Source organism: Nocardia flavorosea NBRC 108225 (assembly GCF_001613385.1).
Lineage (GTDB): Bacteria > Actinomycetota > Actinomycetes > Mycobacteriales > Mycobacteriaceae > Nocardia > Nocardia flavorosea.
In genome coordinates this window covers 115,344-173,014 of sequence record NZ_BDCG01000019.1, presented here as the reverse complement: position 1 = coordinate 173,014, position 57,671 = coordinate 115,344, and the positions used below count along the sequence as shown (strand labels likewise).

Annotated in this window: 46 protein-coding genes and 2 pseudogenes (2 of these 48 cut by a window edge); 10 read left to right on the top strand and 38 right to left on the bottom strand. The window is 66.2% G+C overall.

Annotation, left to right across the window (positions count from 1 at the left end):
* The 3 genes in view from NFL01S_RS26075 to NFL01S_RS26065 are tightly spaced (at most 12 nt apart) and all read right to left on the bottom strand, a layout consistent with a single transcriptional unit that may run on beyond the window.
* Positions 1 to 1,889 carry the 5' portion of a phosphoribosyltransferase gene (locus NFL01S_RS26075; RefSeq protein ID WP_063916043.1) on the bottom strand. 778 nt of this gene lie to the left of the window's left edge, so 1,889 of the gene's 2,667 nt are visible here — the first part of the coding sequence; the start codon lies at positions 1,887 to 1,889; its stop codon lies off the left edge, out of view.
* Entirely contained in the window at positions 1,886 to 3,100 is a 1,215-nt protein-coding gene (locus NFL01S_RS26070; protein ID WP_157116949.1) for an HpcH/HpaI aldolase/citrate lyase family protein, read from the bottom strand. The genes NFL01S_RS26075 and NFL01S_RS26070 overlap by 4 nt, the downstream gene beginning before the upstream one ends.
* Positions 3,101 to 3,112: 12 nt before the next feature.
* Positions 3,113 to 4,321 (bottom strand): coiled-coil domain-containing protein, encoded by a 1,209-nt coding sequence (locus NFL01S_RS26065; RefSeq protein ID WP_084493261.1) that lies wholly within the window; start codon positions 4,319 to 4,321, stop codon positions 3,113 to 3,115.
* A gap of 187 nt (positions 4,322 to 4,508) precedes the next feature.
* Here NFL01S_RS26065 and NFL01S_RS26060 point away from each other — a divergent pair, with 187 nt between their 5' ends.
* Together NFL01S_RS26060 and NFL01S_RS26055 are read left to right on the top strand one after the other, a co-directional pair.
* Positions 4,509 to 5,084 (top strand): TerD family protein, encoded by a 576-nt coding sequence (locus NFL01S_RS26060; protein ID WP_062978996.1) that lies wholly within the window; start codon positions 4,509 to 4,511, stop codon positions 5,082 to 5,084.
* A gap of 228 nt (positions 5,085 to 5,312) precedes the next feature.
* Entirely contained in the window at positions 5,313 to 6,422 is a 1,110-nt protein-coding gene (locus NFL01S_RS26055) for a DUF475 domain-containing protein (RefSeq protein ID WP_062978933.1), read from the top strand.
* An 88-nt stretch (positions 6,423 to 6,510) separates the two neighbouring features.
* Here NFL01S_RS26055 and NFL01S_RS26050 read toward each other — a convergent pair whose 3' ends face one another.
* The 23 genes and pseudogenes from NFL01S_RS26050 to NFL01S_RS25935 form a co-directional block, all read right to left on the bottom strand.
* The gene (locus NFL01S_RS26050; protein ID WP_062978932.1) at positions 6,511 to 7,962 is read right to left on the bottom strand and encodes an aldehyde dehydrogenase; all 1,452 of its coding nucleotides are present in this window, start codon (positions 7,960 to 7,962) and stop codon (positions 6,511 to 6,513) included.
* Positions 7,963 to 8,017: 55 nt separating this feature from the next.
* Entirely contained in the window at positions 8,018 to 8,767 is a 750-nt protein-coding gene (locus NFL01S_RS26045) for an SDR family NAD(P)-dependent oxidoreductase (RefSeq protein ID WP_062978931.1), read from the bottom strand.
* Positions 8,768 to 8,849: 82 nt separating this feature from the next.
* A complete protein-coding gene (locus tag NFL01S_RS26040) occupies positions 8,850 to 9,464 on the bottom strand; it encodes a UbiX family flavin prenyltransferase (protein WP_281181547.1) in 615 nt (204 codons plus the stop codon).
* A gap of 25 nt (positions 9,465 to 9,489) precedes the next feature.
* Positions 9,490 to 11,214 (bottom strand): dihydroxy-acid dehydratase, encoded by a 1,725-nt coding sequence (locus NFL01S_RS26035; RefSeq protein WP_062978929.1) that lies wholly within the window; start codon positions 11,212 to 11,214, stop codon positions 9,490 to 9,492.
* Entirely contained in the window at positions 11,211 to 12,191 is a 981-nt protein-coding gene (locus NFL01S_RS26030) for a 2-hydroxyacid dehydrogenase (RefSeq protein WP_062978995.1), read from the bottom strand. Before NFL01S_RS26030 ends, NFL01S_RS26035 begins: the two co-directional genes overlap by 4 nt.
* 44 nt (positions 12,192 to 12,235) lie before the next feature.
* Positions 12,236 to 12,556, bottom strand: a complete 321-nt coding sequence (locus tag NFL01S_RS26025) for a 2Fe-2S iron-sulfur cluster-binding protein (protein WP_062978928.1) — start codon at positions 12,554 to 12,556, stop codon at positions 12,236 to 12,238.
* Between the two features lie 5 nt (positions 12,557 to 12,561).
* The gene (locus NFL01S_RS26020; protein ID WP_062978927.1) at positions 12,562 to 13,722 is read right to left on the bottom strand and encodes an NAD(P)/FAD-dependent oxidoreductase; all 1,161 of its coding nucleotides are present in this window, start codon (positions 13,720 to 13,722) and stop codon (positions 12,562 to 12,564) included.
* Positions 13,722 to 14,267 carry a 3-phenylpropionate/cinnamic acid dioxygenase subunit beta gene (locus tag NFL01S_RS26015; RefSeq protein ID WP_245670885.1) on the bottom strand — a complete coding sequence of 182 codons (546 nt, stop codon included), beginning with the start codon at positions 14,265 to 14,267 and terminating at the stop codon, positions 13,722 to 13,724. Before NFL01S_RS26015 ends, NFL01S_RS26020 begins: the two co-directional genes overlap by 1 nt.
* A complete protein-coding gene (locus tag NFL01S_RS26010; protein WP_062978926.1) occupies positions 14,264 to 15,643 on the bottom strand; it encodes an aromatic ring-hydroxylating oxygenase subunit alpha in 1,380 nt (459 codons plus the stop codon). Before NFL01S_RS26010 ends, NFL01S_RS26015 begins: the two co-directional genes overlap by 4 nt.
* Before the next feature lie 60 nt (positions 15,644 to 15,703).
* Positions 15,704 to 17,182 (bottom strand): NAD-dependent succinate-semialdehyde dehydrogenase, encoded by a 1,479-nt coding sequence (locus tag NFL01S_RS26005; protein ID WP_245670884.1) that lies wholly within the window; start codon positions 17,180 to 17,182, stop codon positions 15,704 to 15,706.
* A gap of 81 nt (positions 17,183 to 17,263) precedes the next feature.
* Entirely contained in the window at positions 17,264 to 18,631 is a 1,368-nt protein-coding gene (locus NFL01S_RS26000) for a UbiD family decarboxylase (protein ID WP_168433940.1), read from the bottom strand.
* 11 nt (positions 18,632 to 18,642) lie between these two features.
* Positions 18,643 to 19,404 carry an ABC transporter ATP-binding protein gene (locus NFL01S_RS25995; protein ID WP_062978924.1) on the bottom strand — a complete coding sequence of 254 codons (762 nt, stop codon included), beginning with the start codon at positions 19,402 to 19,404 and terminating at the stop codon, positions 18,643 to 18,645.
* Positions 19,397 to 20,299 carry an ABC transporter permease gene (locus NFL01S_RS25990; RefSeq protein WP_062978923.1) on the bottom strand — a complete coding sequence of 301 codons (903 nt, stop codon included), beginning with the start codon at positions 20,297 to 20,299 and terminating at the stop codon, positions 19,397 to 19,399. Before NFL01S_RS25990 ends, NFL01S_RS25995 begins: the two co-directional genes overlap by 8 nt.
* Complete coding sequence (locus NFL01S_RS25985; RefSeq protein WP_168433939.1) at positions 20,296 to 21,297, bottom strand: ABC transporter substrate-binding protein; 1,002 nt, start codon at positions 21,295 to 21,297, stop codon at positions 20,296 to 20,298. Before NFL01S_RS25985 ends, NFL01S_RS25990 begins: the two co-directional genes overlap by 4 nt.
* A gap of 166 nt (positions 21,298 to 21,463) precedes the next feature.
* Positions 21,464 to 23,020, bottom strand: a complete 1,557-nt coding sequence (locus NFL01S_RS25980; protein ID WP_084493257.1) for a PucR family transcriptional regulator — start codon at positions 23,018 to 23,020, stop codon at positions 21,464 to 21,466.
* 677 nt (positions 23,021 to 23,697) lie between these two features.
* Entirely contained in the window at positions 23,698 to 25,068 is a 1,371-nt protein-coding gene (gene gabT, locus NFL01S_RS25975; RefSeq protein ID WP_062978920.1) for a 4-aminobutyrate--2-oxoglutarate transaminase, read from the bottom strand.
* Positions 25,069 to 25,269: 201 nt separating this feature from the next.
* Positions 25,270 to 27,309, bottom strand: a complete 2,040-nt coding sequence (locus tag NFL01S_RS25970) for a heavy metal translocating P-type ATPase (protein ID WP_062978919.1) — start codon at positions 27,307 to 27,309, stop codon at positions 25,270 to 25,272.
* 610 nt (positions 27,310 to 27,919) lie between these two features.
* A pseudogene (locus tag NFL01S_RS25960) lies at positions 27,920 to 29,214 on the bottom strand (MFS transporter).
* Entirely contained in the window at positions 29,211 to 30,338 is a 1,128-nt protein-coding gene (locus NFL01S_RS25955) for a PLP-dependent cysteine synthase family protein (RefSeq protein WP_062978917.1), read from the bottom strand. The pseudogene NFL01S_RS25960 and the gene NFL01S_RS25955 overlap by 4 nt, the downstream one beginning before the upstream one ends.
* A 106-nt stretch (positions 30,339 to 30,444) precedes the next feature.
* A complete protein-coding gene (gene lpqS / locus NFL01S_RS37845) occupies positions 30,445 to 30,714 on the bottom strand; it encodes a putative copper homeostasis (lipo)protein LpqS (protein ID WP_503826397.1) in 270 nt (89 codons plus the stop codon).
* Positions 30,665 to 32,180 (bottom strand): annotated as a pseudogene (locus NFL01S_RS25945) (ISL3 family transposase). Before NFL01S_RS25945 ends, lpqS begins: the two are co-directional and overlap by 50 nt.
* A gap of 1 nt (position 32,181) precedes the next feature.
* The gene (locus NFL01S_RS25940; protein ID WP_157116947.1) at positions 32,182 to 32,439 is read right to left on the bottom strand and encodes a hypothetical protein; all 258 of its coding nucleotides are present in this window, start codon (positions 32,437 to 32,439) and stop codon (positions 32,182 to 32,184) included.
* A gap of 421 nt (positions 32,440 to 32,860) precedes the next feature.
* Positions 32,861 to 33,067 (bottom strand): heavy-metal-associated domain-containing protein, encoded by a 207-nt coding sequence (locus NFL01S_RS25935; protein WP_062978914.1) that lies wholly within the window; start codon positions 33,065 to 33,067, stop codon positions 32,861 to 32,863.
* A gap of 189 nt (positions 33,068 to 33,256) precedes the next feature.
* On the opposite strand from NFL01S_RS25935, the gene NFL01S_RS25930 reads away from it, so the two are divergent.
* Positions 33,257 to 33,685: a transcriptional regulator gene (locus NFL01S_RS25930; protein WP_157116945.1), complete on the top strand. Its 429-nt coding sequence runs from the start codon at positions 33,257 to 33,259 to the stop codon at positions 33,683 to 33,685.
* Between the two features lie 14 nt (positions 33,686 to 33,699).
* Here the strand turns inward: NFL01S_RS25930 and dnaB are convergent, their stop codons facing one another.
* From dnaB to rpsF, 5 genes are all read right to left on the bottom strand, one after another.
* Positions 33,700 to 36,330, bottom strand: a complete 2,631-nt coding sequence (gene dnaB, locus NFL01S_RS25925) for a replicative DNA helicase (RefSeq protein ID WP_062978912.1) — start codon at positions 36,328 to 36,330, stop codon at positions 33,700 to 33,702.
* A 652-nt stretch (positions 36,331 to 36,982) separates the two neighbouring features.
* Positions 36,983 to 37,438 carry a 50S ribosomal protein L9 gene (gene rplI, locus NFL01S_RS25920; protein ID WP_062978911.1) on the bottom strand — a complete coding sequence of 152 codons (456 nt, stop codon included), beginning with the start codon at positions 37,436 to 37,438 and terminating at the stop codon, positions 36,983 to 36,985.
* Between the two features lie 18 nt (positions 37,439 to 37,456).
* A complete protein-coding gene (gene rpsR / locus NFL01S_RS25915) occupies positions 37,457 to 37,708 on the bottom strand; it encodes a 30S ribosomal protein S18 (protein WP_033246575.1) in 252 nt (83 codons plus the stop codon).
* A 55-nt stretch (positions 37,709 to 37,763) separates the two neighbouring features.
* Positions 37,764 to 38,306, bottom strand: a complete 543-nt coding sequence (locus NFL01S_RS25910; protein WP_033246576.1) for a single-stranded DNA-binding protein — start codon at positions 38,304 to 38,306, stop codon at positions 37,764 to 37,766.
* A 96-nt stretch (positions 38,307 to 38,402) separates the two neighbouring features.
* A complete protein-coding gene (gene rpsF, locus NFL01S_RS25905) occupies positions 38,403 to 38,690 on the bottom strand; it encodes a 30S ribosomal protein S6 (protein WP_033246577.1) in 288 nt (95 codons plus the stop codon).
* Positions 38,691 to 38,985: 295 nt separating this feature from the next.
* On the opposite strand from rpsF, the gene NFL01S_RS25900 reads away from it, so the two are divergent.
* Positions 38,986 to 40,389: a glycosyltransferase 87 family protein gene (locus tag NFL01S_RS25900; RefSeq protein WP_062978992.1), complete on the top strand. Its 1,404-nt coding sequence runs from the start codon at positions 38,986 to 38,988 to the stop codon at positions 40,387 to 40,389.
* A 168-nt stretch (positions 40,390 to 40,557) separates the two neighbouring features.
* Positions 40,558 to 41,685 (top strand): NAD(P)H-dependent flavin oxidoreductase, encoded by a 1,128-nt coding sequence (locus tag NFL01S_RS25895; protein WP_062978910.1) that lies wholly within the window; start codon positions 40,558 to 40,560, stop codon positions 41,683 to 41,685.
* A 432-nt stretch (positions 41,686 to 42,117) separates the two neighbouring features.
* Here NFL01S_RS25895 and NFL01S_RS25890 read toward each other — a convergent pair whose 3' ends face one another.
* Entirely contained in the window at positions 42,118 to 42,906 is a 789-nt protein-coding gene (locus NFL01S_RS25890) for a GntR family transcriptional regulator (protein ID WP_062978909.1), read from the bottom strand.
* 249 nt (positions 42,907 to 43,155) lie between these two features.
* Here NFL01S_RS25890 and NFL01S_RS25885 point away from each other — a divergent pair, with 249 nt between their 5' ends.
* Entirely contained in the window at positions 43,156 to 44,529 is a 1,374-nt protein-coding gene (locus NFL01S_RS25885; protein WP_062978908.1) for an ABC1 kinase family protein, read from the top strand.
* A 91-nt stretch (positions 44,530 to 44,620) separates the two neighbouring features.
* Here NFL01S_RS25885 and NFL01S_RS25880 read toward each other — a convergent pair whose 3' ends face one another.
* Positions 44,621 to 45,220 (bottom strand): DUF459 domain-containing protein, encoded by a 600-nt coding sequence (locus NFL01S_RS25880; protein ID WP_218019634.1) that lies wholly within the window; start codon positions 45,218 to 45,220, stop codon positions 44,621 to 44,623.
* 118 nt (positions 45,221 to 45,338) lie between these two features.
* On the opposite strand from NFL01S_RS25880, the gene NFL01S_RS25875 reads away from it, so the two are divergent.
* Positions 45,339 to 47,723 (top strand): lysylphosphatidylglycerol synthase transmembrane domain-containing protein, encoded by a 2,385-nt coding sequence (locus NFL01S_RS25875; protein ID WP_062978907.1) that lies wholly within the window; start codon positions 45,339 to 45,341, stop codon positions 47,721 to 47,723.
* 9 nt (positions 47,724 to 47,732) lie between these two features.
* On the opposite strand, the gene NFL01S_RS25870 is transcribed toward NFL01S_RS25875, so the two are convergent.
* Together NFL01S_RS25870 and fadD5 are read right to left on the bottom strand one after the other, a co-directional pair.
* On the bottom strand, positions 47,733 to 48,323 hold the full coding sequence (locus NFL01S_RS25870; protein WP_062978990.1) for a cysteine hydrolase family protein: 591 nt from the start codon (positions 48,321 to 48,323) through the stop codon (positions 47,733 to 47,735).
* Between the two features lie 139 nt (positions 48,324 to 48,462).
* On the bottom strand, positions 48,463 to 50,031 hold the full coding sequence (fadD5, locus tag NFL01S_RS25865) for a fatty-acid--CoA ligase FadD5 (protein WP_062978906.1): 1,569 nt from the start codon (positions 50,029 to 50,031) through the stop codon (positions 48,463 to 48,465).
* 333 nt (positions 50,032 to 50,364) lie between these two features.
* Here fadD5 and NFL01S_RS25860 point away from each other — a divergent pair, with 333 nt between their 5' ends.
* On the top strand, positions 50,365 to 51,339 hold the full coding sequence (locus NFL01S_RS25860) for an NAD(P)H-dependent flavin oxidoreductase (RefSeq protein ID WP_062978905.1): 975 nt from the start codon (positions 50,365 to 50,367) through the stop codon (positions 51,337 to 51,339).
* A 454-nt stretch (positions 51,340 to 51,793) separates the two neighbouring features.
* Here the strand turns inward: NFL01S_RS25860 and NFL01S_RS25855 are convergent, their stop codons facing one another.
* A complete protein-coding gene (locus NFL01S_RS25855; RefSeq protein ID WP_245670883.1) occupies positions 51,794 to 52,747 on the bottom strand; it encodes an MBL fold metallo-hydrolase in 954 nt (317 codons plus the stop codon).
* A 475-nt stretch (positions 52,748 to 53,222) separates the two neighbouring features.
* Here NFL01S_RS25855 and NFL01S_RS25850 point away from each other — a divergent pair, with 475 nt between their 5' ends.
* Positions 53,223 to 55,142: an acyltransferase domain-containing protein gene (locus NFL01S_RS25850; RefSeq protein WP_084493254.1), complete on the top strand. Its 1,920-nt coding sequence runs from the start codon at positions 53,223 to 53,225 to the stop codon at positions 55,140 to 55,142.
* 118 nt (positions 55,143 to 55,260) lie between these two features.
* On the opposite strand, the gene NFL01S_RS25845 is transcribed toward NFL01S_RS25850, so the two are convergent.
* Positions 55,261 to 55,665: an RNA-binding S4 domain-containing protein gene (locus tag NFL01S_RS25845; protein WP_062978902.1), complete on the bottom strand. Its 405-nt coding sequence runs from the start codon at positions 55,663 to 55,665 to the stop codon at positions 55,261 to 55,263.
* A 3-nt stretch (positions 55,666 to 55,668) separates the two neighbouring features.
* Entirely contained in the window at positions 55,669 to 56,247 is a 579-nt protein-coding gene (locus NFL01S_RS25840) for a C40 family peptidase (protein WP_062978989.1), read from the bottom strand.
* A gap of 462 nt (positions 56,248 to 56,709) precedes the next feature.
* On the opposite strand from NFL01S_RS25840, the gene NFL01S_RS25835 reads away from it, so the two are divergent.
* Positions 56,710 to 57,671 carry the 5' portion of an ATP-binding protein gene (locus NFL01S_RS25835; RefSeq protein WP_062978901.1) on the top strand. It continues 226 nt past the right edge of the window, so only the first 962 of its 1,188 coding nucleotides appear in the window; its start codon is at positions 56,710 to 56,712; the stop codon falls past the right edge of the window.

The following is a 57,671-nucleotide window of genomic DNA, read 5'->3' as shown; positions in this document are numbered from 1 at the left end:
AGCCAGCGGCGGATCAGGATCCCGATCGGGGTACCCGCGCGGGCCAACGAGGCAAGCACGATTCCGGTACCGCGTTCGGCGACTACGAGTTCGGCCACCGTCCCCACCGCCAGCGCCAGCCGTTGCGCGCTGTCGTCCAGAACTCGGTCGAACAGCTCGCGGTAGGCGGCATCGGGCTGATACTCGATGGGCAGCGATTCGGCATAGTGCGCGAGGCCGGCCTGGATCCGCTGTTCGCGATAGGCCAGATCGGCCTCCAATTCGGCAGCGGACAGATCTTTCAGCAGCCACGCGACATCGTCACGGGCATACGAGCCGAATCCGGGGCCATAGAGCGGCCGGGGTCCATTGGCCGGCTCCGGCCGTGCAGGCACGTGTGCTGCCTGTCCCGAACAGACCCCCGCTTGCGGTCGCTCCGGTCGTGCGGGCACCTCGGTACCCGGTCGCGCGGACACCTCCGATTCCGGCTGCGAATGCACCTCCGGTTCCGGCGGCGCGGGGACACCCGATTCGAGCCGCGCGGACGCCCACGCCTCCGCCGTCGCAGCCGGACTTTGCACCCCGGTACCCTGGGTCCGGGCCGCTTCGAGGGCTACCGGATCGGCTCCCGGCACCACCGCCACCAGCACATCCGAGCCCGCCGCGGTGAGTACGTCCACCAGCCCGCCGGGTGTGTACAGCTGTGCACTGTCCCCTGGGGTATCTACCACGAACACCAGCACCGGGTCGGCGCCGGTCACCGGCAGGGTGTCCGGCCAGGAGGCGTTGTACAGGAAACGTGGCTGCTCCTCACCGGGCTCCGGTGCCAGGAACCGGAACCCGCGGCGGAGCGGGTAACCCGGTTCGTCCAGCACGTAGGCGGGTGAACGCGTAGTCGTCTGATACCGCACCGGAATCCCGGCGTCGGCCAGCGTCACCGCCAGACACAACGGCAGATACATCAGCTCTTCGTGCGCGAGCACGATCACCGGCCGGTCCGGGTACTCGGTGATCAGCTGATCCCGCAGCATTTTCGCCGCGGCGGCGCCGGCCTGTTCGAACGCCGGACGATCGGCGCGCAGGAAACCGTGCCGGCCACCATCGGGCACATCCTGCGGCCAGGGCAGGTCCAGCCGGGTGGAATCGCCCCGCACCGCGGCCACAGGATTGAGTTCGGCTTCGGGCAGATCCGATACCGCACCGACCAGCCCGTCCGGCAGCACCGCACTACCGGTGGCGAGGCAGACCGTATCGATGCGGGCTCCCAGTTCGGCCGCGATCCGGGCGAACCGGGCCCGGTCGTCCTCGGTACGCATATCGACCAGCGCGGCCAGTACATAGTGGGTTCGCGGCGCGAATTCGTGCAGTGCCGCGATCGCGTCCAGCGCGGTGTTGCCGGTGGAGATCTCGTCGTCCACGAGCACCAGTGGCAGGCCCGCGGTGAAAGCATCACCCGGCATCGGTTGCAGCAGATGTGAGGTGGCGTGCGAATGCCCCTCTTCGAAACCTGTCAGTGTCCGCGCGCCCGGCACCACCCGCCGGGTCGAATGCAGGTAGCAGGCGGCATCGATCCGGGTCGCCACGCAGTGCCCCAGACCCGTCGCGGTCTCGGCGAAACCGAGTGTCACCGCATCCTGTTCGCCGAGTACGCCGCGTACGAGATCACCGAGCCGGTCGCCCGCGTCCCGCACCACCAGCGGATCGGTCGGCAGGTGTTTACCCAGCACCGTCGACACCAGCAAATGCGCCCGCCGCGGATTCTTGCGCAACCCCGGCTGCAGCAGATCGGAGATCACGGGCCGCTCCGGCAGGGCGTCCGGCCGGTCGCTGTGGCGGAAACATTCGCGATGGAGCAGTTCGATTCCGAGTATGCGGGTGGCCCAATAGCTCTCCGGGCCCGACTCGCTCATGATGTGACCAGCGCGGATAGCAGGTCCACGAAGGACACCCCTTTCTTCGCGACCCCGAATACCCGGGCCCGGGCCAGTGTGTGCCGGGCCCAGCTACGGTGTGGCCGCATCTCGTTCATCTTGTTCCGGTACCCGGACGCAGCGACCCCGCCGACCTCCACCTGGAGGATGTCCAGGGCGTCGGTGTACTCCTCGTGCGTCACCACCGACAAGGCATGGACTGCCGCCACATGCGAGGGATGGATAACGGTTTTGCCCTGGATTCCGTTGGCGCGGTCCAGGGTTATCTCGCGGAGCAGGCCGTCGAGATCGCGGCTCACCAGGTAGCTGCGGAACGGCACCGCATCGGATTCCTCGAACGGCGCGGTACGCAGCAGCGGCCGGAACATCCGCTCGTGGTCGGCGAAGTACTCCCACACCGGACCGGTGATCACGAAACCGGTACCGTCCGTGCGGCCGAGGTAGTTGACGATATCGGCGATGACATCGGCGATCACCCGCACGTCGTAGATGGTGAGATCACGGTCGCGGCGGATTCCGAAGGTCGCGCACATATCGGTCGCCCCGATCCGGACCGCAAGAATCCGTTCCCGGTGTTCGTCCAGCAGCGCGGCGATCTGGTTCAGTTCGGAATCCCGGGTCTGCCGGTGCACCAGCGCTGCGGACTCCAGGACGGGCATACCGTAGAGCGGCCGCTCGGGGCGCACGGCCGCGGCCGACGCCAGCGCCGCCAGATATTTCGGCGCCGATGCACTGTCGAACTTGGGGAAGACGAAACCGGTGAGCACATCGGCCCCGGGCCCCAGCCGTTCCAGGATTTCGGGCACCGTATCGGCGTCGCGTACCCGGACGAACAGCAACGGGCTCGGGTCCCGGTGGCCGGCGAGCTCGTCCAGGGTTCGCACCGTCTGCTCTTTGGCGGCGGCGAGCTCGTGATCGGCGACCGCGTCCTCGAGGTCGATCACCATCGAACACACGCCGCGTCCGGCCCGCCGGACGATCGTGGCCGTCAGGTCATCGCGGGTCGCCGGAATGTACAGGGTGGCGCCCAGCGCCAACGCCAGCATCTCCCGGTCGGCACGGTCGTCGAACGGTTCGGGTTGCCGATGGAACAGGGCCCGCGCATCGGGGCCCTGCAACTGCCGGAAATGCCGGCGCGGTACCCGTTTGTACAGGGACACTTCCTGCCGAACGGCCATGGCTGCGGTCATCGATCCCCCGTCTCATCCATTTTGCCCTGGTTGTTTGCGCATTCGATCCACCACACCGGCAATGAATTCGGTGATGGTGTCGAGTTCGTTCACATACGCCCAATAATCGGGATGCCGCCCCGTCAGCGATCCGGTGACCCGGTCGATCCGCTCGACCTGGGCGTCCAGTACCGAACCCCATTCGGCGACCAATCCCCGTGAAACTGCCAGCATCTGCGCGTCCCGGAGCCGGAACCGCACAGCCTCCGCGCGTCGGCGCGGATCGTCTCGGACCGTGCGCAAATCGGTCAGCCGTTTGGTGACGGCATCGACGAGTTGTTCGGCGTCGGCGAGATGTCCGCGCGCAGTTGTGGTCAGGTCAAGGGCCAGCTCCGGGTTGTGCTCGGCCGCGGCGGTGCGGGCGCCGGCGAGGGCACTGTCCGCAGCGGTGATATGACGCTCACTTGCGCGCTCATTGTCGGTCAGGTCGGCCGAACTCGCAGCATTGAACTCGCGCAACAGGGCAGAGTACGCGGGCCCGAGACGTTGTGCACGGGTGCGCACTGCCGCGATCCTGGTGGTTACCGACGCGATCGCGTTGCGCGCGGCACCGGCCCGAGATGGCGCCTGGGCCAAAGCTTCCGACAACTCGGCTGTCGCGGCGTCCAACTGGTTCGCCGTCGCACGCACCCGGCCGCGTTCGTCCGCCGGAACGGCTTCCAGTGTGACCATTGCCTCATCGACGCGCGCGGCCGCGGCCCGCACCGACGGATAGCCGGCGTATTCCGATTCCGCCGCCTGCCCGCGCACCCGCGCCGCCTCGGCGGTGACGCGCGCGACCAGTTCCGGCACCGCACCACGCACCGCGACCGCTTCGTCGAGCCGGGCGCGCTCACCGTGATAGAACCGGTCCACCTCGCGGGCCGCCGCCTGCAGTTGCCGCACCACGGAGTCCAGCCGCTCCTGCCGGCCCGCAATCCCGGCACCGGACTGCTCGGCCCGACCGATCTCATCGGTCAGGGCGAGATAGGCCTCACCTGCGGCGTAACACTGCTGCCGTACCGCCGCCCAGCGCCGGCCGAGTTCCCGTTCCGGGAAGATCTCCTCGGAGGCGATGGTGGCCGTATCCGCGGCCGATTGCCGGCGGTCCATATCCAGGAACGCCGCCGTCAGCGCTGATCGCGCCCGTTCGAACCACGGATCCTCCCCCGACCGGAACCATCCACGCCTACGGCCTGCCACAGACCCGATGGTATGAGATCGCCGGCCCGGGCGTAGCGACGGCGTATACCGCAGGTGCAAATGGGCTTCCGAGCCCGGATGGGCGCATGACGCTACGCAAGATCGCCGAAAACCACTACTGTCGTTTTCGTACCCGGCGATTTCGGACATGCTGGGAATCGCAGACAACTACGAAAGGGAATCCCGCATGGGTGTCAGTTTGTCCAAGGGCGGCAACGTCTCGCTGAGCAAGGCGGCTCCGGGGCTCACCGCGGTAGCCGTCGGCCTGGGCTGGGATGTGCGTACCACCACGGGCACGGACTTCGACCTCGACGCCAGCGCGATCGCCACCGGAGCCGACAAGAAAGTCGTGTCCGATAAGCACTTCGTGTTCTTCAACAACCTGAAGTCGCCCGAGGGCAGCATCGAGCACATCGGCGACAACACCACCGGTGAGGGCGAGGGCGACGACGAGGTCATCAACGTCGACCTGGCGAATACCCCGCCGTCCATCGAAAGCATCTTCTTCCCGGTTTCGATCTACGAAGCCGACAGCCGCCAGCAGTCCTTCGGTCAGGTCCGCAACGCCTACATCCGCGTCGTGAACCAGGCGAACAACGAAGAACTGGCCCGCTACGACCTCTCCGAGGACGCCTCCACCGAAACCGCCATGGTGTTCGGTGAGCTGTACCGCAACGGTGACGAGTGGAAGTTCCGTGCCATCGGGCAGGGCTACGCCTCGGGCCTGGCCGGTATCGCCCGCGACTACGGTGTCAACGTCTGACGATCCGCACCTCCGGGTAGCGTGAGGGGGTCCGGTAACGGGCCCCCTCGTTTTCGGTCTCCCCACCGGCACGGAGGGACAAATTGGACAAATAGGCGGTCGGCGGCAACGCTGGTGATCAGGCGGCAGTGCCGGTGACCACGAGTCCACCGTCATCGCCACACAGGTTTCTCGTTCACGGCCGGGATACCGACCGCAGTCCGGCCACCGCACACGAAAGGTCCCAGCGTGGTCCTGCGAATATTCGGTTTATCCCTAGTCGTAACAGTGCTGTCGCTGGGGGTGGCGTTCCTCTACGGCGGCCCCACCGCGCTGGTACTGTGCATCCTCCTTGCCATCCTCGAGATCTCGCTCTCGTTCGACAATGCCGTGATCAACGCCACCATCTTGGAAAAGATGAGTGAGTTCTGGCAGAAGATCTTCCTCACCATCGGCATCCTGATCGCCGTCTTCGGAATGCGGCTGATCTTTCCGCTGGCGATTGTCTGGGTGACCGCAGGCCTGAACCCCGTCCAAGCATTCGACCTGGCCCTCAACCCGCCGGCGAACGACGCGGAGTTCTTCCCCGACGGCAGCCCCAGCTACGAGACCCTGCTCACCGACGCGCATCCGCAGATCGCGGCGTTCGGCGGCATGTTCCTGGCGATGCTGTTCCTGAACTTCATCCTCGCCGAACGCGAACTGACCTGGTTGTCGTGGCTGGAACGCCCGCTGGCCAAGGTCGGCAAACTCGAGATGGCCGCCGTGGTGATCGCCGGTATCGGCCTGATCCTGGTGGCCGAGTTCCTCGCCGACAGCGACGACCGCTCCACCGTGCTACTGGCCGGCTTGATCGGCATGGTCGTCTACATCGCCGTCAACGGGCTCGGCAACATGTTCCACGTCGAAGAGCACGCCGAAGGAGCCGCAGGCGGCCCTTCCACCCTCGCGAAGGCAACCGGCAAGGCAGGATTCTTCCTATTCCTCTACCTGGAAGTCCTCGACGCCTCGTTCTCGTTCGACGGTGTGATCGGCGCGTTCGCCATCACCTCGGATCCGATCATCATCGCCCTGGGCCTGGGCCTCATCGGCGCGATGTTCGTCCGGTCGATCACGATCTACCTCGTCCGTAAGGGCACACTGAGTGAGTACGTTTTCCTCGAGCACGGCGCCCACTGGGCGATCGGCGCACTGGCACTGATCCTGATGGTCTCGATCGGCGTGCACGTCAACGAGATCGTCACCGGCCTCATCGGTGTCGCGTTCATCGGCGCCGCGGTGGTCTCCAGCATCCGCCGCAACCGCAAGGAAGGCGAATCGGAAAAGACGCTGACCTCGGAGCCCACTCCAGTCGCCTGAGCCTGGAACCGAACAGAAAGACCGCGGGAGCGGACCGTATGGTCCGCTCCCGCGGTCTTTGACGTGAAGAGGGGGCCGCGGTCGGGCCTCACTCACCGGTCACTGTGTTCTTCACCTCGGAGTAGAAGTCGAAACTCCATTCGCCACCCTCGCGGCCCACACCCGATTCCCCGGTGCCGCCGAAGGGGGCCCGCAGATCGCGGATCCAGAAGCAGTTGACCCACACCGTGCCCGCGTTCAAGCGTTCCGCGACCCGCTGGGCACGTACCTCGTCATCGGTGAACAGTGTGGCGGTGAGCCCGTAACGGGTACCGTTCGCCATCGCTATCGCCTCTTCTTCGGAGGCGAACGGTTGCGCGGTGAGCACCGGCCCGAACACCTCCTCAGTGACGATCTCCGCGCCGGGTTCCATATCCACGAGCAGAGTCGGCCGGTAGTAGAGGCTGCCGTCGTCGCGCAGCGGACCGCCGCCGAACACCGCACGCGCGCCGTCGCTAAGTGCACGCTGCACGAATCCGTCGACCCGTTGGAACTGTTCGTGATGGATCAACGGACCCATATCGGTATCCGTATCACGGGGATCACCGACGGTGAAACCATCCATCGCCGCGGTGAAACGGTCGAGGAATTCCCCGTAGATCTCCTCGGCAAGCAGCAAACGGCTGCCGATCAGGCAGACCTGTCCCGCGTTCGAGAACTGCCGCCTGGCCGTGCGCACCGCGGCGTCGAGGTCGGCATCGGCGAAGACGACGAACGGCGATTTCCCGCCGAGTTCGAACGAGCACGGAGTGAGATTGTGCGCTGCCGCGGTCGCGATGGCACGAGCCGTGGGGACCGAACCGGTGAAGCTGATCCGCCGCACCCGCGGGTCCGCCACCAGCAGGGCACCCACTTCTTCGCCCAGCCCCTGGACCACGTTCAACACACCCGGCGGCAGCCCGGCCGCAGCCGAGATATCCGCGAGCATCGACGCGGTCAGCGGGGTCCACTCCGAGGGTTTGAGCACGACCGTGTTCCCAGCGGCCAGTGCCGGAGCGACCTTCCACGATTCCAGCAGCAGCGGACCGTTCCATGGGTTTACCAGCACGACCGGCCCGGTTCCGGTGATACTGACCCTGCTGCGGTAGCCGTCGCCGGTGAACGCTGGGTCGGTACGCTCGAGCAACATATCCGCGAAGGCGGAGAAATTCGACGCCGAACGCCGGATCCCCCGTTCGCCGGTGTAATACGACAACAGGCCGCCCTGGTCGGCGGTTTCCACCTGCGCGAAATCCTCGGCGCGCTCGACGATCAGGTCGTGCATCCGCCGAAGGATGGCCGCGCGCCGCTCGATCGGGGTATCCCGCCATTCCGGAAAGGCCTTGGTCGCGGCCGAAAGTGCCAGGTCGGCTTCCGCCGCGCCGCCGCGGGAGACCCGCGCCAGCAGGCCGCCGTCGATCGGAGAGTGGTCGTCGAACCGGCGTGCCGAGGACACTCGCTCGCCATCGATCCAGTGGTCAGTGCTGACGACGATGCCGTCTATATGCGCGAAGTTCATCATGTCGTTCTCCTGGGAATGTGCCGGAATCGGCGCGTGAGGCGAGAGAGCCGGACGGTCATCCGAAGTACGACCCACCGTTGACGTGGAGGGTCTGGCCGGTGACGAAGGCGGACCCGCCGCCGACGAGATAGGCGACGGTGCCCACCAAATCCGCGGCCGTCTGTTCCCGAACCAGACAGCGGTTCGCCACGGCACGGTCCCGGGCCGCCGGGCTGCGGCTGTGCAGGTCGTCGTCGGGTACGTAGTCCGGTGCCACGGCATTCACCCGAATTCCGTCGGCGCCCAGTTCCCGGGCGAGCGACCGGGTCATCCCGGCGATCGCCGCCTTGGCCGCCGCGTAGTGCACCACGCTCCCGAGCCCTTTGAAGGCGGTGGCCGAGGAGATGTTCACAACACTGCCGCCCCCGGAGCGCCGCAGCCACGGCGCCACCGCCCGGATCGCGTACCAGGTGCCCTTCACATTGACCTCGAAGCAGCGGTCCCAATCGTCGTCCGGGATGGATTCGAACGGGCCGCGGAACATGGTCCGGAAATATCCCGCGTTGTTCACCAGCGCGTGCACCGCGCCGAACTCCGTCCAGGCGCGTTCGGCCATCGCTTCGAGAGTGCGCGGTTCGCGGAGGTCGATATCGGCGCCGATCGCCGTTCCGCCCGCGCGCCGGATCTCGCCAGCCACCGCGGCGCTGCCCGAGAGGTCGGCCACCACGACCGCTGCGCCGCGCTCGGCGAGCGCATTGGCGTAGGCGCGGCCGAGATGCACGGTCGCGCCGGTGACTATGACGACGCGGTCGGTCAGTTCCCCCACTGTTCCTCCTGGAGAATTCCGCGCGGCAATCGCGCTGGTATCGGGTGAAGATCGGTGCTGCCGGCCGGCGGCGTTTTCGCCATCACAGAGCCTCGTTCACGACCGTTGGGCCGATACGCTCCCGCAGAAGCGGCTCTCGGTGGTCGTAGCTCTGCCAACCGGACCAGCCCGCGTCGGCTTCGGTGCGGATATCGAGCAGATCCAGCGCGCGCATGACACTGTGGTCGATGATGTCGGCCACCGATTGCGGCCGGGTGTAGAAGGCGGGCAGGGGCGGCATGATGATCGCGCCCGCTTCGGCGGCCTGGCCCATCAAGCGAATATGCCCGGCGTGTAGCGGTGTCTCGCGGAGCAGCAGTACCAGGCGCCGCCGTTCCTTGAGGGTAACGTCGGCCGCCCGCACCAGCAGGTTCTCGTCATAGGAATTCGCTATCCCGGACAGCGTTTTCACGCTGCACGGCGCCACCAGCATCCCGTCGGTCCGGAACGAGCCACTCGAGATCGCGGCGCCGAGATCGTTGTCGGAGTGGGTGTGCGTGGCGAGGGCGAGCACCTCGGCCACGGTGTAATCGGTTTCCTGGCCGATCGTCGCCCTACCGCTCCGGCTGATCACCAAATGGGATTCGATTTCGGCCACACGCAAGAGTTCCAGTGCGCGGATCCCGAATACCGCGCCCGAGGCTCCGGAAATACCCACGACTATCCGCCGCGGTGCACCCACCTCACACCTCCGCGGTCACGGGTTGACAGAAGTCGAAATCGCAGCCCTCGTCGGCCTGTAGGACGTGGTCACGATAAAGCCGCGAGTAGCCGCGTTCGGGCGCCGCCGGGCTCGGCGGCACCCACTGCTCCCGGCGCTGTTCCAGTTCGTCGGCGCTCACCAGCAGTTCCAGGGACCGGTCGCGCACCGAGAGGCGGATACGGTCGCCGTTGCGGACCAACGCGAGCGGCCCACCGACGGCGGCTTCCGGGGCGATGTGCAGCACGATCGTGCCGTAGGCGGTCCCGCTCATTCGGGCATCCGACATCCGGACCATATCCTTGACGCCCTGCTCCGCGAGCACCTTCGGAATCGGGATATAGCCTGCCTCCGGCATCGCCTCGGCCACCGGACCCGCGTTCTTGAGCACCAGAAAATCCCCGGGTTCCACATCGAGATCGGGTGCATCGATCCGCTCGGCGAGATCGGCCAGCGATTCGAACACCACCGCCCGACCCTCCGATTCGAACAGCCGCGGGTCGGCCGCCGAGCGCTTGAGAATCGCTCCCGCCGGGGCGAGATTGCCGGAAAGCGAAACAATTCCGCCGACAGCCGACACCGGCGCACGCAGGGGCCGGACCACCGTGTCGTCGCGCCAGGGGTCGGTCTCGGCGAGGATTTCACGCCAGGTCCGGCCGGTGACAGTAGGGCAGTCGAGGTTCATGAGTTCGCCGAGTTCCCGGATCACCGCCGGAACACCGCCGGCGCGGTGGAAATCCTCCATGTAATGCTCACCGGAGGGTTTGAGATCCACCAGAACCGGGGTGCTATCGCTGAGCTCGTTCAGTTCGCTCGCCCCGACTGCGAGACCGAGGCGGCGCGCCATGGCCGTCAGATGGATCACCGCGTTGGTGGATCCGCCGATCGCCAGCAGCACCCGCAATGCGTTGGTCACCGCCTCCCCGGTCACCACCGCGCTCGGTGGCACGCCGGTGCGGGCGAGTTCGACGGCGAGTGCTCCGCTGTTCTCGCCGGCGCGCAGCCGGTCGGCATGCACATTGGGAATCGCGGCGGTTCCCGGCAGCGATACCCCGAGCGCTTCGGCGAGGCACGCCATGGTGCTGGCGGTGCCCATCACCGCGCAGGTGCCGGAGGTGGTGGCCAGATTGCCCTCCACCGCGGCGATCTGCTCGGTGCTTACCTCCCCGGCCCGGTACCAGCCCCAGAAGCGCCGGCAGTCGGTACACGCGCCCAGCCGTTCACCGTGATAGCTACCGGTCATCATGGGCCCGGTGACCAGCTGCACCGCGGGTTTGTCCACCGAGAAAACACCCATCAGCTGAGCCGGCACAGTTTTGTCGCAACCACCCACCAAGACCACCGAGTCCACCGGCTGTGCCCGGATCATCTCCTCGACATCCATCGCCATCAGGTTCCGGAACTTCATCGAGGTGGGGTACAGGAATGGCTCACCGAGCGAGATGGTCGGAAAGGCGACCGGCAGCCCGCCCGCGAGCAGCACTCCACGTTCGACCGCACGTACCAGCTCCGGCATCTGCCGGTGACAGTTGTTGAAACCGCTCTCCGAGGTGACGATGCCGACCGTCGGCCGGGCCAGGCTGTTCTCGGTGTATCCCATGGACTTGGTGAAGCTACGCCGCAGGTATGCGGCGAAGCCGCGGTCACCGTAGTGCGTGAGATTGTTGTCGATCCCACGGGGATCTGGCGGCGATATTTCGGGGCTCATAGCGATGCCTCGGTCCGCAGCTCGTTCACCGCACCCTTCGGCGCCCGACCTGCCAAGGAATCGAGCAGGTTGCCCACCGCGAGTTCGGCCATCGCGCGCCGGGTTTCTACCGTGGCGCTGCCGATATGCGGCAGCAGGGTGACGTTGTCGAGTTCGAGCAGCGGGCTGTCGGCAGGCAACGGCTCCACGGTCATCACATCCAGCGCGGCGCCCGCGATACTGCCGCTGCGCAGCGCCTCGACCAAGGCCGCCTCGTCGACGAGCGCGCCACGGGCCGGGTTGACGAAGTAGGCGGTGTCCTTCATGGCCGCGAAATCGGCGGCACCGAGAAAACCTTCGGTGGCCGGGGAGAGCGGTACCATCAGCAGCACCACATCGGCTTCGGCCAGCAGTTCGGTCCGCCCGACATATTTCGCACCCGCGGGCACCTCGCCTTCGATCGGGGTGCGGTTGTGGTAGATCACCCGCATACCCAGCGCCGCCATCACCGGAGCCACCCGTTTGCCGATCCGGCCCATACCGAAGATGCCGAGTGTCTTGCCGTGCACATCGGTGGTGAGCGGAAACGCCGTGCCCGGTACCCACTGTCCGCTGCGCACGAACCGTTCGGCGCGGGACAGGCCGCGGACCGTGTTCAGGATTGCCCCGACCGTCAACGCTGCCACCGCGTCGTCGAGCACTCCCGGGGTGTTACAGACACTGACGCCACGGTCGGTGGCCGCCGCTACATCGATGTTGTCGTAGCCGACGGCATAGTTGGACACCGTCCGCACGGCCGGGAGTTCGGCGAGAATACCCGCGTTCACCGGCTGCTTCACCGTGGTGAGCCATCCGACGACGTCCGCGTACTCACCCGCGGTCTCGGCGGTGAGGACATTCGCCGAAGGCAGCTGGATCACGTCGTATTCGGCTTCGATCCGCGCGAGCAGATCCGCGGCGAGCGGGGCCGATACCAGAACCTGGGACTTGCTGGTCATCTTCTTCTCCTGGACGTGTCGGGCGATAACAATTCCGGTACCGGTCACATCTGGGCTTCCGGCACGGTGACGGTGATTCCGTCGAGTTCGGGGCATGCTTCGATCTGGCAGGCGAGGCGGCTGGTCGACTCGCGTTCCGGGCTCAGCCCGAGCAGCACTTCCTCGGTGGGGTCCAGCGGTCCGCACTTGTTGAACCATTGGCTGTCGACGATCACATGACAGGTCCCGCAGATGGCACCACCGCCGCATTCGGCGAGGATCCCTTCTACGCCTTCTTGCCGGGCGCCCTCCATCACCGTCAGTCCCTCGTCGATATCGAGCGAAACCGAAGGCGCGCCGGTCTTGTAGTTGAATACGATCTTCATTCGAATCACCTGCCGGTCGTAGTTGTGGTCAGTTCTCGCAGACCGAGCGCGAATTCCTTCGGGTTGCCGAAGGTTTCGACCGCGACGAGCGCTCCGTCGCGGGTTCGCCGCACCACGAATCCCCCGTCGCCGAATTCGGTAACGCTGTCGGTGACCTCGCCGCCCGCGTCCACCACGCCGGCGATCCGGAGTTGCGTTCCGAACTGCTCCGACCAGAACGTTTCGGGTCGCGGCGCGGGCGCCGGGGTTCCGGTGATCGTGGCGGCGGCGATCCGTGCCTGGCTCAGCGCGCTGGCGACGGATTCGATCCCAGTCACTGTGCCGCCCGTGGCGGGCGCCACCGCCACATCGCCGATCGCGTAGATATCGGGGTCGGAGGTCCGGCAGCAGGTGTCGACCAGGATCCCGCGCGCGGTGGCCAGCCCGCAGTCGCGGGCGAGTTCGTCACGCGGCGCGGCGCCGATCGACAGCACGACCCAATCGGCCTCGACGCGACGGCCGTCACCGAGTTCCACCACGGGCGCGGTGGTGGTGAAGATCCGGCCGACCCGGGCCCCCAGGACGAAGCGGATTCCGCGCTGTTCGTGTAGTCCGCGGATGCGGCCGGCGGTGAATTCGGAGACCCGGCCCGGCAGAACCCGCCCGGCCGACTCCACCACCGTCACCGAGGCCACCAGCGCCGATAGTGAACTGGCGACCTCGAGTCCGAGGAAACCTCCACCGATCACGGCCACGCGGTCACCTACGCCGGGCCGTACGGCACGGACGTCGTCGAGGGTGCGGATGGTGTGTACCCGTCCGGTACCGGACCACGGCGGCCGGATCGCGTCGGCGCCTGTCGCCAGGATAAGTGAGTCGAACGGCAGACTGTCTCCGGATTCGGTGTGCACGGTGCGTGTCCGGCGGTCGACCCGAACCACTCGCGTATCCAGCCGGATGTCGATGTCTTTCCCGGCGTACGCTCGTGCGGCGCGAATCAACAGTCGCGCCGGGTCCGTTTCGCCGGTGAGAACGCCTTTGGACAGCGGCGGGCGCTCATAGGGCAGATGCGGCTCCCCACACAGCAATGTGATCGGCCGGTGGTATCCGGCCGCCCGCAGGGCGAAGACCACTTCCGCACCGGCCTGTCCGCCGCCGACGACGACTGTTCCGTTTCCGCCCGTCATCAGAAGAACACCGTCAGCGATTTGGCCAACAGCACGTTCTGATCCAGCAGGATCTCCCGTCGGCGCAGGCCCCAGTCACCGGCGGCGCGGCGACGCCAGGTATCACGCCGTTTCCCGGCGAACAGGTTGACCTCGTCCTCTTGGCGGTTCTGGTAGAGCAGGAACTTGGAGCGCACCACAATCTCGCCGCGGTCCGGATCATGTTCTGCGATACGAAGGTTGGTGACCACCCGAGTCACCCGGGAGATCGGCTCTTCTGCCCAGTGCATACCGGTGCGCAACTGCGCGACTCGTTTGCGCAGTGTCTGCTTGTCTTCGTCGAACCACGCCATTTCGGTGCCCTGTTGGCTCAGGGCGCCCTGCTCGCGGCTCGATACATTGCGCGCCAGCGGCATCCAGTACACGAGGTCGTCGTCGAGCAGTTCGAGCCAGGTCTCGAATTCGCGATCGTCGAGTAGATCCGCTTCGTGGTAGTAGAGGTCCTCGACCTCCCGGACCAGCTCGAGATAGGACTGGTTACCGAGTCCTGCCATGCTGCTCGTCACTGTCGGACCTCGCGGTGTGTACTCGCCCGGTTACCGATGCCAACGGGCATCGGTATCTCTTTCCACGAGTCCGCGTTCATGAACTGTGCCCAGCGCCGGTAGAAGGCGCGTGCGTTTTCCTCGTTGTACTCGCCGTTCTCCACGGCGTGCGCCAGTTCGGGAACGGGTCGCGCATGGCCCAGGCCCATCTGATAGTTGAACTGCAATTGCCGGGAGCGCCAGCCCGTACTCGCGCGAGTGGCATACGACCAGTTCTCCATATCGTCGGATTCGGTCAGTCCGCCCGGCCCGGAGTACCGCATGTAGTAGCGGCGGGCCTGGTCTTTCACACTGTCCGGCGCGTCCCGGTCGACCAGGAAGATCCGCCACATCTCGGTTTCGGTGGCGCTCAGCGGATGCACCCAGGCAATCGTCCGCGGCTGCCGACCGTGGAAAGACATACTCGGAAAGATGGTGCCCACGCTCATCGAGACGCGCATCCGGTCACCGAAGCGTTCCACCCGGCTGTGGTGGATGCGCTCGTGGTATTCGCGAGTCTCGGCATCATCGCCCCAGGTACCGGAGACGCCCTCGTACTCCTCGTAGAACGGTAGTTGCCCGATCACCCCGTGCCCGTGCTGCGGAAAGCACAGGGTGACCCGGTTGCCGAATTTGTCACGCCGCCCCTTACCGCTGGGCCCGATACCCACCGAATCCACCGACCGGTGGCTCACATCGTGGTAGAGGTCGCCGATGAAGTTCTCCGGGATCATTTTCCAATTGGCCTTCACCCGCCATTTCTGCACGCCGCCGATCACCTCGGCGCCGTCGGGCCGGCCGTCACGGTAGTCCAGGGCGTAATCCAGGTACAGCCTCATATCACCGAGATAGTCGAGCAGCGAGGGCGCTTCGATATCCCACGAAGCCCATACGGTGCCTTTGTAGGTCTCTACTCGCGGAACGGGGATGAGGCCCCATTTCTCCTTGTCGAGCTCGGAGTGGTAGTTCTTCTCGTAACCCGGCACACCGTAGAGGCCGCCCGGCCGGGAAACCAGCCGGCCGTCCGTGGAGAAACTCCAGCCGTGATACGGGCAGGTGAAGGTACGGGTATTTCCCTGATCCGATCGGCACAGTTTCATCCCGCGGTGCGTACAGGTGTTGAGCAGTACGTGGATACCGCCCGCCTTGTCCCGAGTCAGGATCACCGGGTCGGTCCCCATCCGGGATTGGAAATAGTCGTTCGGGTTCGGTACCAGGCCGATATGCCCGACGAAAAGCCAGGCTCGTCCGAAAATATGCTCGAGTTCCTGTTCGAACAGTTCGTCGTCGACGAATATCTCCCGGGCGACGGTGCCCTCGATATCGACATCGACCAGTTCGTCGATCGATTTCCTCATTTTCACTCCTCGGTGAGAACTGCCCGGCCCCCGAGCACTGCGTTCCGAATGGGGGCCGGATCAGCTCATTCCGCCAGTGCAGATGTATTTGACCTCGGTGTACTCGTCGAGCCCGTCCTGCGAACCCTCCCGGCCGATTCCGGATTCCTTCACCCCGCCGAACGGCGCCACCTCGGTGGACACCGAGAAATCGTTCATTCCGACCATGCCGAATTCGAGCTCCTCGGCGAACCGGTTGAGCCGCCGGTACTCGGTGGTGTAGCAGTAGGCGACCAGGCCGTAGGCGGTCGCGTTGGCGCGGCGGATGACTTCGGTATCGTCGCGGAAACACATAACGGGCGCAATCGGGCCGAAAGTCTCCGACCTACAGCACTCCATATCGTCGGCCACATCCACCAGCACGGTCGGCTCGAAGAAGGCAGCACCGAGTGGATGCGGTACGCCACCACCAGCGATCCGGGCACCGGCCCCCACCGCGTCGTCCAGCAGTACCGACATCGCCGCCGCAGCATCGGCATTGATCATGGGTCCTACCTGAGTGCCCGTGGTGGTGCCGTTGCCGATCACCAGATCGCGCACGCGCGCAGTGAACGCATCGACAAAGCGGTCGTAGATGCCGTCCTGCACATAGATTCGGTTGGTCGCCACACATGCTTGGCCCGCATTACGAAATTTCGACCCGATCGCACCCGCGACAGCCGCGTCCAGGTCGGCATCGTCGCACACGATGAACGGCGCGTTACCGCCGAGCTCCAGCGAGACTCGTTTCACCGTCGCCGCCGACTGTTCGGCCAGCAGTTTGCCCACTGCGGTGGAGCCGGTGAAAGTCAGTTTGCGCACCAGTTCACTGCCGGTGAGCGCGCCGCCGATCTCACGCGCCGAACCGGTCACGATATTGAATACACCTGCTGGTACGCCCGCCGCCTCGGCCAGCCGAGCGAGCGCCAACGCCGAGAGTGGCGTCTCCTCGGACGGTTTCACCACCATGGTGCAGCCGGCCGCCAGCGCTGGCCCCGCCTTGCGGGTGATCATCGAACTGGGAAAGTTCCACGGAGTGATGGCGGCGACCACACCGACCGGCTGCCGGATCACCGATAGCCGGCGATCGGGACGATCGGTCGGAATAGTCCGGCCGTAGGCACGCCGGCCTTCTTCGGCGAACCAGGTGAGAAAGCCTGCGGAGGCGCCGATTTCGGCGCGTGATTCCGCCAGTGGTTTGCCCTGTTCGGCGGTGAGTAGTTCGGCGAGCCGATCCTGGTACAGATACACCAGGCCGGCCCAGCGGCGCAGTACCGCCGACCGGTCGCCCGCGGTGAGCGCGCGCCAAGGCCCCCAGGCAATATGCGCGGCCTCGATCGCGGCGAGGGTTTCCGCGCGGCCCATCCGGGGGACCGATCCGATGCGCTCACCGGTCGCCGGATCGGTGACGGCGATATCCGCGCCGGAATCGGCGGTGAGCCATCGCCCACCGACGAATGCCCGGTCGAGCGATGCGGCCGTGAGATCAACGCCCGCGGAGGATTCTGCTGCCAGAGTCACGTCGGTTTCCTTCGGATGTCTTCCGGACATGCATCGGCACACCCGGTCTGTCTAGGGAGTCGGCGGTTCGGCCGTGCCGGCTCAGTCGATGAGCCAGTCGGCGAGGTCGATCTGCGCGGCGCCGGGTATCTCCGCCCGCGCATCGGTCGAGGTGTGGGCGAGCGGCGCCGTGGCATCCATACCCATGCGGGTGGTGGTGCCCGCCGCCGTCAGCAGCTTGTCCACCGGGTTGCCCTTGCCGCCGGTGATGACAACGAGGTCCTCGTCAGCTCGGAACCAGGTGGCGACGGCGCGTTCCACGGCCACCTGATCGAACGGGTCGACGTCATGGTCGACGACGACGACCAGTTTGACGTCGCGGTGGGCCGCGAAAGCGGCGACGATCGCGTCCTTGCCGTCGCCCTCGTGCTGTTTGTCGACGGAGACGATGACATGGAACTTGTGCAGGCCACCCTGGGTAACGTTGATCGCCCGGACTCCGGCGATGCCGCCGCGCACAGCGGTCAGCATCGCCGGTTCATTCGGCAGCCCCATCAGCAGCAACTGTTCGGTGGAGCCAGAGATCAGTCCCTGATAGACCGGATCGTGGCGATGGGTTATCGCCACGATCCGGACCACATGGCGGGGGGTCACCCCTTTGTAGTACCCGGCGAACTCCGCGAACGGACCCTCATCTGCCCGTTCGTGGGCGGGAACATATCCCTCCAGGACTATCTCTGCGTGCGCCGGCACCAGCAGATCGTTGGTGATACCACGCACGAGTTCCTCACCGCGGCCGCGCAAGCCGCCGGCTATCCCGTATTCGTCGAAACCGAACGGCACCGCCGAGCCCGAGGTGCCGGCGGCGAACCGCAGCGGCGTATCCACGCCCAGCACGATTGATACCGGCATCGGCCGGTCCATCGCCTCGTACGCCTCGTAGATGCGGTGCAGGTGGCGCGGCACGATCACCATTCGCAGCTCCCGCGGGCCCTTCACCTGCATCCGGTGGTAAGACAGGTTCCGCTCACCGGTCTGCGGATGCACCGCAGTCACGATCCCAGAAGTGAGATACGGGCCACCGTCGTGTTCGAAATGGGTGAGGATCGGCAGCTCGGTCAGATCGGCATCGCCGCCGATCCGCACGTTCTCGTGTACCGACCCCGCGTCGACCTCGACCGGCCGAATCGGGTCGATCAGGGCCCGCGCGTACCGTTCGGTGAGCGCCCCGGCCGCGACGCCGAGCGCCGCGGCCACCCGGCCCCGGGTTCCGTCGGTGCCGATCACTACCCGCCCGGAATGCTCTCCGACGTCGGTGAACAGCAGCGCGGGACCGTTCTCTACATCGCAGCGCTGCGCGACCGCGGCCAGTTCGTGGACCGGCGAGACCGGACGCTCGACCGTCCTGAGCGCACCGAGATCGCGCAATCTAGCGATCTGTTCCCGAAGTGAACCGACTGCGGTGTTCAAGGCGCCGGGGCTCATAGCGCCGCGCGGTCGCGTTCGCCGACACCGAGCAGGCCCATGACCCGCCCGTACACCGATTCGACCGCGGGATCGGTGAGGCTGCGTGGATGCTCGGCGTCGATTGCGATATGGTCGAGCACCCGCCCAGGCCGCGCCGACAGCACGATCACGGACGTCGCAAGCGTTATCGCCTCCATAACATTGTGGGTGACGAATACGATCGTCGAGCGCCGCTTCAGCCACAGATCCCTCAGGAAGGCTCGCTGCTTACGTGCGGTCATCTCGTCCAATGCCGAGAACGGTTCGTCCATCAGCAGCATGGCCGGTTCGGTGGCCAGGGCCCGCGCGATCGAAACCCGTTGCTGCATACCGCCGGACAACGCCGCGGGGTAGAAGCCGCCGTAGTCGGACAGTCCCGCCGCCGCGAGATAGTCGGCGATATCACGTTGAAAAGGTGTGCGCCGGCCTTCCGCCCGCGCGGCCCGGGTGATCCCCAGATTCTGTTCGACGGTGCGCCAGGGCAGCAGCCGAGCCCGCTGGAAGACGAACCCGATCTCATCCGGTGACGGTGCGTCGAGCAGGCCGCTGGTGGGGTTCTGCAGGCCGGACAGGATGTTCAGCAGCGTCGACTTACCGCTGCCCGAGGGTCCGAGCACGGCCACGAACTCGCCGTCGCCCACCGAGAACGAGATATCGTCGAGTACCTGTAACGAGTCCCCGCCGGCAATATCGAAACTCTTGCAGACCTTGTCGAAGGTGATGATGGGCTCAGACATTCTCGTCTCCGTCCTCGATCACGGTATTCCGGTTGCCGGACCTGCCCATCGGCCGCTCGCGCCAGAGGAAAGCGCGGTGTTCCAGAGGACGCAGCACGATGTACTCGAACAACGCCACGAAGATCATGAAGCCGACCGTCCAGGCGATCACGGAGGTCAGGTCGTACAGCTGGAACGCGCGGTTGACCTGGTAACCCACGCCGTCGGACAGCCCCAGCAGCTCGATCATCACCACGTACTTCCAGCACACACCGAAGGCCTGCCGGGCCGCAGTAATGGCCGGACCGGCCAGCTGCGGCAGGATGACGTGCCGGAACTGGGTGACCCGGGAGTATCCGAAGACCTGCGACATCTCCTGGAGGTCGGTATCGAGCCGTTTGGTGCCCTGCCAGAAGTTCACCGCGATCATCGGGATGGCGAGATAACCGATGGCGACTATCGCACTGGACTCCTTCAGCCCCAGGGCGATCAGGATGATCATCGCGATGAAAATGCCCGGCTGCGACATACCGGTCACGATGAACAGCTCGAAGAACGATTCACCCTTACGCGAACGCCCCATGGCCGTACCGATCACGAACGCCGCAATGTAGGCGATGGCGAATCCGCCGAGCACCCTCCGCACGGTGAGCAACATCTGTTCGTAGAACTGACTGCCGGTCAGCAATTCGAACAGGGCGGCGAAGGTCTCGGTGACGCTGGGCAGGACATCGCCCAGCACGGTCGCACTGCCGATGGTCCACAGGATCAGTACCGTCATCAGAAACGCCAGCCGGAAAACGGTGGACGAGCCGGCGATCCGTACGGTGAGCGACGGTTTCGCCTCGGCGTCGGTCACTCTCGTTCGTTCGGTGCGTACCCCGGCCGGTTTCGGCGCGGTGGACAGGCCGCTCACGACTGCGCCTCTTCGTCGGCGGCCAGCACCAGAGTGGTCACATCGTGGTCACCGTGCAGCAGTCCGAGCTGCTTGGCGAGATCCAGTTCTTCCTGCGCCGCCGCCAGATTCTCACCGGTGTAGCCGAGCAGCAGCAGCGGGGCGAACCGCTCGAACAGCAGCGTGGTGCCCTCTGGTGCGGGCAGATTCACCGCATCGGCGTTGGCCTCGTAGACGGACGCGTCGGTTTTCGCGATCTCGGTCGCCCGTGCGGCCAGGCGCTGGATGAGGTCCGGGTCGTTGGCCTGCAGCCAATCCTTACGCGCCGCCCAGTTCTGGGACGGTACGAGCGCGCGGCCCTTGTCCTGCCAGTAGTTCGAAGTGTGGAATACTTCGCGGTAACCACCCTCGTACAGCATTCGGGTGGTGTTCGGCTCGTACTGGGTGATCGCCTTCATCTCACCGGTGTCGAGCAGACCCTGCAGCAGACCGCCGGAGTCGGCGAGCATCAGCCGGTAGTCCTGCTCCATATCGATGCCCATATCCCCGAGCACGAAGTACGATTCCGCGAAAACGCTCACCGTCCGGTGCAGCGAAGCCACCGGCTCGCCCTTCAGATCCTCGGCGGATCGATACGGCGAACCCTCTTTCACCAGCATCGAACTGTTGGCTGCCCAGGTAGGCGCGACCCCCACGACTTCATGTCCCTGTTCGCGGGCCGCGGCCAGGTTCACCATGCTCATGAAGCCCATATCGATATCACCGTTGGTCAGGGCGATCTGCGCTGTCTTCTGCGCCATCGGCTTGTACTCGACCTCCACGCCGAGTTCCGAACCGGCCTGTTCGATCGCCTCCACCATGAGCGCGGCGATCCCGATATCCGAACCGCCCACAACGACCTTGGGCCCATCGGATTCCGAACCCGAGGCTCCGCAGGCAGTAAGCGCAAGGGCCGCCACTACGCCGATGCCGAGTATTCGCACTCTTCGCCCGGCGGTAGTCTTTCGCTGAGGTTTCATGTGTGGGCCCTTCCTGACCGGTTGACCTGTTCCCACGTTTCTCGCCCCGGATACGAGGAGACGACACGGCGTCGTCGGCGGATCTCCGCAGAGAGCGAGAGTTCGACCGCGGTTCCGTGGCGTTGGGCCACCGGTTACCGTCGATGGGTCAACCATAAGAGGGGGGTCACACGGCACGGACACTCCCGAATGGACAATTTCGCATCCGATCCATCGCCTGTTCGGATAGTTGCGGATAGCGTTGCAGTGCCGCGAACCAGACTTCGGCACGGAGCGTCGGATCGGACAGCGGCTTACCCAGCAGACGTTCCAACCGGCGGATCCGGGCACGCAGGGTATGCCGGTGGACGCCGAGCAGTTCTGCGGTGGGCTCCACTTGGCCGTTGAGCCCCAGCCAGGCGATCAGGGTCCGGCACAGATCTCCGGCGCGCTGCCCGTCGGCCACTTCGATCGGCGCGAAAATGCTGGCCGCGATATCTCCCTCGTCGGCGGCCACCAGCATCGCGGAGTAGGTGGGACCGATCCGGCCCCCGACCTCGAGCACGCCCATATCGGTCGCGGCGGCGGCGGTGGCGGCGCGATCGGCCTGTTTGAGTGCCCGCTCGGCGTGTTCGATACCGGGTGCGACCACGATGCCTACGGCGTGTCTACTGGCGTTGACCAGAGTGCGCTCGATCGCGTCGGCGTCGAGATGGCGTTCGTTCATGAACATCGCAAGCCGGCTCTTGTACCGCGCGACCAGTACATTGGACCGGTATGCCTCGACATCGCCACGCACCGTATCGATTTCCGTCTTGGGCACATGGATCACGGCAACCGCGATCCGGCCGGAGGCCAACGGGTCACCGAGCAGTACGGTGAGCTGATCGGCCGACAGCAAGCGATGGTCCAGAATCATCACCAGCGAGTCGATCCGCCGGCGTTCGGCGAGCTTGCGTGTGGTCTCCAGCTCCAGCTCGAAACCCAGCACATCGGCGGCGATCGAGCCGAGCCGGTCACGCTGCCCGGGTAGTTCCGGCAGCCCGCCGGCCACCAGTGTCCCGAGGTGGCGGGAACGCCCGCCCAGCGGCAGTATCTCGATCCGTTCGCCGTTCGCGATCACCGAGGCACTGCCGAACGCTCCCGCTTCCCGGGTGCGGGCCAGCACATCACGGATATCGTCGAGCCGGTGGACCGCCCGGCGCGGGGCGACTGTCCGGACGACGCCCACCGGCGAGAGCAGTGCCGCCCAGGAGGCGCCCTGCTTGGCGAGCGAATCGATCAGACCTTCGGCACCACCCCGTAGCGCTGCCCGGGTGAGGGCCTCGCGCAGCCGGTTGTCGCGGGCCTCTACCGTGTGAGTGCGTTCGGCGATCACATCCGCCACCGCTTTCGAGATCGCGATGAACGGTGTGGGCGGCGCGATTTCCAGCAGGACGATGCCCCACCGCTGCGCGGCCGCGATCAACTCCCCGGGGACCGCGTCGTGCACCGGGCCCAGTCCGAACCCGAGCGCCACCACCCCCACCTTGGCCAAACGCTGGACATATCCGCCGAAATCACGACCAGCGGGAAACTGCATACCTGTGGTGAGCAGTATTTCCCCACCGTTCAGATAGCGAGTGGGGTCTTCGTGTTCACTGGTCGCCACCCACGACACATCGGTATCGAGCCGTTCCTCCCCGACGAGCACCCGTATCCCGAGCGACCTGTTACCGACAATACTGCGCAGCGTCGAGTCCACCGCTGACCTCCTAGCCTGTCCAGCGAGAATAGCTGCGGGTTTGCAATTGTGTATTTCGTTTAAGTAACCCTATTTCACTTCTGAAATAGCTGATCGCTACCAGAGCTGGTCATACGTTTGGAGCCCGAATTCCGTTCGCTACCCGTTCCCTATAACGGCGAGACCTCGGTGTCCTGTCTCGGTCTCGGACACTTCGCAGCATCCTGCCGTCCCCGACTGTCCGGAATAACACAACGCGCCCGGTTGCCGAAGGCGGGATTCATCCACGGCCCCCTGAGCTGCGAGGGTCCGGAACCAAATGGACCCCGGCGACCCCGGCGGCGGACCCGGGTCCGTGGCCACCGAGGCAATTCGCGGTCCCGCTGATCCAGGGCAGACCATCGGCACCGACCGGAACCGGCCGACGGAGCCGCTGGCCTCGGAACGACATCGGCGACCGACACCGGGTGGCACCGCCTCATGGCCGAACTCATCAACCGGTTACCGGCACCAGTCGGCCGAGGTCGGCGGGTGTATGGACCGGAACCGCCGACGGTCGAGTTTCGCGCGGGCGCGTTCGACCCGGGTGCGCGGCGGCGATATCGGCATGTGCTGGCCGGCCCATCGCTGGGAGCCCGCTGGCCGGCCCATCGCTGGGAGCCCGCTGGCCGGCTGCCGAACGAGCTGCGACGAGTTCGTCATGGTGACGGATATGCGCCCTCGGCGAAACCCGCCCGGAGAATCCCCAGCCCTTCGGCGAGCAGATCGTCGGAGATGGTCAGCGGCGGCAGGAAGCGCAGCACATTCCCATAGGTACCGGCGGTCAACGTGAGCAGGCCGTGCTTCTCGCAGTACCGGACGAGCCCGGACACAGCAGCCGGGTCCGGACTGTTCGTTCCGGGGTGTACGAGTTCGACCGCCACCATCGCGCCCCGGCCACGGACCTCGCCGACCGCGGCATGACCGCGGGCGATATCAGACAACTCGTCCATCATCCTGGCCCCGATAACGCGGGCGCGTTCCAGGAGACCGTCCTGGCGGATCGTATCGAAGACCGCGATCGCCGCCGCGCAGGCAGCGGGATTACCGCTGTAAGTCCCGCCGATTCCGCCCGTCGGCGCCGCGTCCATGATCTCCGCGCGGCCGGTCACCGCGCCCAGCGGCATCCCGCCTGCCAGCCCCTTGGCGGTGACCACGAGATCGGGCACCAGATCCTCGTGTTCCGACGCGAACCAGGCGCCTGTGCGGCCTATTCCGGTCTGTACCTCGTCGGCGACGAAGACGATGCCGCGTTCCCGGCAGAAGTCGGCTACCCGCCGCAGGAACCCTGCCGGAGGCACGATGAATCCACCCTCGCCCTGGATCGGTTCGATGATCAGGCAGGCCACCGCTTCCGCCCCGACCTGTGAATCGACGAGAAGTTCCAGGTGCGCGAACGCTTCGTCGGCGGCGTTCGCCGGCCCGCTCGGCCACCGATACGGGTATGGCAGGGGCGCACGGTAGACCTCGGGTGCGAACGGGCCGAACGCCCGACGGTACGGCCGGTTCTTGGCCGTCATGCTCATCGTCAGCAGCGTTCGACCGTGGAAAGCGTGATCGAAGGTCACCACTGCCGGACGGCCGGTGAAGGCCCGCGCGTACTTGACCGCGTTCTCGATCGCCTCGCTCCCAGTGTTGAACAAAGCGGTCCGCTTCTCGTGCTCGCCCGGGGTAAGCGCATTGAGCTCCTCGGCGACCGCGATATACGGCTCGTACGGCGTTGCCAGGAAACAGGTATGGGTATAGGCCCGCACCTGCTCGGTCACCCGTTCGACCACCCGCGGCGCGGCGTTTCCGACAGTCGTCACCGCAATACCGCTGCCGAAATCGATGAACGAGTTCCCGTCGGCATCCACCACCACTCCGCCGCCCGCAGCCTGCACGTACACCTGCGCACCGCTGACCAAACCCGCTGGGAGAGCGGCCTCCCGGCGCTGCGCGAGCGCACGCGAACGTGGTCCGGGAATCTCGGTCCGGATGTGGCGTACCTGATCTGGTTGTGCCCCATGGGACACCTGAACTGTGGTCATTGCCTACCTCCCAGTCTGGTCAACGCGACTCTAGGAGGCACAACCGGCCCCGCGGACCGTCCGAACCGGCGTGATGCTGTGCCGCTCTTGTACAACTGGGCGAGTTCTCGTGCCCCCCGGGGGGACGGCCGCGTTCGGGTTCGCCTCACCACTGCCCCTAGCAGTCTCGGCGCGCACCAGAAGTCCCGGCAGGTATCGCCGTCATGGGCGCGGACCGGCCAGGCGGGCGGGGTCGAGATCCAGGTTGCGCAGCAGCTGAGCGTTGAGCGCGACGACAATGGTCGACACCGACATGAGCACCGCGGCGACGGCGGGAGAGATCGCGATACCGGCAAAGGCCAGCACACCCGCGGCCAGCGGTACGGCGATGATGTTGTTGTAGGCGGTGGCCCAGAGCAGGTTCTGCCACATTTTCCGGTAACTGGCGTGGGACAGTTCGATGATCGACAGCACCGCGCGAGGGTCGTTCGCGGCGAGGACGACACCGGCGGACTCGATGGCGACATCGGTGCCCGCGCCGATCGCCACCCCGACATCGGCGCGGGCCAGCGCGGGAGCGTCGTTGACACCGTCACCCACCATCGCGACCTTGTGCCCGCGGTTGTGCAGTTCGGTGACCTTCGCATCTTTGTGTTCGGGAAGCACTTCGGCAAATACCTCGTCGATACCGAGGTCGGCGGCGACGGCGTCGGCGACCTGACGGGCATCGCCGGTGATCATCGCGACCTTCACGCCGCGGTCGTGCAAGGCGTCGATGGCGCGGCGGGATTCGTCGCGTATGGCGTCTTCGAGGGCGACGGCGCCGAGCACGCGGTCACCCTGGACGATATGCAGCACCGAGGCGCCGCGTTGTATCCAGCCGCGGGTGACGGTCGTGACATCGTCGGGCACCGGCAACCCGGAATCGGCGAGCATGGCCGGACCGCCGACGGTGACCTCGGTGCCGTCGACACGGGCGCGTACCCCGCGGCCGGGCAGTGAACGGAAATCGCCGGCGGTCAACTGTTCCGGTTCCGGGGCGCGGGTTTCGGCTGCGGCCACTATGGCCCGAGCGAGGGGGTGTTCGCTATCGGCTTCGACGGCCGCGGCGAGCGCGAGCAGATTCTCTTCGCTCGTACCGGCGGTGGCGGTAACCCCCGTGAGCTGATGGCGGCCCTGGGTCAAGGTGCCGGTTTTATCGAACAGCACCACATCGACGGTCCGCATGTGCTCGAGCGCGAGACGATCTTTGACGAGTACCCCGGCTTTCGCCGCCCGTTCGGTGGAGATCGCGATGACCAGTGGGATCGCCAGACCCAAGGCGTGGGGACAGGCGATGACGAGAACGGTTACCGTGCGCACCACCGCCTCGTCGAGGTTGCCGAGCAGCGCCCAGATCGCGAATGTCAGTACACCGGTACCGGCGGCGAAATAGAACAGGAATGCGGCGGCTTTGTCCGCCAGCGCCTGGGCACGGGACGAAGAGGCTTGGGCGTCGGCGACCATGCGCTGGATACCGGCCAGGGCGGTGTCCTCGCCGATCGCGGTGATCCGTACTCGCAGGGCGCTGTCGGTGGCGACGGTGCCGGCGACCACGGTCTCGCCGATATCGCGGCTCACGGTTTTCGACTCACCGGTGATCATCGATTCGTCGACCTCGGCGCGGCCGTCGGTGACCGTGCCGTCGGCGAACACCCGCGCCCCGGCACGCACCAGAACCAGGTCACCGCGGGACAGCTGGGTCAACGGCACTTCGGCGATACCGTCATCGGTTATTTTCTCCGCGGTATCGGGCAGCATCGCGGCCAGCGCGTCGAGCGCCCCGGATGCCGAACCCAGCGCCCGCATCTCCAGCCAGTGTCCCAGCAGCATGATGACGATGAGCAGGGCCAGTTCCCACCAGAAGTCGAGGTCGAACCCGCCGATCCCGAGCGTGGTGATCCAGGAGGCAACGAACGCGACGGTGATCGCCATGGCGATCAGCAGCATCATCCCGGGCCGGCGGGAACGCGGCTCGGTCCAGCCGCCGGTGAGGAACGGCATTCCGCCGTAGACGAAGATCACCGTGCCCAGGACCGGCAGAATCCACGAGACCCCCGGGGAATCCGGCAGCCGGTATCCGAGGAGCTCGGCAACCATATGGCTGGATCCGACAACCGGCACCGACAGGATCAGACAGTCCCAGAACCGGCGGCGGAACATCTCCGCGTGTGCCCCGTGTCCGGCATGCCGATCGTGACCACCGCCGCCACCGGCGTCCATGTGGCCGCCGTGCTCGAAGTGGCTTCCTTGCCCGGAACGGCTGTCCTGCTCGGTACGACTGCCGTGCCGGGAACGGCTTTCATCCCCGGAAGGGAAGTCGTGACCAGACGGCAGGTCGTGACGGTGTCGGCCGATGGGCAGGCCCCGGGTGTCCGGGGCCGGATTCTGTGCGGATGAGCCGTGGCCGTGCCCTGCGGGGTCTGGGCCGGTGTACCGGTACTCGGGATTCGACATCGAGAAGCCTACTGACTGTTCGACCGGAGCCTGCCCGGGGAACCTTCCGCTTCTGCGGGTTGTCGTGATGTCCTCCCACTCATCCTCCACGCCATTGCCGGCGGTAGGTCATCACAGCTCGGAGCACGAGCCGGCCGTGACAGCCGGTCCCGGCAACCCAGCAGCGTGTCTACCCAGTTCGCGGCGGTTGCCGATTGTTCGGGCGCCACGGACGGCCGGCTCGATCACCGGTTCCTGCTCCGCGTGCGCCGAGATCGAGACCTGAGCCGACCGGCACCACGACCACCCGGAAGATTCTCCTGGCCGTGCGGCCGCGGCGGTCTCGGTCGGTTGTCCAGACCTGCCGTGGCCGCGACGGCGGACCCCGCGGCCGCGCTCAACGACGTATCGGACTTGCCGGTTCACGTTCCTGACGAGCGTTACCATCGCGCACACCGTCTCCTGCGGCTCGTTCCGGCTGCGTCCGGTCGAGCCGGTACAACGCCGCGGCCGCCACGACCCCGATGAGGCCGAGCCCGGCCCATACCGCCCGATCGGCACCGGCGGCGCGTGCAGCCCCGATGACCGCTCCGGTGGCGAGGTTGCCGGCCAGAATGCCGATACCCACGATCGTGTTGTAGAAGCCGTAGTGGGTGGCTACCAGTTTGCGGTCTGCGAGCGAGACGACGGTATCCATTTCGAAAGGGAACACCGCGGCGGTTCCGACCGCGAGCACTGCTGTAGCCAGGAGCAATGCGACTATCGCGGCGGCGATGCCGAATCGCCCGGGACCGGGTATCACGAGCAGAGGCAGGAACGCCGCGGCCAGTATTGCCATACCCACCGCCAGACTGCGCCCGGTTCCCCAGCGCGCCCGGAACCACCCGGTGATCCGCAGCTGCCCGGCCACGGCGACCACCCCGGAGACCGCGAACAGCGCCGATACGAGTATTTGCGATTGCGCGCCGGCCAGGTATTCCGCTTGTAGCGGGAGCGCCAGATACACCTGGAACGACAGCACATACGAGCCGACCATCGTCAGCGAGAACAGCAGGAAGCGGCGGTTGGCCGCCACCGCCCGCCAGTCCTGGAGCACCGAGGTCTTTTCGGCGGCCTTCTGCTCACGGCGCGCCGGCAGCGCGAACAGCTGCGCGACGGTCAAGACAGCGAACACGACCGCCGCGGCCGCGGCGGTCACCCGGAAATCCAGGAACATCAATGCCAGGCCCACCAGCGGCCCGGCCAGAATACCGGCTTGGTAGAAGATATTGAACACTGCGAACGCTTCCACCCGCCGTTCCCCGGTGTCGGCCGCCAGATAGGCGCGGACTGCCGGGTTGAACAGCGCCCCCGCGAAACCCGTCGCGGCGGAAGCGATGAGCACCCAGGGCAGCGAGGTGGCGAACACAAGAGGGCGAATCCGCCGGTCCGCAGCAGACAGCCCGCGACGATCAAGGGTTTCTAGCCGAGCCGGTCGGCGAGGGTACCGCCGATCAAGAACATGCCCTGCAGGGAGAAGTTTCGTACCCCGAGTACCAGGCCGACCGCCCAGGCCGCCAAGCCCAGCGGCCCGGCGAGGTAGCCGGCCAGATACGGCATCAACATGTAGAAGCCGAGATTGATGCCGAACTGGTTGATCATCAGCAGCCGGGCGGCGAGGTCGAAGCTGCGGAAGCTCTTCAGTACGGTCATGATGCGGCTCCTCCTGCCCGGTCGGTGGCGTGCGGGTCGACGACGGTGGTGCAGCGGGTCCAGGAGTGCACTACCCGCCGGCCGGGATGCGCGATAATGTCCGGTTCGATCGGCGGATCGGTATCGAGCAGGCCGTGCGCGCGGCAGTAGTCGTCGTTGTAGACGGTGTCGAAGTAGCGCTGCGGGCCGTCGGGGAACACCGCCGCAATCCGGGTGTCCGCCGGCCGAGTACGCGCGACCCATCCCGCGACCAAGGCCACAGCACCTACGCTCCAGCCGCCTGTTGCATAGTGCGTACCGGCCAGCGCCCGGCACGCACACACGGCCTCGGCCGGTGCCACCCAATGCACTTCACGAAAGGACGAGTAGTCGACATTGCGCGGGAAGATACTGGACCCGAGTCCCCGCATGCCCCGCGGACCGGCGGGCTGGCCGAAGATCGTGGAGGCGACAGTATCCACACCGATCAGCTGCAGGTCCGGGTTGGCTCGGCGCAGCACCCGCGCCACACCCGCGGAGTGACCGCCGGTTCCTACGGCGCACACCAGCACATCGACCTCGCCCAGCTGCTGTATCAGCTCCCGCCCGAGTGATTCGTATCCGTCGATATTGTCGGGATTGCTGTACTGGTCGGGGCACCAGGCCCCGGGCTCGGCCGCCATGAGTTCGGTGACCCGATCGCGGCGGGCTTGTTGCCAGCCGCCGCTGGGATGCGGTTCGGCCACCAGTTCGACCCGCGCACCGTACGAGGCGAGCAAGCGATCCACGATCGGCTCGAGTCCCGGATCGGTGACCACCGTGACCGGGTGGTGGTACACCGCTCCCGCAAGCGCCAGCCCCAGTCCGAGAGTGCCGCTGGTGGATTCGATGATCCGGGCTCCCGGTGCCAGGTCTCCGCGTTGTTTCGCGCGCCGGACCATGTGCAGGGCGGGCCGGTCCTTCATCCCGCCCGGATTGAAACCTTCCAGTTTCGCCCAGAAGCCGCGGCCGGCGGGCGCCAGCGGCTCCCCCACCCACAGAACGGGGGTGTTGCCGACCAGCGAACTCGATTCCCGCGCCGGAGCTGGCGGGGTGAGCACGGTCGAGACAGGTTCGGCAGGCGGGCCGAACACGATGTCGTTCATGATTTGTCGCTTTCTGTATCCGATCCGCCACACAGGGCGGTCGTGACGGTGAGCGGGCAGCGAACACCGGCCGACGACGGAGATGTCTCGGCCTGGCGCTGACCGATCAGCGTCGGGAGATACAGAAATTCGTGAGAATGGCTTGCCCGTTCAACACGGGTAAGCCCCCCGGCGGGCCTCGACTCCCGCGCGTACCGGTGGAGACCAGGGCGAAGACGGTGACTGTGGCCATGCCGATCAGCACCGTCAACAGCAGCTGCTGGAGAGTGCTGCCGGAGGGCAGCACCGATTTGGCTCTGGCCCACTTTCGGTGGTGGGTCCTGGTTTCAGGCCAGGAGGATGCGGTGGCGGAGTAGCCGGAATCCGGCTCGGCCATACATTTGTCGTTTGATCAGTTTGGTTTTCGTGTTCACGCCTTCGACCGGGCCGTTGCTGTAAGGCAGGCAGAGTCCGGCCAGGACCGCGTGATAGTCGCGGTCGATCCCGCGCAAGAACGGGTCCAGTTCGGGTAGCGCCGCGGCGCGGGCGCTGCTCATCCAGTCGTCGAGGTCGCGGCCGTGATGTTCGGTGACGATGCGGGCGAACCTGCTCACCAGCTCCGCGAGCACCGTCAGGTCCGGGCAGGTCGCCAGCAACTCGGCCAGATGAGCGTGCTGCGCCTCGCCCAGTTCACCGGGGCGGGTGGTGATCCACGAGGTGAGCCGTCGCGGTGAGGGCATGACCCGGTCGGATTCGGCGCGTCCCTGGTTCAGGTACTTGTGCAGCAGGTTCAGGCTGCCTGTGTAGCCGAGGGCGGTGATCTCGACCAGCAGCGTAGTGACCGCGACACCGGGCTCACCGGCGCGGCGAGCACGCAGGTGATCACGGTAAGGGTCGACCAGACTCGCCCGGTATTGCGGTGGACGGCGGAGCTTCTCGGGTTCGCTGACCGGGAATACCGTTCCACGGTGTTCAAGCCGAGGCCGAGCCGGCGGGCGCAGTCCATGAGACCGACCCCCGGTCGAGGAGATCGTGGACGGCGTGCCAGCGGGCGAGGGTGGTGGTTTCACGGGTCAACTGGCGACGTTTCGGTCCGGCGGCAGCCCAGCAGCGGGCGTGGGCGGCCACCACTTTCTCCGCTGCTCGCACCAGGTTGTGCCACAGGTGCCAGCGGTCGGCGATCTGGAGCGCGGTCGGGGCCCCGCGGCGGATGGCTTCGGCATAGGTGGCCGACCCGTCACGCACGACGAACTCGACCCCGGGATGCTCGCGCAACCAGGTTTCCAGGGTGGCCGAGCGGCGGTCGGACAGGACATCGACGCGCTGGTGGGTCGCGGCGTCGATGAGCACGGTGCCGTATCGGTGGCGGCGCAGCAAGGCGAATTCGTCCACACTGAGCACTCTCGGCACCTTCTGGGTCTGCAGTGGGATGCCGAGCAGAACCCGTACCGCGGTCTGCCGCGACAATCGCACCGACCACCGCGGAAGCATTCGGGCCGCGGCCCGCCCGGCCAGTTCCCGCACCGCCGCGCGAACATGCCCGGTCAACCGGCTGGTGCGGCGCTGATAGCGTTCCAGCGCACCGGGGATCTGTTCCCGGAACGTGCGCTGACATCCCGGCGTCCGGCAGTACAGGCGCCGGACACGCACCCGCACCACCACGCTACGACCATCGACCGGCAGATCGGCCAGCCGCCACTCGTGAACACCGTGAACGCGGGCCGATCCTGCACCACAACCAGGGCATTCGGCCACACCACCCGGAGTCCGAGCCCGGACCACCAGCCGCGAACCCTCCTCACCCACATCCTCGACAACAAGCGGCGACAAACCTGAAAACACCACGCCGACACCAACACTCACCTCAGCTACCGGGCAATCGTGCCGTCGTCAGCTCACAGACACCACCGAAAGTGAGCCAGAGCCCCGATTTCTCGACGCAGTGGATCATGTGCTGATCACAATGATCGAGGTGGCCGTTCATACCGTGCAGATGACCTGAGTGGGCGCTACCGACGGCCGGTGCAGCCGCCGCGGCAACCGGATTGGTGTGCTCGTCGGCCAGATGTAGCATGCAGTCGAGGAGCGGTGCGATGAGCAGCACCGCCATTATCAGTGCCACCGATACACGGCGCAGCCGAGCGGAGGGATTCACCGCGGAGCACCCGGATACGGGGGGCGAAGGCCCGGTGTCGGTGCATCGCCCCCCGGAGACAGCGCGCCGCAGTACCGGAGCCGATCTTCGCCTGAACGCCGTCCATCGACGTGGACGAATCTCCCGGCCGTCACCGCACCACCTCCTTCCCCTTCACCCAATTGCTTTCGCGGCGAGGTTTTGTCGACGAAGTAAACCGCAACGGTCGCAGAACAACCTACTCGCCACCCCCACTCTCATCCACCGTCCTGTGGCCAGGGCCACCAGCACTGCCGACCGCGGGACGAGCGCCTCCGGTACGCGACGACCGCTCGGCGCCACGTACCGGAGGCGGCCCCGCCCCAGCGCCTCGCCCGCGGCGCTGGACCCGAGCCCGGCCCGGGCTCACTCAGGCGACGACTCGGTAACCGGCGGCCTCCACAGCGTTCCTGATGGCATCGAGACCGACCTCGCTCCCCGCATCGACTGCGACCCGGCCGGTCGCCGGGTCGGCGTCTACTCCGGTGACACCGGCGAGAGCGCCGACCTCTGTCCTGACTTTGGAAGCGCAACCGCCACAGGTCATTCCGGTGACTGTGATGATCGAGGTACTCATATTTTTTTCCTGTCGATCGGGTGAATACCCGCGGACCGATCCGAACTCGTGGTGCCCGGCCGCGGAGGGGACTCTTCCATAGATACAATACCCCCGTTGGGTATGCAAGTGTTCGATAGCGCGGTCGGCCGATCGATGCGGGTGCCGCCGCAAGCACTATTTTCCTACACGCTGTAGTAGAAACGGAGGGTGGCGAAACGTCCTTCAGCACGAGCGATAGCGCTGTGGGTTGCGCTGATGTCGACGACGATCGGGTGCATCGGAATAGGCGCGTGGCAGTGGGCTCGGCTCGGGAGCGCGAGCGGTATCGACCAGAATGCCGGCTATGTGCTGCTGTGGCCGGTATTCGGCGCATTCCTGCTGGTCGCCGGCCTGACCTGGCGGCGACTACAGCGATCCGCCACCAGCAAGGCCCACCCCGCGGCGGCACACGTCGAAACCCTGGCGACCCGCGAACTGCCACCCGGACTGCTACCGACCCGCATCAGCACGATCCCGGAACCCGACCCTGCAACCGTCCGCTACAACGCCTACCTCGCCCTCTTGAACGACCGTGAACTGCAACAACACCTACGCGCGGCCGGCCTCGACAATGCCCGTCGAAGCCATGGTGATTGACCCGCCCCGCACGGTCAGCCGCGGGCCATATCCACGAACCGGGAAAGATGCAGCTGGTGAGCGACGGTAATGGTCGCGGTGGGGCCATTACGGTGTTTGCCGAGGATCAGGTCCGCCTCACCGCCACGCGGATCGTCCCGCTCGAAGGCATCGGGCCGGTGCAACAGGATCACCATATCGGCATCCTGTTCCAAAGAGCCAGATTCGCGCAGGTCAGAGACCTGTGGCCGCTTATCCGTTCGCTGTTCCGGCCCGCGGTTCAGCTGGCTGATCGCGACCACTGGAACCTCCAGCTCCTTGGCCAGAAGTTTGAGGTGCCGCGAGAATTCCGAGACTTCCTGCTGCCGCGATTCGACCTTCTTACCGGAGGTCATCAGCTGGAGGTAGTCCACCACAACCAATTTCAGATCGTGCCGCTGTTTGAGCCGCCGCGCCTTCGCCCGGATCTCCATCATCGTCAGGTTCGGTGAATCGTCCACGAACAGCGGCGCCTCACTGATCTCACTCATCCGCCGCGCCAGCTTCGTCCAGTCGTCGTCGCTCATCCGCCCGGACCGCATATCCCCGAGCTTGATCTTCGCCTCCGCCGAGAGCAGACGCATGACGATCTCGGTCCGGCTCATCTCCAGCGAGAAGATCACACTCGCCAGCCCGTGCCGAATCGAGCAACTGCGCATGAAATCCATTCCCAGTGTCGAATTATGGGTGGGGATCATGGACCTTCCGGCCAGGTACATATGTGCTTCGTTGTCCACTTGGACACATCGGACCGGAACCGAATCGACCCGGCGGACATCGACGATGAACCTGCAGTCGGCTCGCGACTCGCGGCCCGCGCGCCGTTCCTTGTGCAGTACCGCCTTCCGATAAAGCCCGAAGACGACATCGTCGGTGGAAAAAGTGAGCGTGTAAGCGATAGAACGCTGCGGATTCCGGCCGGCGACAGACTTGGTCGAAACGCCACAACGATATCCGAGACCGACCACGAGCTCGCGAACGTCGAAGAACAACCGCTCGTCGGTGACCGAAAACTGAACGCAACCACTCTGGGTCACCGTCCCGTCCGTATCGAGTAACCCGGCCAGAAGAGCGCGGCGCTGGGCTTCCGATGACCGCTGATACTCGATGGGGATGTTTTTGGAGCCGAGTACGCCGATCGTACGAAGTCGCGCTTGAAGGCTGCCCACTCGGTTTCGGCATTCCTGGCACATCCGCAGACCTATCGACGGGCCGCCGCAGTGAGGGCAGGTCGGCGCGGCCACCGGAGCGGAAACGAACCGTGCTCGGCCACCGCACGAGCGGCCGCAGGTCCGGACTTCACTGGTGAACGGTACAAACGGTTTACCGCATACGATGCAGGCGCGCTCAGATATCGGCTCATCGTCCGGCAGACGCAGTTGATAGCGCATTTTCGCCGTGGGGGACGGCACCGCGACGATTCCTTCCCCCTCTATACGGGCAATGATCTCGGGGTCGAGTGAGGTGATCTGGGCGGCCGCTGTCGTACCGTCGCCCAGCCAGGCACCGAGTGTGTACGGCGGGACAAGAAAATCCCGCTCGGGTAGCTGCAAAGGCTCGGAGTTGGTCACCGAGTGATTGAGTCTGCGGTCGGCCGTTACGCATCGCAGTGTGGCCGCGATCTCGCCGGTGGTCCGGACCTCTGCGAAAGTGCGCTGGTTACGGTATCGGTTACGGCCGTCGGCCGCCTGTTGTGCGGAACGTCGAGACGCTCGCGTTTCGGTCAGCCACAGGTGTTGTTCGTCGGCAACGATCACGGTGCCATCGGAGAACTCGACCTCGTAGCACGGCCGGTCGACCATCACCTCGGTCGCCGCGACAACCCGGGTGGGTCGGCCTTCGGCGTCGAAGAGTTCGTCCCCCACCTGAATCTCGCCCATGGTGGTCCAGCCCGTCGGGGTCGGCAACGGCGTATCCAGCGCCAGCGCCTTACCTACACCGGGACGCGCCGCGACGATGATCATCTGGCCGGGATGCAGGCCGTTGGTGAGTTCGTCGAGTTCGGTGAAACCGGTGGGAACGCCCAGGGAGATACCGCCGCGGGAGGCGATGGAATCGATTTCGTCCATGGTGGGCTGCAGGAGTTCTTCCAGCGGGAGGAAATCTTCGGAGGTCCGGCGTTCGGTGACCTCGTAGACCTCGGCCTGGGCGCGGTCGACCACTTCGGCGACGTCTTGGCCGTCGGCACCGGCGTAGCCGTACTGCACGATGCGGGTGCCGGCCTCGACCAGGCGGCGCAGAATCGCCTTCTCGGCGACGATTTCGGCGTAGAAGCCCGCGTTCGCGGCGGTGGGGACGGTTTGGGTCAGAGTGACCAGGTAGGGCGCGCCGCCGATTCGTTTCAGTTCGCCGCTACGGTCGAGGCCGGCGGCGACGGTGACCGGGTCGGCCGGTTCGCCGCGGCCGTAGAGATCAAGGATCGCATCGTAGACCGCCTGATGGGCGGGGCGATAGAAATCGCCGGAGCGCAGCACCTCGATCACATCGGCGATGGCGTCCTTGCTGAGCAGCATGCCGCCCAGGACCGACTGCTCGGCGGCCATATCGTGCGGCGGCTGACGCCCGAAATCCTCACCGGGCGGCTCGGGCGGGAAGTCCGTGTGCCCGCGGTCATCGACGACTGCCATCAGACTCGACCGTCCTCTCCTCCAGACCGGACGCACCCCTGTGCCGAAATGGTTCTACCGCACGAGGCCGACAGTTTCGCCGGGTCGGGAAGTGTCTGCGACCTGTGTTCAGACATCCCAGCTATCGACCGGATAGATCCGTTCCGCCGGCTTCCGGCGAAAGCTTTGACGTGGTGCTGCGATGAACCTAGGCGAGGTTCTATCCACATACCAAACAGCCCTGTGGATAGACCTGTGGATAACCTGGGGATAGTTCACCCCTTGTTGTGTACAACCTGTGGACAACCTGGGGAAAACGCAGGTCAGCCCAGGAAAATACCCAGCTAGACCCAGATTTTCGGCGTCAACACAGTGTGGATAAACAAAGTGTCGGCGTGTCGGAGTTGTTGAACAGCCGGGCGTGTTGAGTTAACGGGCAAGCGAACAGATATGAACTGGGTCACAGTACGCCCGGTCGGTTTTGTGATTGATCCACAGGATCCACATCCTGTGGATAACTCGGACACGCCAGAGTCGGACCTCAACGGCATGACCGTGAGTATCCATCCTTCGACAAGGCCAGCTAACTACTGGCTAACACCCCCGGGAAGAGAGCACACCGACCGGGGATCACGAGAGGTGATCCCCGGTCGAAGCGTGCCGATAACCGCGGTCAGCCCGCGGCCACGACCTCCAAGGCGAATTTCGCGGCGACATCAGGGTGCAGGTGCACCGTGACCTGGTGTTTACCGGTGGCCTTGATATGCGACTTCGGCAGTTCGATGCTGCGCTTGTCCAGCACCGGCCCACCGGCCGATTTGATCGCCGCGGCGATATCGGACTGGGTGACCGAGCCGAACAGTTTGCCGGTGCCGGCAGTCTTGACAGACAGCGAAACCGACTCCAGGTTCTCGATCGCCTGCTTCAGTTCGTTGGCATGGCCGAGATCGCGCACCCGGCGGGCCTCCTGGGCCCGGCGGATTCCCTCGACCTGCTTCTCGGCACCACGGGTGGCAACGATCGCCAGCCCGCGGGGCAGCAGATAGTTACGGCCGTAGCCGTCCTTGACCTCTACGGTATCGCCGGGAGCGCCGAGATTGTCGACGTCGGCAGTCAGGATGAGCTTCATATGCTTGACCGACCTTCCTCAGCGAGCCGTCGAAACGTAGGGCAGCAACGCCATCTCACGCGAATTCTTCACCGCGATGGCGATATCGCGCTGATGCTGCACGCAGTTGCCGGTGACCCGGCGGGCGCGGATCTTGCCGCGCTCACTGACGTACTTGCGCAGCAGCGGCGCATCCTTGTAGTCGATATTGACAGGTCCGGTCTTGCTTTCTTTGCAGAAAGTGCAAGCCTTCTTCTTGAGCACCTTTTCGCGCGCCGGTGCCTTGGCCATTTTCGTTCACTCCGTTTTCTTGGCGACCCGCCGACGCGGGTCTGTGCGGGCCGTCTCAGAACGGCGGTTCATCGTCCATCCGGCTGCCGCCCCCGAAGGAGCCGGCCGCGGGCGCGCTACCCCACGGGTCTTCCGCTGCGCCCTGTTCGGACCGTCCACCGCCGCTGTTGCCGGCGTTGTAGTTTCCACCACCACCGCTGTTGGAACCGAATCCGCCACCGCCACCGCCGCGGCTGGTCTTGTTGACCTTGGCCGTGGCGTACTTCAGCGAGGGACCGACCTCGTCGACCTCGAGCTCGACGACCGTGCGCTTCTCACCCTCGCGGGTTTCGTAGGAGCGCTGCTTGAGCCGTCCACTGACGATCACCCGGGAGCCCCTGGTCAGACTTTCGGCGACATTCTCCGCCGCGTCGCGCCAGATATTGCACCGCAGGAACAGTGCCTCGCCGTCTTTCCACTCGTTGGTGTTCCGGTCGAAGATGCGGGGCGTCGAGGCGACGGTGAAATTCGCCACTGCCGCGCCCGCGGGCGTGAATCGAAGCTCGGGATCGGCCGTCAGATTTCCGATGACCGTGATGACGGTATCGCCTGCTGCCATGGTGGGTTCCTCCTGCTCGGTGTGCAGTCCGAGTGCACTCGCTGTTTGGGCTAGAGCCTAGAGACAGACTCCGACTGAACTGCGGTGCCGCTGGAACTACTTTTCGTTGCGCAGAACCTTGGTGCGCAGCACCTGCTCGTTGAGGCCCAGCTGGCGGTCGAGTTCGCTCACCGTGGCGGGCTCGGCGGTCAGATCGATAACCGCGTAGATACCTTCGGCCTGTTTGCGGATCTCGTAGGCGAGACGCTTACGGCCCCAGATATCGACCTTGTCGATTTTCCCGCCCTCGGTGCGGATAACGCTGAGCATATTTTCCAGGGACGGCCCGACGGTGCGCTCGTCCATGCTCGGATCGAGGATGACCATCACTTCGTAATGACGCACGAACCAATCACCTCCTGTGGTCTGGATTCGGCCACGGACGGTCCGTGGCAGGAGGTCGTCGCGTCAGCAACCGGGCAAGACTACCTGAGGGGGTGGGTCACTACGAAATCGATCCGGCGGACTTCGCAACCGCACTCCGGGCAGCGTGGAGGAGGATTTCCCGGTATCGGGAAAGAAGCGGAATTCGGAGCCGATAGCGGGCCGGGAGCAGCCTGGGATTATTGCCCGTGCCGTGGGCGATGGCCCCCGGTCTCGACCGCTGTTCACCGCGCACACGGCCACTAAGGTGATCAGTATGTCGATCGGAGCGGCCGCGCGCGCGTTCGCGACCGGTCGCGTTTCCCGGCGGACGTCGGCGATGGCGGCGGTGCTGCTGTGCGCGATCACGCTGACAGTGGCGTTTCTCAACAAGGCCCGTTGCGCCGGAGCGCCATTTCGCGCCGACGGCCGAAGTGTCGCATTCGACTACGTGAAGGACGCGCGGGTCTGCTACTCCGATATCCAGTTCCTCTGGCTGGGACGCGATATCGACCAGCATATTTTTCCGTATGTACACGGTGGCATCACCGCCGACGGATCACTGATCGGCGGTGCCGTGGAATATCCGGTGCTCAGCGGGCTGCTGATGTGGCTGGGCGCCTTGGGTGCGGACAACGATGCGATGTTCCTGGTGTACTCGGCGCTGCTGCTGGCCCCGTTCGCTTTACTGACAGCGTGGTTGCTGGCCCGGATGGCCGGCCGGGCCGCTCTGTTGTGGGCGGTGGGTCCGCCTCTGGTCCTCTACGCATTCCACAACTGGGAACTGCCGGTGGTGTGCACGACCGTGGCAGCGATGGCGGTGATGGTGCCGGGCCGGCTGCCGGTGCGGTCGCGGGCGATATTCGCGGCGGTACTACTGGGCCTCGGATTCTGTTTCAAGATCTATCCGGCCATATTCGTGGTGCCGTTGATGCTGTATGTACTGACCGATGGCGACCGGGGACCTGGCGAAGACGGCCGCATCCGCCTCGATATCCGGGGCGCGTTGTGGACCGGTGGCGCCGCGGCGGCCACCGTCGCGGTGGTCAATCTGCCTTTCGCGATCGCCGGATACGACGGCTGGCGGGCGTCGATCGAATTCCAGCAGCAACGCCAGGCCGATATCACCACGAACTCGATCTGGTTCTGGGGGCTACGGCCGCTGTTCGGCACCGATCGGATCGGTACCGCGGCTTTCGCCGATACCGTGGCGATCGCGTCACCGATGTTGATCATCGCCTCGTTCGTCCTGGCGTTGTGGATCGGGCGCCGCCGCTATCTCGAAACAGGTGTGTATCCGTGGATCGGTGTCAGCGGGGCGATGCTGTGCGGTTTTCTGCTGTTCCACAAAGTGCATTCGCCGCAGTACACGCTGTGGTTGATTCCGTTCTTCGTCGTCCTCGCGGTGCCGTGGCCGGTGGTGTGGAGTTATCTCGTCGCCGATATCGCGATCGGGGTGGGGGTCTTCCGTTATTTCTACGCGATGGGCACGGGGCAGTCGGTCGAGTTGATGGAAGCGGTGGTGCGCTTCGGAGTGTGGGGCCGGGCCACTCTGCTGGTGTTCCTGTTCGTCGTATTCCTGAAGGTTCCGCTACGGAAGCCACGCGCGGAGATGGGATCGGCCGTGACCCCGGCGGGCGAACCCGGGCCGGCAATCGCACCGGCGAATCGGTTCCATTAAAACTAGAACGTGTTACATTCAAGGTATGGCACCTGTCGGACCCGCGCGCACGCACCGCCCGTACCCATGGCACGCGGCGCTTACGGGCTCGCGAGGTGACAGCGGCCGGATCAGCCGCCGCGCGGCAATTATGTAACTTGTTCCAGGCATAGGGAGACCAGCAGCGCCATGCGTACCGAAATCTGCGACCGGCTGGGGATCGAGTTCCCCATCTTCGCCTTCACTCATTGCCGCGACGTGGCTGCCGCGGTCAGCAACGCCGGTGGTCTCGGCGTACTCGGCGCGGTCGGGTTCACGGCCGAAGAGCTCGAGGTCGAGCTGGCCTGGCTCGACGAACACGTCGGCGACAACCCCTACGGTGTCGACCTGGTGATCCCCTCCAAATACGAGGGCAAGGGCATCGACGGGCTCTCCCCCGAGGAGCTCGAGGCCGAACTCGCCAAGCACGTCCCGCAGGGGCATCGCGATTTCGCCGAGAAGATCCTGGCCGATCACGGCGTGCCGAAACTTCCCGAAGAGGAAGTACATCCGCAGCTGCTCGGGTGGACCGCCACCACCGCGGCGCCTCAGGTCGAGGTGATCCTTCGGCATCCGAAGGCGAAACTGGTCGCCAACGCGCTGGGTACGCCCCCGCCGGAGTTCGTCTCGCAGATCCAGGAATCCGGGCGCCTCATCGGCGCGCTCTGCGGTTCGGTGAAGCACGCCATGAACCACAAGAACGCCGGCCTGGACTTCGTCGTCTGCCAGGGCACCGAGGGTGGCGGACACTGCGGTGAGGTCTCCTCGCTGGTGCTGTGGCCGCAGGTCATCGACGCCGTGGGCGATCTGCCGGTGCTGGCCGCGGGCGGTATCGGCGACGGTCGCCAGGTCGCGGCCGCCATGGCGATGGGTGCCGCCGGGGCCTGGACGGGGTCCATCTGGCTGACCGTGGAAGAGGCCAACGTGCCGCCCGCGCAGATGCAGACCCTGATCGACGCCTCGAGCCACGACACCATCCGCTCTCGCTCATGGACCGGTAAACCGGCCCGGATGCTGCGCAACGAGTGGACCGACGCCTGGGAATCGGCCGACAATCCGGATCCGCTGCCCATGCCGCTGCAGATGATGGTCGCGCTGGACGGCGTGAAACGCGGCCACCGTTACCCGGAGGCCGCCAAGGACGTGAACTTCAACCCGGTGGGCCAGATCGTCGGCATGATGAACAAGACCGAGCGTTCGGCCGATGTGATGAACCGCCTCATCGAGGACTACGTCAACGCCTGCGAGCGCCTGAACAAGCTCAACGACGCCGGCTAGTCACCGCGTTCGGCCGTACGGACCCGCACGGCCGAACGTGCCCGCCGTGGACCCGGCGTCGCACCGAACCGGTGCCGCGCCGGGCTGCGTCTTGGCCCGTCGGCACCTCGGTAGCCGCAAGGCCGGCAGTCAGGATCCGCCGCGACACCGCCATCGACGGTGGAGACGCGGAACGCGATAGCCGATTCGAGAGGTTCGGGACCCCATACCGGCCCAGCAACGTTCGTATATCCGAGTATCGGCCGGCCGCCCGAAGGCGCTCGGCCGAACGCATACCTCATCAGCGCCGGCACCGACCGGGTGAACTGTCCGGTTCAGCTCTCGTGTACCCCGACGTTGCTCAGGTCCGGCTCCCGAGTTCAGCGGGGCCCTCGTGAATTTGCTGCCGGGCACACCGACAGGCGCCTGCCGCTCCGCGAAACCGGGTTCTGCTCACGCTGTGACGGCGTGGATCTGTGGATCGTCCTGGGCTCCGAGGAGTTCCTCGAAGCGGTTGATCACCTTGTGGTGATAGATCCCGAAAAGATCTTCGAACAGGGCCAGTTGCGCAGGCGAGGGGCCGGAGTCCGATTCCCATACCGCGATCAGCGCCCGCCAGACCAGTACGTGCAGATCGGCCGCGCCGGCGAAATATGCCTCGACGGCCTCCGGCACCTCGAGCACCATATCGCCGATCGAGTTCAGGATTGCACGTTGCAGGCTGGATTCGAGGGCGACGAGCAACCGCCGCACGATCCCGATTTCGATGGCCAGAATGCGTCGGTGATCGGGTACATCGGTGCGTGCGAGGGTTTCGAGCGCATCGACTTCGGCCTTGAGTTCGGCGAGATCGAAACCGGCTGCCACCGGTCCGCCCGGCGCTGCGCCGGTGTAGGCGAGCAGCGCATCCATGACGATCCCCCGCTCGACCTCGACGATATCCCGGAACATCTCGATCGCGACGTCGGGCATCGGGATGGAGAAGCGGAAGAGGTGGCGGTAGACGTCCAGCCCGCCGGCCGAACGCACCTCACGGATGGTGAAGCCCTTACCGCGCCTGGCCTCCACGAAACCGTAGGATTCCAACCGGCCGAGCGTGAGCTGCGCGGTGGCCCGGTTCATTTCGAACTCGTCGGCGACCTGACGGACCGAGGGCATCAGCTCCCCCGGCTGGTATTCCCCCGCGGCAACCCGCCGGGCCAGTTCGTCGGCGACGTCGGCGACCACCGTGCGGGACCCCATGGATACACCTCTCTCGGCAGTTGTTACGTCCCAGACAGTCTATGCACAAATATGCCAGACTGCACGGGAGAACAAGTGATTCGGTTCGGGGATCAGAGGTATGAGTGAGTCAGGCCCGGAGGAGGCAGCACCGTGTAACCACGCAGGGCCCTCACTCGTACCCGGAAGACACAGCATGAGCGAGCCGGGCCCGGAGGGCACGGCACAGCGTGACCACACAGGACCCGCACTCGTACCCGGAGGACACAGATGAGCAGTCGACGCGATTCCGGCGCGCCTCCGGTACGCCCGGCGCTGCGCAGCGCCAAGCTCATAGCGCTGCCGGTCGCCTATGCGGGCCGGCAGGCGGCGGGGGCGGGTCGCCGGGCGCTCGGGCGGCCCGCGCCGGAGGTGAACCGTGATATCCAGAACCGCACCGCCGAGCATATGTTCGCGGTGCTGGGTGAACTGAAGGGCTGCGCCGCCAAACTCGGGCAGTTGCTGGCGATCTATCAGCTCGCCCTGCCGCGCGATATCGCAGCGCCTTATCAGGCGGCGCTGGCCCGGTTGCAGGATTCGGCGCCGGTGATGCTGCCGCCGACCGTGCACGGGGTGATGGCCGATACGTTCGGCCCGCGCTGGCGCGATCTGTTCCGGGAGTTCGACGATCGCCGGGCCGCGGCGGCCTCGATCGGTCAGGTGCATCGCGGGGTGTGGCACGACGGACGCGAGGTCGCGGTGAAGGTGATGTATCCGGGCGCCCGGGTCGCGGTGGAATCGGATCTGGTGCAGCTGCGGCGGGTTTCGATCTTGGCATCGGTGCTGCTGCCGGGTGCGGATGTGAAGTCGATGACCGAGGCGCTGTGTGAGAGTGTGCGCGCCGAACTGGATTACGCGGCCGAGGCCGAGAATCAGCGGACCTTCGCGGCCTTTTACCGCGACAGTGCCGAATTCTGTGTTCCGGAAGTACTGGAACAGCGCGGTGATGTACTCATTTCGGAGTGGGTGCGGGGGACCTCGGCGACGCGGATCATCGCTTCGGGCACCCGGGAGCAACGTGACCGGCTCGGTGAGCTGATGATGCGGTTCGTCCTCACCGGCTGGGAACAGCACGGACTGCTGTACTGCGATCCGCATCCGGGCAATCTGTGGCTGCTGCCGGACGGGCGCCTGGGAGTGGCCGATTTCGGGGCGTGCGCGCCCTGGCCGCATCCGGGGTTCATCGATTTGGCCGTGCAGATGTGCGATGCGATCTTCAACGGTGGACCGGCGGCGCTGGAGACGGCGGTGCGCAGGCACGGGTTCGCGTTACCGAGCCGCAAGTTCGACGCGGTCGCACTGGAGTCGGCGCTTTCGGCGTGCGGGGAACCGGTCCGCCACGAGCGTTTCCGGCTGACCACGTCCTGGCTGCGGAAGCAGGTGCTGCGCACCACCAGTCTGCGGCTGACCAATGTGATGCGGGAGCTGACCCTGCCCCCGGATTGCACACCGTTCGCCCGGGCCTCGCTCACCATGGTCGGGACGTTGAGCCAGCTGGAATCCGAATGCGATTACGGCGCCGAGCTGGTGCGTTCGGTTCCCGAACTCGCGGAGGTGTTCGCCCCGGTGCGGCGCGGTTTCCTCTCGGGTGCGCCCGCGAGCTGAACCGCGGCGGACGGAAACGGAACCGCACCGTCTGGGACGTTTCCGAGCCGGGCTCCGAGCCGCGGAGCAGCGTTCTGCCCAACTGCCAGGGTCAGTAGCCCAGCCATTCGCGCCAGTGTGGCAGCAGCAGTTCTGCGAAAGCGGTATATCCAGCCGTCCCGGGATGGGCACCGTCACCGGCCCGTACCTGTTCCATCCAGACAGTATCGGCCGCCAGACGGTGACAACTGCTGACATAAGGGACCCCATGCTCTGCGCAGACCTGCCCGAAGCGTTCGTCGAGGTCGGCGGTGCGCCGGTTGTGCTCCGCGTCGTCCACCGGCGGCGGGCCCACCATGAGAACAGGCCACGATTCCACATGCGTGCCCGCGAGCATCGCGCGCAGATTTACCACCGAAGTGGCCGTGGCCACTCTGGTCCGGCCGTCGATCTGCATGGTGTCGTTGACTCCGAACGAGAACACCACCCGGCCCTGGGCCTCCCGGGGCAGCCGCTGCCGGCATTCGGCCTGCCAGCGCCCGGCGATATCGGTCGAGGTCTGCCGGCGGACGCCGAGGTTGTAGGCGGTGGGCGCGACACCCGCGGCGTGGGCATCGACCGTCAGTCGCCCACTCCAGCCCAGTACCTCGGGATCCCCCATTCCGGCGACGAAGGAATCTCCCACGAAACAGATGCGCAGATCATTGCTCACCCACAGATTCTGGCAGCGTGTTGGTGTGTATCGTCCGGCTCGGCCTCCTGCATACTCACGATTTGGTGTGTGCGGGCGGCCGACCGGCTTCACCTCGATCCGAAAGTACCGATACGACATGCGAGTCGATGGGCGGGAGATCCCGGTAACGGGCAACCTGCTACAACCGCTCACCAAGCGGACCAGCGATATTCTGCGCGTCGTCTTCGCTGTCGCCGGGGTGGCCGTGGTCATCGCCGGATCGTTGATCACCCGGCCCGAATGGCTGGCGCTCGAGCGTTCCGTATCCAATATCGTCGGTTTCCTGAACCCGGACCAGTCGAATCTGGTCTATCTGCTGTACGGGATCGCCATCCTGATCCTGCCGTTCGCGATCCTCGTGGAGCTGGTGTGGAGCGGGCAGTGGAAACTGCTCACCGGATACGCCACCGCCGGTCTCGTGGCCGGACTGCTGTTGTCCATCACGCCGAACGGTCTATCGGCTCCGCAGTGGCATCTGCAGGTGCCGGAGAACCTGGCCGATAAAACCTTCCTCCAGCAGTTCCTCGACGACCCTCGCTGGATTGCCATGCTCGCCGCCGTGCTCACGGTGTCCAGTCCGTGGCTGCCGGTACGACCCCGCCGCTGGTTGTGGGCGCTGATCCTGGCCTTCGCGCCGATGCATCTGGTGGTCAGCACCGTGGTTCCGGCACGTGCCATGTTCGGCTTGGCCGTCGGCTGGCTGGTGGGCGCGGTGATCGTACTGCTGGTCGGGACCCCGGCACTGGAGGTTCCGCTGGAGGCGGCGGTCCGCCAGCTGGCCCAACGCGGGTACACCGTCAACCGGCTCACCGTTGTCCGCCCGGCCGGTCCCGGCGCGCTGATGCTCTCGGCGACGATCGAAGAGCGCGAACGGGCCCTCGTGGTCGAACTGTACGGAAAGAATCAGCGCACGCTCAGCGCGGTACGCCAGCTGTGGCGCCGGCTCACTTTCCGCTCCAGCGAGACCGCGCCCCTGCACGGTTCGATGCATCGCGCCGTGGAGCATCGGGCCCTGATGGCGATCGCGCTGGACGAACTGGGAGTGGCCGCGCACCGGCCGGTGACGGTGGCGGGGCTGCCACGCGGCTGGATGCTCTACGCCCATACTCTGCCCTCCGGTCGTTCGATCGAACAGGATCCGTCCGATACCGCCGCGCTGGACGCGGTCTGGCGGGCACTGACGGTCCTGCGTGAACGCGGGATCGCGCACGGGGAATTACGCCCGGCGGAGATCCGGGTCGGTGCGCAGGGCGTGGTCTTCGGTGGGTTCACGGCGGCCGAACTGTGCGCCTCCGATGCGCAGCTGCAATCCGATATCGCCCAGTTGCTCGTGTCGATGACCGCGGTGTTCGGCCCGCACGCCGCGGTGCGGTCGGCGATCGAGGTCCTCGGCGAACAAACGGTGCTCACGGCCTCGCGCCGGCTCACCAAATTCGCCATGCCGCGCGGTATCCGTACTTCCATTCCCGAGTGGAAATCGGTGGTGACCGCGGCCCGTGACGAAGTGCGGACCCAAACCGGCCAGGACCGGATCGAAGCCGAGCAGATCACCCGGTTCAACCGCAAGAGCCTGCTCCAGTTGGTGCTGCTGATCGGCCTGGTCTATGTCGCCTACCCGTTCATCAGCGCGGTACCGACCTTCTTCACTCAGCTCCGGGAGGCCAACTGGTGGTGGGCGCTGGCCGGGTTGGCGCTGTCCTCGTTGACCTACCTCGGCACGGCGGCCGCGTTGTGGGCCTGCGCCTCGGGGGTGGTGAAGTACTGGCCACTTGTGCTCATGCAGATCGCGAACACTTTCGCCGCCACGACCACGCCGGCGCGTGTCGGCGGTTTGGCGTTGAGTGTGCGATTCCTGCAGAAGGGCGGGGTCGGAGCGGTCCGGGCCACCGCCGCGGTCGCATTACAGCAGGCCGTCCAGGTGTCGACCCATATCGGGTTGTTGGTGCTGTTCAGCGTGGCGGCCGGAACCTCGGCGAACTTATCGCATTTCGTGCCCTCGCCTACCGTGCTGTACCTGATCGGCGGCGTGGGGGTGGGCATCATCGGCACATTCATGTTCGTGCCGAAACTGCGCCGCTGGCTCAACACTTCGGTGTTACCGCAGTTGCAGGAGGTGGTCGGGGAGCTGGCCCGGCTGGCCCGCGACCCGAAACGCTGCGCGGTCATCGTGCTCGGCTGCGCGGCCCTGACCCTGGGCCAGGCCCTGGCGCTGTGGGCGAGTGTGCAGGCGTTCGGCGGAGGCACGACATTCGTCACCGTCACCATCGTGACGATGATCGGCGGAACCCTGGCCTCGGCCGCGCCCACACCGGGTGGTGTCGGCGCGGTCGAGGCCGCGCTGATCGGTGGCCTGGCCGCGTTCGGTCTACCGGCCGAGGTCGCCGTGCCGTCGGTACTGCTCTACCGCGTTCTCACCTGCTGGATCCCGGTTTTCTGCGGTTGGCAGGTAATGCGCTGGATGACCGATAAGAACATGATCTGAGGTAGGTGCCTACAGCCGGTCGAAGGCGTCGGCGGCCGTGCGCAGACCTGCGCTGACGAGCGCGATATTGGACAACGAAGCGGTATGCACCTGCGGGTCGGCCGCGGTCACACAGTCCGCGACCGTGTAGACGGTGAAGCCGAGATCGGTGCCGTGGCGCGCAGTCTGCTCGACCGTCAGGTTCGTTGCGACACCGGTGAGGAAGAGGGTGTCGATATCGCTGTCCACCAGCCAGCGCGGGAGGTCGTTGCCGGCCAGGCCCGAAAGTTTCTGGTTGTCGACGATATGGTCGGCCTGGTCCGCCATCTCCTCGATCAGCCGGCTGCCCGCGGCGTCCGGCCGGAACTCGTGCTGCGCCGCACCCACCGATTCCATGAACCCGGTGTTGCGCACCAGCCGGCCCTCGTCCTCGGGGACGATGAACCGGGTGAAGACGATCGGCAGCCCCAGGTCCGCGGCCTGTTTGTGGAAGTCGGCGGCCCGTTGTACCACTCCGCTGGCGGCCACCGGTTCGGCGAGCATCGGACCGAAGAAGCCCTCCGGCCGAATGACATTCACCTGCCAGTGCAGGGCGAGAACAGCAGCGTTTTGTTCCGGCATGCCGTAGATGATCGACCATCGGCGGCCGTGCCGCACAATGGGTCGGGAAAATCCCAGGACACCGGCGCTACGCGGAACCATGCCGGGCCGGCCGGTGTGGACACCGGCCGGCCCGGAGCATGCTCGAGTGGTGCGGGGACTACGCGCCGTCCTTGCGCAGCTCCACCTTCACGACCTTGCCGCTGGCATTGCGCGGCAATTCCGCGACGATCACCAGTTCCTTCGGATGCTTGTAGCGAGCCAGGTTCTCGTTGAGGAAGGGTTCCAGTTCTTCGAGAGTGAGCGTGCCGTCCGCGTCGTTCAGCGCGACCACGGCCACCGGAACCTCGCCCCACTTCTCGTGCGCCCGTCCGATGACCGCTGCCTCCCGGATCTTCGGATGCGCGAACAGGACGTTCTCCACTTCGGCGCAGTAGATGTTCTCCCCGCCGGAAATGATCATGTCCTTCTTGCGGTCCACGACGTAGACGAAGCCTTCATCGTCCTGGCGCACCAGGTCACCGGAGTGGAACCAGCCTCCGGCGAAGGCGTCCGCGGTGGCCTCCGGCTTGTTCCAGTACCCCGACATCATGCTGGGGCCGCGGTAGACGATCTCGCCGACCTCACCGGGCGCGACATCGTTCATCTCGTCGTCGACGATCCGGGCCTGGATGGTGGGGATGACCTTGCCGACCGAGCCGAGCTTGCGGATGGCGTCCTTGCCTTCGAGAACGCAAGTGATGGGCGACATTTCGGTCTGCCCGAACACTGCCACGTTGAACGCGTCCGGGAATGCGCCGGCCATCGCCTTCAGCACGGTATCGGATGCGGGGGCGGCCCCCCAGCTGAGTGCCTTCAGCGCCAGTTTGCGTTGTTTCACCGTCGGTTCGTCACAGATCAGCTGCCATTGCGCCGGTACACAGAACGCGGTGGTGGCCTGCTCGGCTTCGACAGCGTCGAGGAATTCGGTGGGATCGAAGGCGCCCAGCGGATGCAGCACCGTCTTGGAACCCAGCATGAAGGCGGGCGCGAGGCTGCCGAGTCCCGCGATATGGAACAGCGGGGATGTGCAGAAACCCACCGATTCCTGTTCGATCGCCAACGCCCGGATGCAGGTGAGCGCCTGGGCGTTCATATTGCCGTAGGACAGGACCGCGCCCTTGGGGCTGCCGGTGGTTCCGGAGGTGTACATGATGAGGCACGGGCTGTCCTCGGGGATATCGAGCGGGGTGTGCGCGGCACCCTCCTCGGCGAGCGCGTCGTCGTAGCCGATGACACCCTCACCGCTGCTCCCGCCGATAACGAAGACGTGGTCGAGCCCGATGGCCTGTGCCTGCACCGCGGTGGCCAGCGGCTGCAGCACCGTATCGGTGACCACGGCCTTGGCGCCGCTGTCGCCGACGATATAGGCGACCTCGGGCGGGGTGAGCCGGAAGTTCACCGGGACCGCGATCGCGCCGAGCGCGTTGATCCCGAACACGGCTTCCAGGTATTCGGGGTAGTTGAGCGCCAGGAGGAGCACCCGGTCGCCGGAGCCGACCCCGCGCCGGGCGAGCGCGTCGGCGAACTTCTGCGACCGTTCGTGCAGTTGCCGCCAGGTGGTGTCGGCGCCGCGGAATCGGATCGCGACCTCGTCGGGCCGCATCACCGCGTGCGTGGCGATCTGATTGTTCCAGTGGTTGCGACGCGAACGGATCGGCTCGTCGAGGGCCTGCGCACCGGTGGTCATCCCACGTACTCCTCTCGGTACCGCGTGACCCACCGGAGTGTCCGGCGCCACACGCGGTGTGAACATGTCGGCAGAATAACAATTCACATCGGCACCGGCAAGGAAAGCGGGACCGAATGGCCGTTAATTCCGAGGAACCGGACCGTGAAACAGGTTCACGCGCGTTGACGCGCATATTTGCGACGATACCGACACCTCGGCACGCCGGCCAGCTACCGCCGAACTCGGTCACTTATGCGAATCACGGCTCACTTCCAGGGTTGATCGGGTCATCATCGGCATGGCACCATGCAGCATGCGCGGACTATCCGCGGAAAGTGAGGAGAGCAGGCGATGCTGCGGACCAGGTTCACCGAGACCTTCGGTATCGAACATCCGATCGTGCAGGGCGGAATGATGTGGGTCGGCCGGGCCGAACTCGTCGCCGCTGTGGCCAACGCCGGGGGGCTCGGTTTCATCACCGCTCTCACCCAGCCGACCCCCGACGACCTCCGGCGCGAGATCGCGCGCACCCGCGAACTCACCGATAAGCCATTCGGGGTGAACCTCACCATCCTGCCGTCGATCAACCCACCGCCGTACGAGGAGTACGTGCGGGCCATTGTGGACAGCGGGATCAAGATCGTGGAGACGGCCGGGAGCAACCCGGAACCGTTCCTGCCGACCTACCGCGAAGCCGGGATCAAGGTCGTGCACAAATGCACCAGCGTGCGGCATGCGCTCAAGGCACAGAAGATCGGCGTCGACGCGGTCAGTATCGACGGTTTCGAATGCGCCGGGCACCCCGGTGAGGACGATATCCCCGGTCTGGTGCTGATTCCCGCGGCCGCACGCGCGCTCACCATCCCGATCATCGCCTCCGGCGGTATCGCCGACGCCCGCGGCCTGGTCGCGGCACTGGCGCTGGGCGCCGACGGCGTGAATATGGGCACCCGCTTCCTGTGCACCCAGGAATCTTCCATCGACCAGCAGGTCAAAGAGCAGATCGTCGCCAACTCCGAGCGCGATACCCAGCTGATCTTCCGCACCATGCACAACACCGCACGGGTCGCCGACAACGAGATCAGCCGCAAGGTCGTCGAGATCGAGAAGGCCGGCGGCAAATTCGAAGACGTCCGCGAACTCGTCTCGGGCGCCCGTGGCCGGCGGGTCTTCGAGGACGGCGATCTGGACGCCGGCATCTGGTCGGTGGGCCTGTGTCAGGGCCTGATCGAAGACATTCCGACCTGCGCCGACCTGATCGGCCGGATGGTCTCGGAGGCCGAGGAACTGATCAACGCCCGGCTGGCTCGATTCGTTTCGGCCTGAACCGGCCCGTAAGCCGCGCCGGAGGTATGGCGATCGATCCGGCGCCGAGTGTGGGAAGCCGTCTCACAGCAGCCGGCTTCCCACACGGTAGTCCCGGCCTGCCGCGCCCGCGTCGGCTACTCCACCGCCCGCGCCATTAGGGATAACGCTGCCGCGCTATCGGTCCTGCTGCCATCGCAGACCGACCGGGCCGCGAGCGCTGCGGGCACCGCGGGCCGACCCCTCGGCCCGGCCACAAGCGCTGCATCCTCCCTTCCCGAGCGGATGCAGCCACGGCCATGAACATTGTCGGGCCACCTCGGTGGGCGACGACGGCGCCGGATCGACGCGGCGGCGTCCACCTCCCCCCTGGCCACCATCGACTCGGCCGAACCCGCTCATCAGTGCGCAGTGTCGACAACGGCGCCGCGCCGACGCGGTTGCGCCCACCTCCATCCCGGCCGGCCCCAGCTCGTCAGTGCGCGGCCAATGCGGCGACGGCGTCGTAGTCGTGCGCGGCCACCACCTCGATATCGGCCGGTAACGCGTGCAGTCGGTGAATGGTTTCGAAAGCCTGATCCCGGTCGGCGTCGAACAACTGCCCAGGCATCGGCGCCTTCTCCCGGACGAGTTCGATCTGCAGCCGGTTCCAGACCGCATCCCCGGCCAGCAGCACCCGGCGACCGCCGGCCGTGGCCAGGAGTACGCCGACACTGCCCGGAGTGTGCCCGGCCAGGTCCACCAGCAGCACGGACCCGTCGCCGAACAGATCCAGGCTGCGTTCGAAGGTGAGCACGGGCGGTCCGTCCAACTCGAGCGGATCCAGCGATCGGCCCTGCAGCGGGCCCCGCACCACTCCGGCCGGTGCGTGCGGGCCTTCCAGCGCCCAGCCCAGTTCGGCGGCGGGCAGCCGTACCGGCACCGATTCGGGAAGTTCGAGCAGGCCGGAAATATGATCCCAGTGCAAGTGGGTCGGTAGCACGAAATCGATGGTGGCGGGATCGATATCGCGAGCGGCGAGCGCATCGGCCAATCCGAGCACCGGCTTGTCCGGCGCGACCAGCAGGGGGATCGGAAACGGCAGATCCGGCAGTACCTGACGATGAACATGGGCGCAGAGCGCGGGATCGACCAGGAATCGCGCTTTCGGATGTTCGACCAGATACGCCCCCATCACCATCGGCAGATGCCCCAGACTGCGTACCCCCTCGGCCACGATGGCGGTCGGCGCCTTCATCCGGCCCTGCAACAGCACGGTCAACTCGACACTCACCCGGGCCCGCGGCGGGGATACCGATTCCAGTCGCGACAGCAGCGAGGTATCGGCCTTACGGGGCCGCAACAGCCGCGCCGGTGTGGCGGCCAGGGCCGCGCAGCAGCGCAGCACCGTGGGGAAAGTCGGGGTTCGTCCGTCGACGGAAGCAGCCACACCGCAACGGTACCGGCCCATCCGGGGCGGGCGCGAGCGGCACGAACAAACGCGGCACACCGCAGCCGGGGCCCGGCAAACGAGGTGCAGCACCGGCCGGGAGCGCGGCCGCGGCACATTCTTCGGCGCTGTGACCCTGGCCCGTCGGGTCCGGCACGGTGGCAGCAAGGCCGCCGGACACCATCTGAGCCGCCCCGGCCGGAGCCGAGGCAACGACCCGGCGGGCCCGCGGCTCGGCAGATCCGGCCGCGGTCGCCATATGTTTGCCGGACATTTGCGTCGAATTCTCACGGACAGCAGCAGATTTCGTACACCCGCGGCCGGTCCGGCACGGTGGATTCTTCCGGCATAATCGTGGCGTGAGGCGGGACACGCAGCTGCTGTGCTGGATTCACGGCTCGCCGAGCGGCCGGTGGCGCGTGCGCACCGCTCGCCCCGGCCGTAGCCGCACCCCGTCGTACCCGTTGTCGTGCCGATGACCGATTCTGCAGGCGGCGTGATTTTCCTGTTCTCGCCGGAAGGTGGCGAACACGCGCGAATGGGGCGCACCCTGGCCGGACGATACCCTGCCTTCGCCTCGGCGGTGCTCGGCACCAGTGACGCCGTCGTGGCGGCGGGCGGGCCGCGGGTATGGACTCCTCGCCACGGTTTCCGCCACCCCGGTGCAGCGCAGTGGCCGGACCGGCAACAACAAGATCCGGTGTTTGCCCAGGCCGCCCTGTTCACCTACCAGGTGGCCACGGCGACGCTGCTGATCTCATGGGGTGTGCGACCCGATGCGGTGATCGGCCACGGTATCGGGGAGGTCGCGGCGGCGGTGACCGCCGGTGCTCTCCCCCTGCCCGATGCCGTCCGCGTAGCCCTGTCCCGAGGCCAGGCCGTGCGCCGGATGGCGGAATCCGATGTCGTCGCCGAACTACGGGCCTCGGTGCCGGAGGTGCGGCGTCTGGTGGACCCCGTGCGCGAACAGGTCGTGCTCGCCGCCGTCCACGGGCCGCGCTCGGTACTCGTGTCCGGGCCGCCCCGTTATATCGACGCCGTCGTGCGCCGGGCGCGACGCCGCGATATCGCGGCGCAGCGCTGCGATACTTTCGCCCCGCCGATCGGCCGATCGGCGGCCGCGACCGAATCCCGCGTCACCTTGGGCTCACTGCGCCCCACAACCCCGAATATCCCGATGTACTCCACCGCCCGCCGCGGTGCACTTATCGATACACCGACCACTACGGACCGCTATTGGATCGAGAACTTCACCGGACCGGTACAACTCGCGGCCGCACTGGATCGGGCCGCAGCGGGCCCGGAATCGACCATCGTGCTGGAGGTCGCCCCGCATCCGGTTCTCTGCAATGTACTGCGCGAATTCCCGCAGTTCACCCATACGACCTATCCCACGGCTCGTAGTGACGACGAGGGAACCACGTTCCTGACCTGCCTGGCCCAGGTTCAGGCGACTCGGGCCACCGCGCCGCACCTGAACCGGCCGTTCCATGCCGGCGCCAACGGCCGGGAACCGTATACGGGAACGGCCAATGGCGGGTCACAGGTCAGCGATGAATACGTAAACCGTTGCGCCCCGGCATCTTCGACCGAAACGGGCGCAGCGGAGGAAACGGCGGGCGATCCGTCGACGGACCGGAACCATCAGGATCCGGCCGCCGCTGAAATCGGCCCGGCCGGAGGAGATTTGCGGGCGGAGGTCACGGGCGCCGGAACGCTGGCTTCGATACGGCTCACCGATAACCTCCCACCCACAGATATCATCGCATGGACTCGAATGGTCGACGCCAACCGGGCTATCCGGCTGCTTGCGGCCCAGGTCGCACTGGATCCGCCGATGCATATCGATACCGCGGGCACCTATGTGGTCAGTGGCGGACTCGGCGCGCTCGGCTCGGTCATCGTGCGCCGGCTACTGGTATCCGGTGCCCGCGATGTTCTGGTGCCCACCCGTTCGCCGCGCCCGGTGCCTCCACTGCTCGACGGTTTCGAAGACCGGGTCGTGGTGGTGCGCTGCGATACCGCCGACCGTCACGATCTCGACAATGCGCTGCGCGATATCCGCGAATCGGGGTGCACCATCCGCGGCGTCGTCCACGCGGCCCAGGTTTTCGAGGACACCGTGGTAGCCGCACTCTCCGCGAATACCGCGACAGGTTCAGTTCGCGTAGGGCAGATACCGCCCGGAGCACCGGAGCCGGCATTGGATGCGGGGCGACTCGCGCGGCGATTCGCACGAATCTCGCCGGCGGCGGCCAATCTCATCGAACTCACCGCCGCTGATCCGGTGACGTTCTTTGCCGTGTTCTCGACACCGTTCGGTGGCATCGCCGCGTCCCGGGAGATCGGGGACCTCACATCGGTGGATATGCCCGGGCACCATCCAGCACCCTGAACGAAGTCCGACCGCTGTTCCGGCCGCAGACCCGAGCACGTGGGTTTGCCCGGAAAGCTGCCGGATGGGGCGCGATCGCCACACGCCTGGGGGTTCGACGGCCGGTCGCGGTGCCGAATCAGCGGTCGGTCCGCCCCAGCAGGCGATCGGTTTCCCGGCGATCCCGTTTGGTGGGGCGACCGGTTCCGCGATCGCGTTGCGGGAGGGCGGCGAGGACTTCCCGCGGCGGCGGGGCTGGACTGCGGTCGATCAGGCATTGGGCGGCGATCGGAGCACCTACCCGTTTGGTGATCACCCGTTCCACGATGACGATCCGCTCGATCCCCGAACTGCGGATACGGATCTCGTCACCCGGTCGCACCGGCTGCGCCGGTTTGGCTGTCGCACCGTTGACACGTACATGCCCACCGCGACACGCAGCCGCGGCAGCCGATCGCGTCTTGAACAATCGCACAGCCCAGATCCAGGAGTCGACCCTGGCCTGGCCCGGACCATTGTCCGGAACAGAGGGAGCTGGACTCACCCCTTAGACGATACGACGCGCGGTGACCACATCGTCGGCGGAAAGGTTGGTGTAGGACACCGGCTCACCGGACTGCACCGCATTCAGGAGCTTGCCGTCACCGGCATAGAGACCGACGTGCCCGCCACCGTTGGTGATGACGATATCGCCGGGCTTCAGATTCTGGAATGCCACCGGCGCGCCCACATGGGACTGCTCGAAGCTGGTACGCGGCAGTTTGATGCCGGCCTGCTTGAACGCCCACTGCACCAGGCCGGAGCAGTCGAAGTTGTAGGGACCCGCGGCGCCCCAGGAATACATGGCGCCGACCTTCGTCTTGGCGGCGTCGAGGGCGACATCACCGGCGGTCTGCGGCTGCGCCGGCGCGGGCGGGGCGAAATTCGGCAGTGCCGGTGCCGCGGGCATCGCCTGCGGGGCCGCCGAGAGCGCCTGGTTCAGCTGCTGATTGAGCTGGTCTGCCTGGGCTGCGTACTGATCCGGAACCTCGACATCGAACTTGCCGATGCCGGGAACATCGATCGTGGTGGTCGCGGCATTGGCGATCGCGGGCATGGTGCCCGTGGTCGCTGCGAGAGTGCCCATCACGAGCGCGCCCTTGACAGAATTTGGCAGCTTGGATTCTCGCTGCAAGCTGTGCTTACCCACCGAGCTCCGTCTCCGATCTTCGTGCTCTCCCACCATCGTCGGACGCGCGTCCTACGCATATCGCGACGGCCTGCGATGGCGGCGACCAGTGGCGCCGCCTCACTGACGAAACGACTCGACTCCACTAAGTCACAAAGAGGTTACGATGCCTGCCCGGTGTTGTCCAGCCGAACGGGCCCACTTTTCTCGCACGCTGGGAGTACAGGTGTAAAACACTGTGCGCGAAGGGTTTTTCGGCACGGCGATAGGTCACGGCAAGGTATCGGCGGGCGTGTCGATTCGGCTACGGACCCCTCCGCCGCCGCGAGACGACTCCACCACCCTCTCTGGATAGCCGCGTCTAGGACACGGCATAGATTCGCCCATATATATGGATAGGCGCGCTACGGTAGGAGAGTTATGGACCCCGTGCGCAACCCGTATGCACCCGGCGCAGGCCAGCGTCCGCCCGAACTCGCCGGGCGCGGAAAGCAACTCGATGCATTCGATGTCGTCTGCGAACGTATTGCGCGGGGCCGTCCGGAACGCAGCGTGATGCTCACCGGACTCCGCGGCGTCGGCAAGACCGTTCTGCTCAATCAGTTGCGATCGGCCGCCGGCGCCCGCGGCTGGGGTACCGGCAAGATCGAGGCGCGACCGGATCAGGAACTGCGACGGCCGCTGTCTTCGGCGCTGCACATGGCGGCCCGGGCCATCGCCAAAGCTCATAACAACAGTGAACGTGTCGATGACTTCCTCGGCATACTCAAGGCATTCGCCCTGCGCGCCACCGCGGACAAAGGAATGCGGGAACGCTGGCAGCCCGGTATCGATGTCCCGGCCGTCACCGGCCGAGCCGATTCCGGCGATATCGAAATCGATCTGGTGGAACTACTGACCGAAGCCGCCGGCCTGGCCGCGGATATCGGCGTGGGTATCGCGATCTTCATCGACGAGATGCAGGACCTCGCACCGACGGATATCTCGGCCATCTGCGGCGCCTGCCACGAGTTGAGCCAGGACGCCGCACCCCTGATCGTGGTGGGTGCGGGTCTGCCGCATCTACCGGCCGTACTGTCGGCGTCGAAGAGCTATTCCGAACGGCTGTTCAGTTATCACCGGATCGACCGGCTGGATCGGGAGTCGGCCGATCTGGCTCTTATCGCGCCGGCCGAACGCGAAGAGGTGAAGTTCTCCGACGAGGCGCTGGCTGCGCTGTACCGCAAGGCCGACGGCTATCCGTATTTCGTCCAGGCCTACGGCAAGGCGACCTGGGATCAAGCCCCCGGTAGCCCGATCACCGCCGAGGACGTGGAGGTCGCCGCACCTACCGCCGAGGAGGAACTGGCCGTCGGATTCTTCGGTTCCCGCTACGAGCGCGC

Bases quoted from the DNA above. Each gene is read 5' to 3' on its own strand.
- NFL01S_RS26070 (WP_157116949.1), bottom strand. From the start codon at position 3,100: ATGACCGCAGCCATGGCCGTTCGGCAGGAAGTGTCCCTGTACAAACGG.
- NFL01S_RS26060 (WP_062978996.1), top strand. From the start codon at position 4,509: ATGGGTGTCAGTTTGTCCAAGGGCGGCAACGTCTCGCTGAGCAAGGCG.
- NFL01S_RS26050 (WP_062978932.1), bottom strand. From the start codon at position 7,962: ATGATGAACTTCGCGCATATAGACGGCATCGTCGTCAGCACTGACCAC.
- NFL01S_RS26035 (WP_062978929.1), bottom strand. From the start codon at position 11,214: ATGAGCCCCGAAATATCGCCGCCAGATCCCCGTGGGATCGACAACAAT.
- NFL01S_RS26030 (WP_062978995.1), bottom strand. From the start codon at position 12,191: ATGACCAGCAAGTCCCAGGTTCTGGTATCGGCCCCGCTCGCCGCGGAT.
- NFL01S_RS26025 (WP_062978928.1), bottom strand. From the start codon at position 12,556: ATGAAGATCGTATTCAACTACAAGACCGGCGCGCCTTCGGTTTCGCTC.
- NFL01S_RS26020 (WP_062978927.1), bottom strand. From the start codon at position 13,722: ATGACGGGCGGAAACGGAACAGTCGTCGTCGGCGGCGGACAGGCCGGT.
- NFL01S_RS26010 (WP_062978926.1), bottom strand. From the start codon at position 15,643: ATGAGGAAATCGATCGACGAACTGGTCGATGTCGATATCGAGGGCACC.
- NFL01S_RS25995 (WP_062978924.1), bottom strand. From the start codon at position 19,404: ATGTCTGAGCCCATCATCACCTTCGACAAGGTCTGCAAGAGTTTCGAT.
- NFL01S_RS25985 (WP_168433939.1), bottom strand. From the start codon at position 21,297: ATGAAACCTCAGCGAAAGACTACCGCCGGGCGAAGAGTGCGAATACTC.
- gabT (WP_062978920.1), bottom strand. From the start codon at position 25,068: ATGACCACAGTTCAGGTGTCCCATGGGGCACAACCAGATCAGGTACGC.
- NFL01S_RS25970 (WP_062978919.1), bottom strand. From the start codon at position 27,309: ATGGACGCCGGTGGCGGCGGTGGTCACGATCGGCATGCCGGACACGGG.
- NFL01S_RS25955 (WP_062978917.1), bottom strand. From the start codon at position 30,338: ATGAACGACATCGTGTTCGGCCCGCCTGCCGAACCTGTCTCGACCGTG.
- lpqS (WP_503826397.1), bottom strand. From the start codon at position 30,714: ATGGCCGAGCCGGATTCCGGCTACTCCGCCACCGCATCCTCCTGGCCT.
- NFL01S_RS25935 (WP_062978914.1), bottom strand. From the start codon at position 33,067: ATGAGTACCTCGATCATCACAGTCACCGGAATGACCTGTGGCGGTTGC.
- dnaB (WP_062978912.1), bottom strand. From the start codon at position 36,330: ATGGCAGTCGTCGATGACCGCGGGCACACGGACTTCCCGCCCGAGCCG.
- rplI (WP_062978911.1), bottom strand. From the start codon at position 37,438: ATGAAGCTCATCCTGACTGCCGACGTCGACAATCTCGGCGCTCCCGGC.
- rpsR (WP_033246575.1), bottom strand. From the start codon at position 37,708: ATGGCCAAGGCACCGGCGCGCGAAAAGGTGCTCAAGAAGAAGGCTTGC.
- NFL01S_RS25910 (WP_033246576.1), bottom strand. From the start codon at position 38,306: ATGGCAGCAGGCGATACCGTCATCACGGTCATCGGAAATCTGACGGCC.
- NFL01S_RS25900 (WP_062978992.1), top strand. From the start codon at position 38,986: ATGTCGATCGGAGCGGCCGCGCGCGCGTTCGCGACCGGTCGCGTTTCC.
- NFL01S_RS25895 (WP_062978910.1), top strand. From the start codon at position 40,558: ATGCGTACCGAAATCTGCGACCGGCTGGGGATCGAGTTCCCCATCTTC.
- NFL01S_RS25890 (WP_062978909.1), bottom strand. From the start codon at position 42,906: ATGGGGTCCCGCACGGTGGTCGCCGACGTCGCCGACGAACTGGCCCGG.
- NFL01S_RS25885 (WP_062978908.1), top strand. From the start codon at position 43,156: ATGAGCAGTCGACGCGATTCCGGCGCGCCTCCGGTACGCCCGGCGCTG.
- NFL01S_RS25875 (WP_062978907.1), top strand. From the start codon at position 45,339: ATGCGAGTCGATGGGCGGGAGATCCCGGTAACGGGCAACCTGCTACAA.
- NFL01S_RS25870 (WP_062978990.1), bottom strand. From the start codon at position 48,323: ATGCCGGAACAAAACGCTGCTGTTCTCGCCCTGCACTGGCAGGTGAAT.
- fadD5 (WP_062978906.1), bottom strand. From the start codon at position 50,031: ATGACCACCGGTGCGCAGGCCCTCGACGAGCCGATCCGTTCGCGTCGC.
- NFL01S_RS25860 (WP_062978905.1), top strand. From the start codon at position 50,365: ATGCTGCGGACCAGGTTCACCGAGACCTTCGGTATCGAACATCCGATC.
- NFL01S_RS25850 (WP_084493254.1), top strand. From the start codon at position 53,223: ATGACCGATTCTGCAGGCGGCGTGATTTTCCTGTTCTCGCCGGAAGGT.
- NFL01S_RS25840 (WP_062978989.1), bottom strand. From the start codon at position 56,247: ATGGGCACTCTCGCAGCGACCACGGGCACCATGCCCGCGATCGCCAAT.